Below are 57,671 nucleotides of genomic sequence, written 5' to 3' on the forward strand. Positions count from 1 at the left end.
GCATATATCAACACTCTGCTAAAACATAGCCAAATATAAACAATCCACAATTTTATCCACTTTTTAACATGAAGTTTAAGTGAAGTTGTGGATTGTTTGTTATTATTTGTAAAAGGTGAGGGGATAAAATGAAAGAAAGATGGTTTGTAAAAAATATTAAAGCCGATTATAAGAATATATCTAAAAAATATGGTATTAGTGAATTAATAACTCGATTAATGATAAATAGAAATATTGTAGAAGAGGATACGATAAAAAATTATATAAATCCTATTTATAGTAACTTTCACGATCCATATAAGATGAAGGATATAGAAAAGGCTACTAAAATATTAAAAGAAAAAATAGATTCTAAAGAGAAAATTAGAATAATTGGTGATTATGATGTTGATGGAGTAATAAGTGTTTATATATTATATACAGCGCTTAAAAAATGTGGTGCCAATGTTGATTATGAAATACCTGACAGAATAAAAGATGGTTATGGTATAAATAAAAAAATAATACTTGAAGCTAAGAATGATGAAGTAGATACTTTATTAACATGCGATAATGGGATTTCTGCAATAGAACAGATAAAATATGCTAAAAAGTTAGGTATGACAGTGATAGTAACAGATCATCATGACATTCCTTTTGTTGAAGATGAAAAAGGAGATAGAACTTTTATATCATCAGAAGCAGATTCAATAATTAATCCTAAACAAATTGAGTGTGGATATAAATTTGATAAAATATGTGGTGCTGGTGTGGCATTTAAACTAATTGAAGTTTTATATGAAAAAATTAATATTTCTAAGGAAGAACTTTATAAGCTAATAGAATTTGTTGCCATAGCAACTGTGTGTGATGTTGTAGATTTAATTGATGAAAATAGGATATTTGTTAAAAATGGATTAAAGATGATAAACAATACTACCAATTTAGGATTAAAATATTTAATGAAAGAAACTAAGATGGATGGTAAGGAAATTTCAACTTATCATTTGGGTTTTGTTATAGGACCATGTATAAATGCATCAGGAAGATTAGATTCAGCTAAAAAGGGATTACGATTATTATTATGTGAAAATGAAGAGGAAGCTTTGAGTTTAGCAAAAGAGTTAGTTGAATTAAATGATGAAAGAAAAAGCATGACTAGCGATGGTGTGGAAAGGGCTGTAGAAATTATAGAAGGCAGTACTATGAAAGATGATAAGGTATTTGTTATATATATTCCTGAAGTTCATGAAAGTTTAGCAGGAATAATAGCAGGAAGAATAAGAGAAAGATATAATGTTCCTACAATAATTCTTACAAAAGCGGAAGATGATGTAAAAGGTTCTGGAAGATCAATAGAAGAATATAATATGTTTGAAGAATTGTTAAAATGTAAGGACTTATTAAATAAGTTTGGGGGGCATCCAATGGCTGCTGGGCTGTCTTTAGAAGAAAGTAATATAGACTTACTTAGAAAAGGACTTAATAGAAATACTAAATTAACAGAAGAAGAACTTATTCCTAAAGTAACAATTGATGTACCTTTGAGATTAGAAAATATTAATTATGATATGATAAATGATTTGGAGATTTTAGAGCCTTTTGGAAAGGGAAATTCTAAACCATTGTTTGGAGCAAAAAATATCAATGCGGTAAAAGCTATGGTACTTGGACAAAATAAAAACGTATTAAAAATAAAATTGAAAACTTCCAATGGAAGAGCAATAGAATCAATTTACTTTGGGGATATTGAAGAGTTTGAAGAATATATAACTAAGAAATATAATTATGAAGAACTGCAAAAATTATATGATGGGGAATTTAATTCAATAAATTTAGATCTAATATTTTATCCAAGCATAAATGAATACAATGGAAATATAAACATTCAAATAGTTATACAAAATTATAGATAAATTTTTATTATAAAAATATAAGTGAGTAGTTTTAAGATTAGCAATATTTAAAACACAGCTATTTTACAATTGAAAATGGATAAGTAGAAAAATACATTCCTACTTATCCATCTTTATAATAAAACTAATCACCTATTACCTGACAAACATTTTCTATAAGTGACTCTGTATAAGTGTCATATAAAAAATCTATATAGCTACCATTATCAGAATATTCACTTGTTTGGAAAATTTGATATTGAATATTATTAACTTTGTCGTTAATAGAATCCAATTTGCTTAGGATTTCCTTTAATTTACTTTTATCATCCATAATTAGCACTTCCTTTACCAAATTTTATTCTACCAAATTCTATTCTTAACAGCTTCCTTCTTAAGTTCTTGTCTAAAGTCAGGGTGAGCTATAGCGATTAAGCTATCAACTCTTTCTCTAATGCTTTTTCCACGAAGGTTAGCAACTCCATATTCAGTAACAACATATTGAACATCATTTCTAGAATATGTAATAGCTGCACCCATATAATGACTAGGTACAATACTAGAAATAGTACCATTCTTAGCAGTAGAGTATAGAGCGATTATAGATTTTCCACCAGGACTCATTTGTGCACCAATTCCTGTGTCAGTTTGTCCACCAGTTCCACTGTATTGTTTAAAGCCTAAGCTTTCAGAAGCACATTGACCAGTTAAATCTACAGAAAGAGATGTGTTTATAGATGTCATCTTATTGTTTTTAGCTAAAGTATAAGGATTATTTACATAAGAGCATCTCTTCATTTCAATACAAGGATTATCATCTAAAAAGTCATATAATCTTTGAGAACCGAATGCGAAAGCACCTATGATTTTATTTTTATGAAGAGTTTTCTTACTATTATTAACAACTCCAGCTTCAAATAAATCAACTACACCTTCAGTAATCATTTCAGTGTGTATTCCTAAGTCTTTCTTTGTCATTAATGATTTAGCAACAGCATTTGGAATTCCGCCAATTCCAAGTTGAATAGTAGCACCGTCATCTACTAAGTCTGCGATATATTGACCTATTATAAAATCCTTTTCAGAAGGTTCCTTAGGAGATAATTCTGGTATTTTTTCATTACTTTCATATAAGTAATCTACTTGGCTTATATGAACTGAAGTATCTCCAAATATTCTAGGTAAATTTTTGTTTACTTCGAATATAACTACATCTGCTTTTTCTAAAGAATCTCTTTCATATACAGTAGAAAGTGATAATGAGAAGAAACCATGCTTGTCCATTGGTGTAACAGCACCAACGAATATATTAGGTGTTTTATAATCAAGTCTATTGATACCAGCATATCTAAGATGAGTTGGTATATATGAAACTAAACCTGTTGAATGAGCTTTTCTAGCTGGTCCAGCAAAAAATGTAGATTCATTTACAAAGTGTCCAGCCATACTTGGGTCTGTATGATATTTATAATCTAAAGCACTAAGCATACTAACTACACTTACATTTTCTACTCTGTCTCTTATTTCATGAAGCTTTGACATGAACAATGTTGCTTCACAAGGTCCTAATGAAGTAACTATTTCATCGTTTGATTTTACAAGTGATAAAGCTTTTTCTACAGTTATAGTTTTGTTTTTTAATTGTTCTGAATAATTCATAAAAGTATCCTCCTAGCTAATGAATGTTATTTTATTAACAAATAAATTTATAAAAAAACGTTTGCTTTTGTAGTGTAAAAGTTATCAATATCTTATATAATATTCTTATATTATATTGTTGAATACTATATAATATAAATTTAATAATAACTAATTTTCTAGTAAATATATGATATTGATTAATATATGTTATTTATATGCTTATATTGTCATAAATAATACAGTTTTTATATTGATAATATAAAAATATAAACCTATAAACAGCAATTAAAGTTTTTATTTAACTTTATAGGTATAATATACTACATTGTTAAATAAAAAACAATACTATTTTCAGAATATTTTCAGAATTTATTTAATATTTAGATATGTTTATGAAATTTTCTGGTTTCTAATAGGAATACTAATCTTTATAAAACTCCATAATGAAAGGCACAAAAGAAAATATATAATTTTTAAACTTTAAAAAATTGAGATAAATAAAAATGACATAGAAATTAGTTGATAATTGAAAGCTAGGAGTAGAGAGTAAAAGAAAAAATCTTTGATAAAATTCTAAAATATATATTTTTAGAAAATTTTTAGATTTCAAACGAAACTCTGAACTCTCAACTTTCAATTTTCAACTAACAAATGTGGTCTAGACACTTTTTTATAGGAGTGTTAAATAGTTATAGATTATTTTCATATTGTTTTACCATTCTTTTAACCATTTCTCCACCAACGCTTCCGCATTGTTTTGAACTTAGGTCTCCATTATATTCTTTAAATGGTACACCCATTTCATTAGCAACTTCATTTTTGAATTGTGCTAACTTCCCTTTAGCTTCTGGAACTATAGGATTATTATATCCGCTGTTATTATTCATATTTATCACCTCCTTTATGTCTATAGCTTGTGTAAAAAATCCGATTTTATAATATATAAATTACGGTAAATAAGGATTTGATTAGTACATATAAATAAAAAGATAGAAGATGAAATATTTTATTTAAAGGCTCTATTTTAAATGAATATATCAGCACTCTGCTAAAACATAGGCTATTTAAAAGAATTAATTTAAAATATTTCTGATGAATTATAAACAATAAGTGTATTTTTATGGTGACTAATAGGAATTAATAGTTATAATGTATAAGTAGAATTATTATAATTAAAAAGTATTATATAGAATAATGTGATTTTAAAAAGATCATGTAATATAGATTAGAAAGAACTTCAACAAACAAATTGTGGCTTAGCTACTTTTGTTCTTAGTAATAATGAAAGGATGAGTTTTGGTGTATAAATATAAAGTAATAATGACAGGTGGAGGTACTGCGGGGCATGTAACACCTAATTTAGCTTTAGTACCAGCACTTAAAGAAAATGGATTTGAAGTTAAATATATTGGAAGTAAAAATGGGATAGAAAAAGAAATAATTAAAAATAATAATATTCCATATTTTCAGATATCATCAGGAAAGTTAAGACGATATTTTGATTTAAAAAACTTTACTGATCCTTTTAAAGTGTTAAAAGGAATTAAAGATGCAAACAAAATATTAAAGAAGGAAAAGCCAGATGTAGTATTTTCAAAAGGTGGCTTTGTAGCTGTTCCAGTTGTTATAGCTGCACATTTAAGAAAAATACCAGTTGTAGCACATGAATCTGACATGACTCCAGGTCTTGCTAACAAATTAAGTGCACCTTTTTGCAGCAAACTATGTGTAACTTTTAGAGAAAGTCTTAAATTTATAAAAGATAATAAAGGAGTACTTACAGGAAGTCCTATAAGAAATGAAATCTTACATGGAAGTAGAGAAGAAGGTCTAAAGATTTGTGGATTTAAACAAGAAAAAGAAGTGCTTTTAATAATGGGTGGAAGTTTAGGATCTAAAATAATCAATGATCAAATAAGAGGCAATTTAGATTTATTGTTGAGGGATTTTAATATTATTCATATTTGTGGAAATGGGAATTTAGATAATAATTTTCTAAATAAATCTGGTTATAAACAATTTGAATACGTATCAGAAGAATTACCACATTTAATGAATACAGCTGATTATATAATATCTAGAGCTGGAGCAAATTCAATATTTGAATTTTTAACGTTAAGAAAACCAATGCTTTTAGTACCGCTTTCTAAAAAAGCTAGCAGAGGTGATCAAATCTTAAATGCAAATTCATTTAAAAAAGAGGGATATGCTTTAGTGTTAAATGAAGAAGAACTTATAAATGATACATTATGTAATAAGATTCTAGAATTAAAATCTAATAAAAAAACTATAATTAATGCAATGAATAATATGAATGGAAAAAATAGTATTGATTTAATTATAGAAGTGATATTAAAAAGTATTAAAGGATAAAAATATTAATAGACGTAAATATTTTAATGAATAAATTGGATAATTAATCAACTTTAGATAATCAAAACTTGCAAAAAAAATTATGTGATATATAATAAAGTGTGTAAGTTAATTTATAGTACAATTATAATGTACTATAATAATGACTATTTATTGTGTGTTGGAAGGAATGGTGCTATTTATGAAAAAAGTGTCAATCATTTACTGGAGTTGTGGTGGTAGTGTAGAAATACTTGCGAATATGATTGCGGATAGCGCTGAGGAATCTGGAGCAAAGGTAACTTTAAAACATGTTGCTGATGCGACTATTAATGATGTTTTAGAAGCAGATTCTGTAGCATTTGGAAGTCCTGCAATGGACCAAGATAATATAGAAGAACAGGAAATGCAACCATTTATTGATAGTTTAAAGGGTTTATCTATTGATAATAAAAAATGTATTTTGTTTGGGAGTCATGGATGGACAAATGATATGTTTATTAAATTATGGTCTAATACAATGAAATCATATGGATTTAATTGCATTGGAGAATTGGTTGTAAAAGAATTCCCAACAAAAGAAAATTTAGAAAATGCACAATTGCTAGGTAAAAAACTTGCTAAATAATAGTGTTTATTAAGTAAGTCATCAAGACTTACTTTTATAATATAATACATTGTTAAATTTTTAATTTAACATTTTTTTAATAATAGAAAGAAGGGGTCACGCGATGAGAAAAATGAAAACTATGGATGGTAATACTGCAGCAGCTCACGTATCTTATGCGTTCACAGAAGTAACTGCAATATATCCAATAACACCATCATCACCAATGGCAGAACATGTTGATGAATGGGTTGCACAAGGAAGAAAGAATATATTTGGACAAACTGTTAAAGTAATGGAAATGCAATCAGAAGCAGGTGCTGCTGGAGCAGTTCACGGTTCTTTACAAGCTGGAGCATTAACAACTACTTACACAGCTTCACAAGGTTTATTATTAATGATACCAAATATGTACAAGATATCAGGTGAAATGTTACCAGGAGTATTCCACGTTTCAGCTAGAGCTCTAGCTACATCTTCATTAAACATATTTGGAGATCACCAAGACGTTATGGCAGCAAGACAAACTGGATTTGCAATGCTTGCTGAAGGATCAGTTCAAGAAGTTATGGATTTATCAGCAGTAGCACATTTAACTGCTATAAAATCTAGAATTCCATTCTTAAACTTCTTTGATGGTTTTAGAACTTCTCACGAAATTCAAAAAATCGAAGTATTAGAATATGATGAGTTAGCTAAATTAGTTGACATGGATTCTGTTAAAGCTTTCAGAGCAAGAGCTTTAAATCCAGATCATCCTGTAACTAGAGGTACAGCTCAAAATGCTGATATTTACTTCCAAGAAAGAGAATCAGTAAATAAATTCTACAATGAGTTACCAGATATGGTTGAAAGCTATATGGCTGAAATCACTAAAATAACTGGTAGAGAATATCATTGTTTCGACTACTATGGTGCTAAAGATGCAGACAGAGTAGTTATAGCAATGGGTTCAGTAACAGATGTAGCTGAAGAAACTGTAGATTACTTAAATGCACATGGACAAAAAGTTGGTCTTGTTAAAGTAAGACTTTACAGACCATTCTCAGTTGAAAAATTAATAGCTGCTATTCCAAGCACTGTTAAGAAAATCGCTGTTTTAGATAAGACTAAAGAACCAGGTGCTGATGGAGAACCATTATACTTAGACATTAGAAATGCATTCTACGGAAAAGAAAATGCTCCTGTTATAATTGGCGGAAGATTTGGTTTAGGATCAAAAGATCCAAATCCAGCTCATATTGCTGCTGTTTATGATAACTTAGCAAAAGCTGAACCAAAGAATGGATTCACTATAGGAATCGTTGATGATATTACAAATACTTCATTAGAAGTAACTGAAGATATAGATGCTACTCCAGAAGGAACTACAGCTTGTAAGTTCTGGGGATTAGGATCAGATGGTACTGTTGGAGCAAACAAGAGTGCTATAAAGATCATTGGAGACCATACAGACATGTATGCTCAAGGATACTTCTTCTATGATTCAAAGAAATCAGGCGGAATTACAGTATCTCACTTAAGATTTGGTAAGAAGGCAATTAAGTCTCCATACTTAATCAACAAAGCAGATTTTGTATCTTGTTCTAATCAATCATACGTTCATAAATATAACGTATTAGAAGGATTAAAACCAGGAGCAACTTTCTTATTAAATACTATCTGGACTCCAGAAGAATTAGAAGAAAAGTTACCTGCTGCATATAAGAGATTTATGGCAAACAACAATATTAAGTTCTATACTTTAAATGCTGTTGCTATAGCTCAAGAAATAGGTCTTGGCGGAAGAATCAACATGATAATGCAATCAGCTTTCTTCAAGTTAGCTAACATTATCCCAGTTGAAGATGCTGTTAAATACTTAAAAGACTCAGTTGTAACTTCTTATGGTAAGAAGGGTGAAAAAGTTGTTAATATGAACAACGCAGCAATCGATAAGGGTGTTGAATCTATCGTTGAAATCAAGATTCCAGAAGCTTGGAAGACTGTTAAAGACGAAGAAGTAGCTCCACTTAAGAATGCTTCAGAATTCGTTAAGAATATAGTTGTTCCAATGAACAGACAAGAAGGAGATTCTCTTCCAGTTTCTGCTTTCGTTGGAATGGAAGATGGTACATTTGAAGCAGGTACTGCAGCATTCGAAAAGAGAGGAATTGCAGTTAATGTTCCTGTATGGGATGCTGAAAAATGTATTCAATGTAACCAATGTTCATTAGTATGTCCACATGCTTCTATAAGACCAATATTATTAAATGAAGCAGAAAAGAATGCTGCACCTGCTGATGCAACAATAGTTGATGCTAAAGCTCTTAAGAGTGAAGAAAAATTATTCTACACTATGGGTGTTGCACCACTAGATTGTTCTGGTTGTGGAAACTGTGCTCAAATTTGTCCTGCTCCAGGAAAAGCATTAGTTATGAAACCACAAGAAAGCCAACACAATCAAATCGAAGTTTGGGATTACTTAGTAGATGAAGTATCAGCTAAAAAGAACCCAATGAACAAAAATACAGTAAAGGGTAGCCAATTTGAGCAACCATTACTTGAATTCTCAGGAGCTTGTGCTGGTTGTGGAGAAACTCCATACGCTAAGCTTATAACTCAATTATTTGGAGATAGAATGATGATCGCTAATGCAACTGGATGTTCATCAATCTGGGGTGGATCTGCACCTTCAACTCCATATACTAAGAATAAAGAAGGACATGGTCCAGCTTGGGCTAACTCATTATTCGAAGATAATGCTGAATATGGATTAGGTATGTTCTTAGGAGTTAGAGCTATAAGAGAAAGAATCCAAGAAAGAGCAGAAGCTGCTATAGCTGCCAATGATCCAGCTAAAGCTGAATTACAAGATTGGTTAGATAACATGAACGAAGGTGCTGGAACTAGAGATAGAGCTACTAAATTAGTTGCTGCTTTAGAAAAATCTGGTACAGAAGCTGCTAAAGAAATTTTAGCTGAAAAAGACTACTTCGTTAAGAGATCTCAATGGATCTTCGGAGGAGACGGTTGGGCTTACGACATCGGATACGGTGGAGTTGACCACGTACTTGCTTCAGGAGAAGATGTAAATGTATTTGTATTTGATACAGAAGTTTACTCAAACACAGGTGGACAATCTTCTAAATCTACACCAACAGCTGCAATAGCTAAATTTGCTGCTGCAGGTAAGAGAACTAAGAAGAAAGACCTTGGAATGATGGCTATGACTTACGGTTACGTATATGTAGCTCAAATCAATATGGGAGCTGATAGAAATCAAGTTCTTAAAGCTATTGCAGAAGCAGAAGCTTACAAGGGACCATCATTAATCATAGCTTACGCTCCATGTATAAACCATGGAATTAAGCTTGGTATGAGTAACAGCCAATTAGAAGCTAAGAGAGCAACTGAATGTGGATACTGGGCAATGTACAGATTCAACCCAGAATTAAAGGGAACTAAGAACCCATTCACATTAGATTCTAAAGCTCCAACTGCTGACTTTAAAGAATTCTTAATGGGTGAAGTAAGATACGCTTCACTTGCTAAAGCATTCCCAGAAGCTGCAGAAGCATTATTTGAAAAGACTTACACTGATGCAATGGAAAGATTAGAAGGATACAAGAAATTAGCTGAACAATAGAATTATGTTTAGTAAGTTTTAATAAAAAAGGGTGACCATAAGAAGTGGTCATCCTTTTTTTGTGTTTACCCCTGGGGTGTAAAATTTTACAGGTACAAGTTTAAATTGTGCTTAATAATAAAAAATAGCTAAAAAATAAATAATTTTTATTTGGGGTTTTAATTTTAGTCATTTAAGGGTAGAATTAGTATGGAAGAAAGCAACAGTTGTTAGCAAGGAGGATAATTAAATTATGGATAAAGATTTAGAAAAATGTGGATGTGGAGAACACGACACTTGTGGATGCGGTGGACACGATCATGATCATGAAGGTTGTGGATGTGGAGACCATGATCATGAAGGCTGTGGATGCGGATGTGGAGAAGAAGAATCTTTCGTTGTAGATTTAGAAGACGATAACGGAAATGTAGTTTCATGTCCAATCGTTGATGCATTCGAAGTTGAAGGAAAAGAATACGTATTAGCTGAAAATGCTGAAGATGGTTCAATGTATCTTTTTAGAGTTGATGGAGAAGAACTTGTAGTTCCTGACGAAGAAGAATTCGACAGAGTATCAGCTTATTATCAAGAATCAGTAGGATCAGAAGAATAAGTCACATTTAAAAAAATAATACCTCAGTATACGTGTATATTTGATCTATTATTTTCTTATATGTTCCTATAATATTTTTATAGACTTTAGTAACATTACTAAAGTCTATTTTATTATTTAGAGAATTAATATTACATGCACTGCGTTTAGAAAGGGTGTATGGCTAAAAGAACCGACGAATCTAAAGTCGCTTTGACGATTTTTTTAATTTACAACTCAAAGTATTAATGTTATATTTTATTGTATATAATATTAATACTAATGCATAATATGTAATAAATGGGGGAAAGAAAAATGGAACTATCTAAAAAAGCAGAAAATATTAGTCCATCAATTACTTTGGAAATTACAGCAAAAGCAAAGGCATTAAAAAATGAGGGCGTAGATGTGGTTAGTTTTGGAGCAGGAGAACCTGATTTCAATACACCACAAAATATTATCAATGCTGCTATAAAAGCTATGGAGGAAGGTAAAACAAAGTATACTCCAGCAGGTGGAATATTAGAATTAAAAGAAGTTATTTGTGAAAAGTTTAAGAAAGATAATAATTTAGAATATAAACCAAGTCAAATAACTATATCTACAGGTGCAAAACAATGTTTAGCTAATGTATTTATGGCAATTTTAAATCCTGGAGACGAAGTGCTTATTCCTGTACCTTATTGGGTAAGCTATCCTGAACTTGTTAAATTAGCAGATGGAGTCCCCGTTTTTGTAGAGACTATAAAAGAAAACAATTATAAATATACAATAGAAGATTTAGAAAAATGTGTTACTAGTAAGACAAAAGCAATATTATTAAATAGTCCTAATAATCCAACAGGAACTATTTATCATGAAGAAGAACTTAAAGAAATTGCGGATTTTGCTAAAAGACATGATTTATTTATAATTTCAGATGAAATATATGAAAAATTAATATATGATAATGAAGAACATATAAGTATAGCAAGTTTAAATGAAGATTCATATAAAAGAACAATAGTTATAAATGGAGTATCAAAAACATATGCTATGACAGGTTGGAGACTAGGATATGTTGCTGCTGATGAAAAAATAACTAAACTTATGACTAGTATTCAAAGTCATATGACATCAAATGTTAACTCTATAACTCAATATGCTTCAATAGAAGCTCTTACTGGTTCTGAAGAAGAAGTAGATAAGATGGTGAAGGAGTTTGAGAGTAGAAGAAACTTTATGCTAGATAAATTAAGCAAAATAGATGAGCTTTCAATTTTAAGACCGAATGGTGCATTTTATATAATGGTTAATATAGAAAAATATTTAAATACCACTTTTAAAGGGCATAATATAATTAATTCAGTTGAATTTTCAAAGGTACTTTTAGAAGAAGAAAAAGTGGCTGTTATACCAGGTAGTGGATTTGGATTAGAAAATTATATAAGACTATCATATGCAACATCAATGGATATAATAGAAAAGGGGATAGATAGATTATCTATATTCTTAAGTAAAATAAAGTAGATAGATTTTAATATAGTAATATTTAAAAAAACCTCTTGTTGAAAACATGGGGTTTTTTTGAAGAAAATTATTATATAGAATCTTTCTAGGCTAAAGGGGTGATAAAATCTAAGATTATAGAGGGGTGGAATTAAGAGGTGAGAACTATCAACTCTTAGCTCTTAACTTTAAACTAACAAAGCGTGTTTTATAGCAATTATAATTAAGGAGAAAGAATTTGGATATGAAAAAAATTGCAATTTTTGATATAGATTATACAATTACAAAAAAAGAAACACTTATGGAGTTTTTTAAGTATTATATAAAGAAAGATATAAAGGCTATTAGATTTTTACCAAGAGCACTATACTGTGGAATAATGTATTTATTGAAATTTTATGATGAAAAAATGGTGAAAGAGAAGTTCTTAAAGTTTATAGATGGAATAAGTGAAGATGAATTAGATAAAGTTGTTGAAAGTTTTTATACAGAAAAACTAAGCAATCTTTTATATAGTGATGCTATGGATATGATGAAAAAACTTAAATCTGAAGGGTATGATATATATTTAATATCAGCATCACCTGAATTTTATATAAATAAATTTTATAGTGTTAAAGAAGTGGATAGAGTAATAGGAACTAAATTTAAATTTAGTGATGGAAAGTTCTTAAGGCAAATGGATGGATTTAACTGTAAAGGTGAAGAAAAGGTAAGAAGATTAAAAGAGGTACTTAAAGAAGAAAAAATAGATGTGGATTTTAAAGAGTCATATATGTTTTCAGATTCATTATCAGATAAACCACTTTTAGATTTGGTTGGAAAGCCATATCTGATTAATTATAAGAAAAATCATGATATAGAAATATTAAGGTGGAAATAATTTCCGGTATAGAAGGGGCATGTAGTATGGAAGCAATTAATAAATTTTTTGTTGAAAACTCTAAGATAAAAGGAATAAATAGTTTAAAAGATATTGAAACATCAGGAAAAGTGATATATGAAGTTCTAAGAATAATCCATGGAAAGCCATTATTTTTAGAAAATCATTTATTGAGAATGGAGAACTCATTTAAACTTATAAATGTTGATTGTTGTTTAGAAAATTTTAAAATAAGAAAAGATATAGAAAATTTAGTTAGAGAAAATGAGAAATTAGAGGGGAATGTAAAAATCACCTATAATGTAAATGAAAAAGTAATGAGAATATTCTTTATTAATCATTCATATCCAAATGAAAAAATGTATCAAAATGGAGTAAAAACTATTTTATATTTTGGTGAAAGAGATAATCCAAATGCAAAAATAGTTAATTTAAGCTTTAGAGAAAAAGTAAATATTAAAATAAAAGAAAGTAATGCGTATGAGGCTATATTAGTCGACAGAAATGGATATATAACTGAAGGCAGTAAATCAAATATATTTATGATAAAGGATGATGTTTTATTAACATCACCAGTTAAAGCAGTGTTACCTGGAGTAACTAGAGGAGAAATAATAGATATAGCTATTGAAAATGGCATAAAGGTAGAAGAGGTGAGTTATAAATACTCTGATATAAAAAAGTTAGATGGTATGTTTATATCAGGAACATCTCCAAAAATATTGCCAATAAATCAAGTTGATTCAATAAAGATAAAAAATAATGAAATTATTAACAAGCTGATTAAATATTATAATAATAAGATTATTAGTTACATTAAAAGTAATTAATTACAGTGTATTATATATAAAATTATTTTCCTATATGATATACTAAAAAAAAGATTATTTTTTATAGGGGTTGAATTTTATGAGTTTAATATTTTCAGCTACAACATTAGAAGGATGTCTTGAAAAAGCATCAAATGAATTAAAAGTACCAAAAGAGTGCTTAGAATATACTATTATTGCTCAAAAAAATATTTTTTTTAAGAAAAAAGTAAAAATAGAAGTTTCTAAAGTTAATGAAATTAATAAAATTAATAAAATTAATGACTTAACAGTAGATGAAAAATTGAGTAATAAAGAAAATGAAACTCATAAAGGGATAAAAGTAGAAAATGGGGAAATAATAATTGAAAACTTAGACTATGAATCTAATGAAACTGTAATGATACATCCATGTAATGGAATTAAACTTTTAATAAATGGAGAAGAATGTACATCAAAAACAGCAGTTACTGCTTTAGATAATATAGAAGTTAAATATGTGACAAAAGAAAGTAGTAGAAAAATAGATATAACTACTTCAGAAGAGAAAATGGAAGCATATATAACAATAAATTATTTTCCTGAATATTCCTTTGAGTTAGTCGATAAATCATGTTGTAGAGATCTTAAATTAGAAACAAAAAAGAAAAAAGGTGAATATCCACCTAAATATACCTATGATGAACTATTAACAATTTTAAAAGAGAATAATATTGTTTATGGATTACTAAATGATAGAATAAAGGAAATAAGTAAAGATGATTGCGTTAGCAATGAATTAATTGCTCAAGGTGATAAAGTTGTAGAAGATATTCCTGATACAGTTAAAGTATTTTTTGAAAGTGATAAAAAGAAAATTTTAAAAGATGAAAATGCAAAGATAGATTATAGAAATATGTATTCAATATCTAATATAAGCGCTGGACAGATACTAGCAGAAAAAGTAGAAGGGATACAAGGTAAAGATGGAAAGAATATCTTTGGAAAAGAAATCAAGAGAAAAACAACGAAAAAAATAAATATAAAAATTGGTTCTGGATGTAAGCTAGAGGAGAACAAAGTTATTTCAACAATAGAAGGAAGACCATCATGTAAATCTGGAGTTTACAGTGTCAATAAAATATATGAATTAAAAGATGTAGATATAAAAACTGGGAACATAGATTTTATTGGAGATGTTGAAATAAGTGGAAGCATAAAGAGTGGAACGCAAGTAAAAGCAGGAAATTCAGTAACAGTAAGAAAAAATGTAGAAGAAGCGACTATCATAGCAAGTGGACAAGTTAACATATATGCCAATATACTGAATTCAAAAGTAAGTGCAGGCGCAAATGATATTGATAAAAAAAAGCATTTAGAAATATTAAAACAGTACGATAGTATAATAGAGTCTTTAATTAGTTACACAAAACAAATAAAAGATAAGAATATTTTAGATAATAATCAATCAGATGGAGAAATTATTAAAATATTAATAGAAAGCAAATTTAAAAATATTCCTAGATTATCAATGCTTATAGTAAGTTTTGAGAAAAATAATAGCTCAACTGATAATGATATGATAGCTTTTATTAGAAAAAAAATTCTAGGATTAGGTCCTATAAAAATAAAAAAATATTCTGAGCTTTATGAGCTGAAAGATATGATAGTAAATGAAATAGAAGTATTAGAAGAAGAAATAGTTATTCCGGTAGATGTGTATATGGACTATGCTCAAGACTCTACAATAGAAGCATCTGGTAGTATATTTATAACTGGAAAAGGACAATATGTATCGAAAATAACATCTTTAAACAGTATTGAATTTACACAAGCTGGAGCAGTGTGTAGGGGTGGAATACTACATGCCAAAGATGAAATTAAGTTAAAGACTGTTGGAAGTATAGCTGGCGTACTTACTAGGTTAGAAGTATCTAAAAAAGGAGTTATAACAGCAGATATAGCATATCAAAATACAGTTTTTTGTTTTGGTGAAAAACAATTTACATTAGATGTAGCATCAAAAAATGTAAAAGCGTATTTAGGAAAAGATGGAATGATAGTAGTAGATAAATTTCTATTGTAGGAGGTCAAGGTATAATGTCAATGAATGAAATGAAGATATTAATATTTGGTTTGAATAATGAATATTATGCTTCTGATATAAAAGATATAGAAAGAATTTTAGGATATGAAGAACCAACAATTCTTCCAGATTCACCTAGATTTGTAAAAGGGGTTATTAATTATCAAGAAAGCATATTACCTATAATAAGCTTATCAACAAAGTTTAATCTAGGAAATGATGAACAATCAGAAGAAAAAAAAATAATAGTTGTAAAAAAAGACAATAACAAGTTTGGAATAATTGTAGAAAATGTTTATGAAGTAAAAGATATTGATAGTAAATTAATAGAGGTTTCTCCTGAAATAACAACTACATTATCAAGAAGTTATATTAATGGTTTGATAAGATTAGATAAGAATATAGTAATACTTTTAGATGTAGATAAAATTTTATCTATAGAGGAAGAACAAAGTATATTTTAGGGGGTAAAATGGAGAATACAGACGTTAAAGTTGGAATAGCAGATTTAAATCTAGTATCTTCACCAGGTAAAATAATGACAATAGGCTTAGGCTCATGCATAGGGATAGCATTATATGATAGAAGAAGCAAGCTAGCAGGATTATCTCATATAATGCTTCCTGATAGCACACAATTTAAAAATGTGACAAATCCAATGAAATTTGCTGATTTAGCAATTCCGTTGTTAATAAAAAAAATGGAAGCAAAAGGTTGTCAAAAGAGGAATTTAATAGCTAAAATAGCTGGTGGAGCTTCTATGTTTAGTTTTTCAGACAAAAGTATGGTTGGTGACATAGGAAAGAGAAATATACAAGCTGTAAAGAAATCATTAAGTGAAGAAAGAATTCAAATAATTGCCGAAGATGTAGGCGGAAACAAAGGAAGAACCATGATTTTAGATGCTTTAGATGGCAAAGTTACACTAAAAATAGTGGGGATAGGAATTGTGGAATTATAAAGAGGTGAATACATTGAGTAAAATAAAAGTTATAGTTGTTGATGACTCTGCTTTCATGAGAAAAATGATATCAGAAATAATAGAAGAAGACAATGAAATAGAAGTTGTAGCTAAATTAAGAAACGGAAAAGAACTTATTGAAAAAGTTGATAAGTTTAATCCAGATATTATAACATTGGATTTAGAAATGCCTGAAATGGATGGATTAGAAACATTAAAAGAATTACATAAAAAAAATAAGAACTATTCAATAATAATGTTAAGTAGTTTGACAACAAAAGGTTCAGAAAAAACAATGGAATGTTTAGAAAATGGAGCAATTGATTTTGTTACTAAACCATCAGGAAGTATATCTTTAGACATAAGAAAAGTTCAAGAAAATCTTATTGAAAAAATTAAGAGTATATCTAAAAGAGGTATAAGAATTAGAACAAGCAATAAATCAATAGATACTTCTAAGACTATAATAAAAAATACTAATTTGTATAACGACACAAAAGTAAAAGATTTTAAAAAATCTGAACATATAAATATGGTTACAATTAAAAATAAGAGAATTGATGCTATTGTTATTGGTGCATCTACTGGTGGTCCTAAGGCACTTCAACAATTATTAACTAAGTTTGAAGCAAATATTGGAGTACCAATATTTGTTGTTCAACATATGCCACAAGGATTCACAAAAGCTTTTTCTGAGAGATTAGATAAGATATGTAATCTTAAAGTCGTAGAGGGTGAAGAAGGCTTAAAAATAGAAAGTAATGTGATATATATTGCTAAGGGTGGTTATCATATGACCGTTGGTACAGATGGGAAAATTCATCTTAATGAGGAAGATCCAATATGGGGAGTTAGACCAGCTGTAGATAAACTTTTTGATTCAGCTATAAAAGCATACAGAGGTAATTTAATATCTGTAGTTTTAACAGGAATGGGTAGAGATGGAGCTAAAGGTACAAGCAATATAAAAGATTATGGTGGAATTACAATATCAGAAGATGAATCAACTTGTACTATTTACGGAATGCCTAAAGCTGCATTTGAAACAGGTAAAGTAGATTTAGTTTTACCACTTAATAATATATGTGATGAAGTAACTAAAATTGTAAAAAAACGTTAGGAGGAAAGTATGGATTTTAATGGTTTTCATAAATGGGTTCATAAAGAATTAGGTATAAATTTATCAGCATATAAACCAGATCAACTTAATAGAAGAATTGATAGTTTGATGAGTAGAGTTGGAATTAAATCTTTGGATGAATACACTAAAGTTATAAAAAGTGATCCAGTTCAAAGACAAAAGTTTTTAGATTTTATAACAATAAATGTTACAGAGTTTTTTAGAAATCCAGAATTATTTGATGATTTAGAAAATAGAATAACAAAAGATTTATTACCTAATAATCCTAATTTAAAAATTTGGAGTGCTGCATGTTCAATTGGTTGTGAACCTTATACTATCTCAATGATGTTAGATAAAATAGCGCCAAGAGGGAGACACAACATAATTGCTACAGATATAGATAATACAATTTTATCTAAAGCTAAAATAGGTGAATATACTAATAATGAAATAAAAAACATTAAAAATCAGGATTTAAGTAAATATTTTGAGAATAAGGGCGATAAATACTATATAAGTAATAAAATCAAATCAATGGTTACTTTTAAGAAGCATGATTTGATTTTAGATAGATATGATACTAACTTTGATTTAATAATCTGTAGAAATGTTGTTATTTATTTTAATAATGATACTAAAGAGAATATTTATAGAAGATTTAGTAATTCATTAAAAAAAGGTGGACTTTTATTTGTTGGTGCTACTGAAAGCATTTATAATTATAAAGAATATGGTTTTGAAAAAGCATCTACCTTTATTTATAAAAAGATATAAGGAGGGATAATATGGATACATCTCAATATATGACTATGTTTTTAGAAGAATCTTTAGATAATCTTCAAACTTTGAATGAATCACTTTTAGATTTAGAACAAAATCCAGAAGACAATGATAAGGTTAATGAAATATTTAGAGTAGCACATACAATTAAAGGTATGGCTGCCACTATGGGATTTAATGATGTTGCAGAGTTAACTCATAAAATGGAAGATGTATTAGCTAAATTTAGAGATGGAGAGTTAAATGTAACTCAACAAGTTGTAACTGTGCTATTTGATTGCTTAGATACATTAGAAAGAATGATAGATAATATTCAAAGTTCTTCAGAAGAAAGTGTAGATATAGAAGATATTATAAAAGCACTAGAAAATATATCAATTAAAAAAGAAACTGAAAATGTAGAAATTTCAACAGAAGTTGAAATTAAAGATATTGTTGATAAGGACTCTTCGTTTGAATTAAATGAATATGATTTATCAGTAATTAAACAAGCAAAAGAAAAAGAATTCAATGTAATGGAAGTAAAAATCAAGATAAATGAACATACACTACTTAAATCAGCAAGAGCTTTTTTAATTGTAAAAGATCTTGAAGATCATGGTGAAATCTTAAAATCTAAGCCTTCAACTGAGGAAATAGAAAATGAAGACTTTGATTTAGATTTAAGCTTTATCTTAGTAACACATAATACAATTGAAGAAATAACTAACATAGTAACTAATATATCAGAAGTTGAAAAAGTTGAAGTTTCTATGGTGGAAATCAATAATGAGATTTTAGCTAAAGAAATAGAAGAAAATGAACAAAAAAAATCTGAACCTATAACTCAAGAAGTTAAGGAAAATAAGCCAGCACCTAAAGCTGAAAGTAGAGCAAAGAAAACAAATTCAGTTAAAAAAGATTCTAAAAAAGCTCATCAATCAGTAAGAGTTGATCTAGTAAGAATTGATAACTTAATGAATATGGTTTCAGAGCTTGTTATTTATAGGACAAGGCTTGAACAAATAGTAATGGATCATAAATCACCAGAATTAAATGAGACATTAGAACAAGTGGGAAGAACAACTTCTGATCTTCAAGATTTAGTTATGAAAATTAGAATGCTTCCATTAGATACTGTATTTAATAGATTCCCAAGAATGATAAGAGATGTCTCAATAGAATTAGATAAGGAGATAAACTTTATCATAGAGGGTGCTGAAACTGAATTAGATAGAACTGTTATAGATGAAATTGGTGAACCATTAATACATTTATTAAGAAATGCTGCAGATCATGGTGTTGAATCTAAAGAAGATAGAATTGCAGCAGGAAAAAATCCAGTTGGTACAGTTAAATTAGTTGCGTATCAAGAAGGAACTAAAGCACTTATAAAAGTAGTAGATGACGGTGCTGGAATAAATGTTGAAAGAGTAAAAGCTAAAGCAGAAGAAAAGGGAATAAATACTGAAGGATTGTCAGACAATGATATTAAGAATTTAATCTTTGCTCAAGGGTTTAGTACTAATGAAGTTGTTACAGATATATCTGGAAGAGGAGTTGGAATGGATGTTGTTAAAACAAAGATTTCATCTCTAGGTGGTACAGTAGATGTATTTAGTAAAGAGGGTGAAGGCTCAACATTTGTAATAAAACTTCCGTTAACATTACAAATAATACAAGCTTTACTTGTAAAGATAGGGGAAGAAACTCTTGCCATATCTTTAGGATTTATTGATAGGGTAATAGATTATAAAGAAGAAAATATAAAGACAAGTAATGGAAGAGAAGTTATAATTTATAGAGAAAATGTAATTCCGTTAGTAAGACTTAATGAAACATTAGATATTGAGGCTGGTGAAACTGAAAAGAAATTTGTTATAATAGTAAACGTTGGTGATAAAACTATAGGTTTACTAGTAGACTCATTACTTGGTCAACAAGAAATCGTAATTAAGCCTCTTGGTGAAACATTAAAGGGATTAGATCAGTACATTGGAGCAACTATATTAGGTAATGGCCTAGTTACTTTAATATTAGATGTGGGAGCATTATTATAGTATAATTTTATAGGAGGTATGAAATGGAATATGCCAACTTCAATAGTATGCAATTAGATGCACTAAAAGAAGTATCTAATATTGGTGCTGGAAATGCTGCAACTGCTCTTTCGGTAATGATATCTGAAAAAATAGATATGACAGTACCATCAGTAAATATAGTAAAACTTGAAGATATTATTGAATTGAATAGTGAAGAAGAAGTTGCAGGGATTGTTATTAGAGTACTTGGAGATATTTCAGGGAATATTCTTTTAATTTTTAATGCCAATAGAGCTAAAACTATGATTGAAAGATTAGCAGGTTGTGAGGAAGAAATTACTAGTGAACTAGGAAAATCAGTTTTATGTGAAATAACTAACATAATTACAGGGTCATACATGAATGCAATAGCTGAGTTCACTAATCTTAAGATAATTCCATCAGTTCCTGCAGTTGCATATGATATGATTAGTGCAATTTTAACAACAACATTCATAGAATCTTGTCAATATGAAGAAAATATACTTGACATAGAGACAGTTTTCTTAGATGATACTCAAGAGGAGATTGGAGCACATTTTTATTATGTTCCAATGCCGGGCTCATTAGAGAAAATATTAAAATCAATTGGAGTAAATTAATTTTGGAGGGAGATTTAAATGGCTAAAGTTTTAATAGTAGACGATGCAGCGTTTATGAGAATGATGATAAAGGATATATTAGAAAAGAATGATTTCGAAATAGTTGGAGAAGCAAGTAACGGTGCAGTAGCAGTAGAAATGTATAAGAAAGAGAAACCAGATGTTGTAACAATGGATATAACAATGCCTGATGTTGATGGTATTGAAGCAGTTAAACAAATAAAAGAATTTGATCCAAGTGCAAAAATAATAATGTGTTCTGCAATGGGGCAACAATCTATGGTTATGGAGGCAATAAGAGCAGGAGCAAAAGATTTTATAGTAAAACCATTCCAAGCTGATAGAGTATTAGAAGCAATAAAAAAAGTACTTGGTTAAAATGCAAGTATGGGGGTGTATTAAATGCAGATAGTAGTATTTAAACTAGGAAATGAATATTTTGCTGTTGAAACAGAACGTGTTCAAAGTATAAATGATATGATGGGTATAACTAGAGTGCCAAAAGCACCTAGTTATATCAAAGGATTAATAAACTTAAGAGGAAGTATAAAATCACTTGTTGATATAAATCTGTTATTAAATGTTGACTCAAGTGCCAAACAAAATAACATAATAATATTGACTGTTAAGGAAGAAGAAATCGGAATATCAGTTGATGAAGTTGACGAAGTGTTAGATATAGAAGAAAAAGATATACAAAGATTAGATGAAAATAATGGACCAGATTATGTAAAAGGAATTGTAGATTATAACGACAAACTTCTAACAATAATAAACATTGATAAGTTATTAAATTAGTAATGAAATGAGGGATAAAAAAATGGCAGATGTTTTATCACAAAGTGAAATAGATGCCTTGTTATCTGCTTTATCTACAGGTGAGTTAGAACCAGAGACCGTACCTAAGGACGAGGAAAAACATAAAATAAAGTTATATGATTTTAAAAGTCCGCAAAAATTCTCTAAAGATCACATAAGAACTTTAGAACTAATTCATGATAACTTTGCAAGAATAACTTCAAATTATTTAACAGGACAAATAAGGAAGAATGTTAAAGTCAAAATAGAAACTGTAGAACAGATAACCTATGAGGAATTTATACATTCCGTACAAAATCCTACTATCATCACTATATTTAAAATGCCCCCTTTAACAGGATCAATTATATTTGAAACAAACCCTAAATTGTCATTTCAAATAATAGATATTTTACTTGGGGGAAGTGGAGATAGGAAAATAGGTAATAAAGAATTTTCAGACATAGATAAGAATATAATAAGACAAGTTACTACTGGAATGATCAGTAATCTAAAATTAGCATGGGAAGATATTTTAAATGTAAGTCCTGAGGTAGAAGGAATAGAAACAAATCCAGCAATAAATCAAACATTAGCGCCAAATGAACCAGTAGCCCTTATTACATTTTCTGTAGAATTTGGAGAACACAGTACATTTATGAATATGTGTATTCCATATTTAAGTATAGAGAAAGTATTAGACAAATTAGTAGTACAATATTGGTTCCAAAACGATGATGAAACATTAATTGCGGAATCAAGAGTTAAAATGGAAGAAGGAATCCAAAAGGTTGATATTGAAGTATTTGCAGAACTTGGCAATACAAGTATCATAGTAGATGATTTCTTGAAATTAACTAAGGGCGATATTATTAAGCTTGACAATAAGAGCTCTTCACCTATAAAGGTATATGTAGGAAATGAAGAATGTTACTACGCTAAACCTGGTGTATCAGGGAAAAATATGGGTGTTGCTATTTTAGATATAATAGATAAGGAAGTGAAAGAGTATGAGTAATAGTTTTCTATCGCAAGAAGAAATAAATGCGCTTCTAGCAGGAGAACTTGGTAATGAAGAAACGCAAGAAGTTCCTCAAGATAATGGGAATACAGAAAAATTGACTGATATTGAAAAAGACCTGTTAGGGGAAATAGGAAATATATCCATGGGATCAGCTTCTACAGCTCTTTATCAAATTATTAATCAAAACGTAAATATAACAACACCTATAGTTTCCTTAACAACATTAGAAGATATGAAGGCTTCTTTTGAAACTCCTAACATAGTTTTAGATGTTGAATACACAGAGGGAATAATAGGAAGAAATATATTGGTTATGAAGACAGATGATGCAGCTGTAATAGCAAATCTGATGATGGGTGGAGATGGTAAGGTTGCCGAAAATCCTGAATTATCAGAAATAGAAGTTAGTGCTGTTCAAGAAGCAATGAATCAAATGATAGGTTCAGCAGCAACTTCCATGGCAACAATGTTTTCACGTAGAGTAGATATATCTCCTCCAAAATCAAAGTTGTGGAAAGAAAAAGAGGAACCTATTACAGACACTTTATCAGAAGATGAGGAAATAGTAAGAGTTTCATTTAGATTAATAATAGGAGATCTTGTTGATAGTAATATAATGCAAATATTACCATTGAATACGGCTAAAAAGATAGTTTCTATAATGATGGGTCAAGAAGATAATAATAGTAAAGTTAGTGAGCCAGCAAAGGTTGTAGAAGAAAAACCAGTAGTTCAAGCAACTACGCAAAAGACAGCTACTCCTCAGCCAGCACCACAACCAATCCAAGCGAAACCTATAGTAGAACAACCAAGGGTGCAACAACAATCAGTAGAAGTGCATGAAGCAGCTTTTGAAACACTAGTTCCAGGAGATACTTCACAAACACCTAAGAATATAGACTTAATTTTAGATGTTCCATTAGATATATCTGTTGTTTTAGGTAGAACCAAAAAGAGCATAAAAGATATATTAAACTTAAGTACTGGATCTTTAGTTGAATTAGATAAATTAGCAGAAGAACCAGTCGAAATATTAGTTAATGGAAAGAAAATAGCTTATGGTGAAGTTGTTGTTGTTGATGAAAATTTTGGTGTAAGAATAACAAGTATAGTAAGTAATGCTGAAAGAATAAGATCTCTTAGATAATTAAGAGTAATTGAAAATATATGGAGATATAATTAATAGTATATAATTTTGGTATCAAAAGTTATATAAATTAATTATATCTCTATTTTCAGTGTAACTTTGGAATTGTTATTTATTTTCATATGCCTTAAATAAAATTAGTAGTATAATTTTAATATCAGAAAAATTAAGAAACGTAGTGTCTTAATAAAATTATTTTATTATTAAATATTTGTAAAAAAGATTTCACATTTGTAAATGAGAGAAATACTTATATTATTAAGGTATTAATTTGTTAAAAATAACTAAACTTAATATATAAGAGTACGATAATAAAAGAAGAAAGATGAGAAAGATAAGATTGTGGAGGTAAAAGAAATATGAGTATTAATAGAATTAATGCACATTCTGCAGTGAATATATATAATTCTAATAAAAACATTAATAAAGTTGAAAAAGCTAATAAAGTTGAAACAAGAGATAGAATAGAGATTTCAGCACTTGGAAAATCTATAAAAGATTACTCTTTGGAAAATAATATAGATAATGCTAAAAAAGTAGCAGAAATTAAAGAAAAGATACAAAATGGTACTTATAAAATAGATTCTAAATTAACTGCAAAGAGTATATTAGAAGCTATAAAGGAGAATAAAAAATAGATAATGATAAACAAACTAACAGAGATAATAGAAAATGAAGAAAATGCATTAAGAGAATTATTGGGTCTGTTTGAAGTACAATATAAAATGATAATGGAAAAAGATGTGTTTGGATTAGAAGGATTAGTTGACAAGTTGAATGAATGTAATAAAAAAATAGCTGGTGAAGAAGTAAAAAGAAGACAACTAATCGGAAAACAAAGTATCAAAGATATATTAAACACAGCTAATGATGAAAAATTGTATAAATCATATGATAAAATTCAAAAAACATTGAAAGATTTAACATTTCAAAAAGAAACTAATGAAATGCTATTAAAACAACAAATAATGTTTAATAATCAAATGTTAAACATTATGAACCCTAATAGGGAAATGAAGACTTATAACTCTTATGGTAATTTGAGAAGATAATACTCAAAAGAGTGTAAGTCTTTTTAATTATAGCTTATATTTTAGTAAGATGTTTATATATGCCACTTTACATATGGGATATATAAACATATATTCAAAATATAGATAATTAAAAACATGGATGGGGAATAAAAAAGACATGGATGTAGGAATTTTGAAAGGTAGGAATATGAATGGCAGGATTATTTGATACATTTAATGTGGGAAAAAGAGGGTTAAATGTACAACAAGGAGCAATAAATACAACGTCTCATAATATTGCAAATGCAAATACGGTTGGATTTTCAAGACAAAGGGCAGTAGCAACAACTACAAGACCTTTTGGAGGAATGTCTAGATTTGATACGTGTACAGTAGGACAAGTTGGTACAGGAGCAGAAATTTCATCAATAGAAAGAATAAGAGATTCTTTTATTGATTTTCAAGTAAGACATGAAAAGGGTAAGCTTGGAAATTATGATGTTCAAGATAAATTTTTATACAGCGTAGAAAACATATTTGGAGAACCTTCTGATTCAGGAATACAAGAATTATTAGGAGAATTTTTTGATTCATTCCAAGAATTATCTAAAAAGCCACATGATTCATCAACTAAAACCATAGCACTTCAAAAAGCATCATCATTATCAGATGCATTAAATAATACTTATACGCAACTTAATAAACAATTAGGTGATGCGCAAGAATTATTACAAGTTAATATTAAGGATGTAAATAATTATTTAGATCAAATAAATGAACTAAATAAGCAAATAGCAAGTGTATGTGCGGTTGGTCAAAAACCTAACGATTTAATGGATGCAAGAGACAATCTTTTAGATGAGTTAAGTTATAAATTTGGAATAACAGTTGATAGAAAAGAAAAAGAAGCTATAGATTTAAAATTAGAAGGATATCAAAATGATAAAAATCCTGTTAACAATTTAGTTAATTCAAGCCCAACAGATGAAAGATACACTAGATTTTCTTATGTTAAGAATGCCGAAGTAGAAAAGGATGCTGCTGGAAAGGTTACAGTTAAATTACAGTATCATCCACTAGGAAATTTAAATGCTAAAGAGCAAACTGTTACAATTGAGTGTGCAGACGAAACTGAAGCAAAGAAAATTGCAGAATCTTTAACTCAAAATAGAGTATTAACAGCGGATAAAGATGGAAATGTTACTGTAAGAGAAAAAGGTGCTGAAATTACCCCTCCAACTATACCACCGACATATAAATACAATACAAAAACTTTAAAAGATGGAGAAACTATAAAACAAAAAGACTTAGATATAAATACGGGGATATTACAAACTCATAAATTAGATGTTGATGTTAATACTGTAGATAATAAACATATAAAAGGTGATATAGCAGGTAATCAAGGTGTACAAGATACTATAAAGGGATATATGGCTGATTTAGATAGAATTGCTGTAGGACTTGCTTATTCTGTTAATGCAATTCAAACAGGAAGTAAAACACCAACTGACAAGTATGAACTTATCTTTACTAACAATGCAGATGTAACAGGGTTGACTGGCGTAGCTAAAAATGAGGCATTAGAAAAAAACATAAGTGCCAAAAATATAACGATTAATAAAGATGTATTAAAAAATGTATCACTATTAAATGCTTCAAGTAAAGATGAGGCTGGTGAAGGTAATGGTGATAGAGCACTTGCAATTGCGAGTCTTAGAACTGTAAAGATGAATTTATCTAATTCTAAGGATATAAAAAGTAGAGATGATTTCTTTAATAATACAAAGGTAAACTTTGATGATGGAATAAATATGATAAGTAGTGCACAAGGTTCTACAATTAATGCTTATTATAAAGAAATAATAAATACATTAGGTGTAAATGCAGAGACTGCAAGTAGAAATGTAAGTGGTCAAGGTAAAATATTAAAAGACTTAGAAATGCAAAGATTATCAACATCAGGAGTTTCATTAGATGAAGAAATGACTAATTTAATACAATTTCAACATGCATATAGTGCAAATGCTAAAATAATTTCAACAGTAGATGAGCTACTTGAGGTTGTTATAAATGGACTTAAGAGATAGTTGGGTGTATATGAATTTATAAAATTTTAAAAGTCTGATGAAAGCTAGAACTTTAGAAATTTAGTTGAGAATTGAGAGTGGAAAGTGGAGAGGTAAGGAAAAGATTCGTTATTGAAATTTTGAAATATATATTATTAGAAAGTCTTTAAGACTTTCAACCAAAACTCTCAACTCTCAATTATCCACTCTCAACTAAAACGTATGGAGTAGCTACTTTTTATATATGAACGTATTTTAAATGAAAAAAATGAAAAGAAGTATATTTATATTAAGAAATAGGAGGCGAAGATTATGAGAATAACTACAAGTATGTTAGCTTCAAATTACAAAAGTAATATGACAACAAACTTGAATCATATACAAAAAATTCAAAATCAATTATCATCAGGTAAAGAAATAAGTAGACCATCAGATAATCCATATAAAGTTTCAAGAACAATGCAAATGTATACGGAAATTGGAGCTAATAAACAATACAACGAAAATATTAAAGATATCTCAAATTGGTTAGATACAACAGATACTTCATTAAATCAAATGGGAAATGTATTTGCAAGGGTGAGAGAACTTTTAGTTACAGCTGGTAATGGTGGATATGGTCCTGATGAAAAAAAAGCCATACAAGATGAAATTAAAGAAAGAGTTAATGAAATGGGTCAAATATTAAATACTAACTTTGATGGAGTATATATATTTGGAGGAACTAAAAGTACATCTAAGCCTATAATGGTAAATTCTAATGGTGAATTATGTTATGCTGATAAGGATGGAAATGCTGTAAGTAAGACTACAGATGGAGTGAAAATAGAACTTACAAATCAAATTAAGAGTGATGACAACACAAAAGTTATTAAAAACATGGAAAAGAAAGGCGACAATATAGAAATAACAATTATAAATAATACAGATCCTGCAAATCCTAAAGAAGAACATTTAGCACCAGTTAAAATTACTGCAGCTGATGGTAAACCACTTGAAGGAAATGATTTGGAAAATGCATTTAAAGCAGTATTAGATTCAAACGGTTTTTCTTCTAATCAGAGTTTAAGTAGTGCAGTATCTATGGTGCCATCTTTTGATGCATTAGATCAAATAGGATCAGATTTAAATGTTGAAGTTTCTCAAGGTGTTTTAATTAATTATAATAAGAATGCAGTTGATATTTTAGAAGGCAATGGAACTAATGTTATGAATACATTAAATAAAATTATAACAAATCTTGGAGCTGGTGGAGATAAGTCTAAAATAACTGGTGAATGTCTTGGCGAAGTTGATGATATAATTAAAAATTTACTTCAAAATAGATCAGAAGTTGGAGCTATGCAAAATAGAATGGAATCTGCTCAAGACAAGAATGAATCAGAAAATTTAGATATGACAGATATTTTATCAAAAACTGAAGATATTGATTTTACGGAAAAAATGATACAGTATTCAATAATGCAAACAGTATATATGGCAGCACTTCAAACTAGTGCTAAAATACTTCCGGCAACGATATTAGACTATTTATAAAATAGGAGGAATAAACTATGGTATTTGTTTCTAAGGTACAAGGAAATATAGAATATGAAGAAAAAGATAAAATTACTTTAAGAAAAGGAATTTTAGGATTTGAAAATTTGAAAGAATATATTTTAGTTGATTTAAAAGAATGCGAACCTTTTAAATTACTTCAATCTTTAGAAGATGAAAATACAGGCTTTATTGTAGTGTCTCCTTTTGAATTTTTTAATGATTATGAAATTAAGTTAAGTGATGAAGAAATTAATAAATTAGATGTAAAAAATCAAAATGATATTATTTTATTAACTACTGTAACATTAAATTCTGATCCAAAAAAAATTACTACAAACTTAAAGGCACCTATAATTATAAATATTTCTAATAATTTAGGGGAACAAATAATACTAGATAACTTAGATTATAAAATAAAACATCTTTTAATAGAGGAGTGATAATATGTTGATTATTACAAGAAAAAAAGATGAGTCTTTAATGATTGGTGAGGATATTGAAATTACAGTATTAAAGCTAGAAGATGGAAGTGTTAAGCTTGGAATAAATGCACCAAAGGAAACAACTATATTAAGAAAAGAATTATATGAAGCTGTTAAAGAAGAAAATAAAAAAGCTGTGAGTATAGATGTAAATTTATTAAAAGGATTAAAGAAGTAATTTTTTTAGCTTTGTTTTAATAGCGTGTTGATATATCCATAGGTAAAGTAGAATGAATAATTGAACTTAGGAATACTAAAATGAGTATAGTCCCATTTAAGCTTGCTCCCAATATAAAANNTACTAAAAATGAGTATAGTCGAATTACAATGACACTTTATTTATTAAATATATTTAAAAGAAATTATTAAAAAATTAAATAGGTATTGAGGGTGAATAAAAATGAATATTAATCATATAGGACAAGTTAATATTATTAACAATGATATTGAAGGTGCTACATCAGAATTTAAAAATGCAAACAATGATGTACAGATAAAACAAGTAGAAAAATCTGATTCCTTAGATAATGATTACAGCAAAGAAGAATTAGATAAATCACTTAAAAAATTAAATAAATTTTTAGAAGATGATAAAGCACATGCAGAGTATTCTGTACATAAGGATTTAAAAGCGATAATGATAAAGATAGTAGATGATGCTACCAAAGAAGTGATTTTGGAAATTCCTCCAAAGAAAATACTAGATATGGTTGCAAGTATGTGCAAGCAATTTGGATTATTAGATAAGAAAGCTTAATTATCTTAGGGGGGATTGAGATGGAATTTAGGCTTAATAAGGTTGACACTGATATTAGAGATAAATTAAAAGAAGAAATTAAGACTGATAAGATACATGGAAATAATCATATAAGTATAAAGAAAGATTTAAAAGAAGACGAAAATAAAGATAAGGGTCATAAAGAAACAGAAGATAAAAATAAAAAATCCCCAAAGAAATACATTACAATTGAGGGAATAAGGTGTAATGTAAAAAACTTATATGTAAAGGTAGAAAAAGTAGAAAATTTAAATGAAACAAACTCTAAAGGTAGATTTTTAGATATAGAGAAGTAGGAGGAAAAATCAATGTATTCTAATGGATATACTGCTTATAAAACTAATAGTGTTAATTATGCATCAAAGGAGCAATTATTATTAATGTTAGTTGATGGTGCAGTTAAGTTTTCTAAAATAGCGAGACAAGCTATAATTGATAATGATGTAAAGAAATCACATGAAAATATAGTAAAAACAGAAGATATATTTACTGAACTTAGAGCATCAATTGATACAAATGCTGGGGAATGGGCAGTAAATATGTTTAATATTTATGGATTCATAAATGAAAAACTTTTTGAGGTAAACTTAAAAAAAGATGTTAAAACAATGGATGAAGTTATACCTCTTATTGAAGAAGTAAGAGACATATGGCATGAAGCTGAAAAGAAATCTAAAAGAGCATAATAAAAAAAGGAGTGAAGTGAAATGAGAATTACAGGACTTGCAACAGGCCTTGATATGGATGAAATAATCAAGAATTCCATGAAACCTTATAGAATAAAAGTAGATCAAATGACACAAAAGAAAGATGTTGTTGAGATAAAACAAAAATTATATAGGGATGTTATAAAAGACAATACAGACTTTTTTAATAAACATTTAGATATAGTTAAAAGTGATAGTTTATTAAAATCTAGTAATTATAAATCTGTAAGTTTTACATCAAGTGATGAGGGTGCTGTTACTGTAAAAGCTCAAGCTGGTGCAAAAGCTGAAAATTATAGTGTAAACATAAAGGAGTTAGCTACATCTGCTAAAGTTACATTAAAAGGCGATGATATTAAAAATGCAGATAAGATATCTTTAAAAATTACTGTTAAAGACCAAAATGGAAATCCAGTTAAGAATGAAGATGGAACAATAAAGCAAGAAGATGTTATTGTTGCTATTACAAATAAAGAACTTGATTCTAATGGAGAATTAAGTTCTAAAGCTAAAAATGAACTGGTTGAAAATTTGAATAAAGCTTTAAAAGGTAAAGGATCTGATGTTACAGCACAATATAGTGAATTTTCTAAAGGTATAGTGTTTGAAACAAAAGCTCTAGGAAGAGAAGAAAGTTTTAGTTTAGTAGCGCTTGACAGTAGTGATAATTCGCTTTTAATCACTAGTGAAAGTGGAAATAAAGTGAATGCTTTAGAGGGGAAAGGTAAGAGTGCTGAGATAGAGATAATGAACAGTAGGGGGGATATATATACTCATGAGGGAAATTCCAACACTGTGACTTTAGACAATGTAGCATTTACATTTAACAATAAGTCGCTAGATGGAAATGCAATAAGGATAACAGGAAAAACTGATGCGAAAGAATTAAAGGACAAGATTGTAGCATTTGTAAATGATTATAATAAGCTTATAGAAAAAATGAATACCACTGTCAGCACTAAACATGATAGAAGCTATAATCCTCTTACAGCAGATCAAAAGAAGGATATGTCAGAAAATGAGATTAAGCTTTGGAATGAAAAAGTTGAAAAAGGTCAATTATATAGAGATTCTGATATTACAAGAATAGCTAATTCTATGAAGGAATCTATGAGAACTTTAATGGAAGATAGTGGATTGAAACTTGAAAAAGTGGGAATAAAACCAGTTGAAGACTATTCAGGAAGTTTAAATGGAACATTTACAATAGATGAGGATGCACTTACAACAGCCTTGGAAAATAATACAGAAAATGTTATGAAGTTATTTACTACACCATCTCCAACTGAAGAAGAATTAGCAGGGTTATCATCTGAAGAGATAAGAAAAAGAAAAAATCAAACAGGTATATTATTTAAGTTAAAAGATACCATAGATGTGGAGTTTAGAAAAAGTACTAGTTCTCCTCTTTTAAAGAAGGCTGGTTTTGAAGGGACTTCTACATTTTCGACTAATGAACTTAGTAAGAACATAACAAATTATGAAAAGAAGATAAAAGATATGGAAAAGAGTTTTTCAAGAAGAGAACAAGCATTATATTCTAAATATGCTACTCTTGAAAAAATGATGAATAAACTTAATTCACAACAATCTAATTTAATGTCACAGTTGGGAATGAACTAAAAATATGAATATAGATATTTTTAATGAGTATAGAGAAATAACTTTAGAAATAATAAATTCAATAAAAAATGATAAAGAAGACATTTCTTTATTTGAAAAAAGAGATAATGCTATTAAAAAGATTTTAGCTTTAGATTTAGATAAAAGTGAAATAAAAAAAATATATTCAAAAGAGAAATTAGATGTATTAGACAAAGAGTTAGAAAATATTTTAAAAGAAAAAATGTCATCTGTTAAAGAAGAAATACAGGAAATAGCTGCTAAAAAACAAGCCAATTTAGGCTATGCTAATGTTAATAGAGGAAGCAACTTTTTTTCAAAAAGGGTTTAGTGCTAAATAAAAAATTCTGTTTAGTAACTTATTGGTGTATGCATAAGCAAAGGTGGTCAGAGTAATTAAATAAAAGAAAGGGTGAAATATTTATGGATATAGGAGCAATGTCAATTTCTATGAATCAAGGAACTTTAAAAACTGCAGTTCAATTATCTGTTTTAAAGCTTGGAATGAATTCAGAAAAACAAGTTGCTGATCAAATGACAGAAATGATGGATAATATGGCTGTTGAACCTGGAAAAGGAATAAATTTAGATAAAATAGTTTAAAAGATGTTAAGTATTATAATTTACGTGCGATATAATATGTAGTAAGATTTAGTTTGCTTTTGAAAGTGTTAAATAATTTATAAAAATATTTTATTAAAAACTATAAAGTGAATAATAGGTCAAACGATATAATAAATATAAACATTTAATAAAACAAATAAGTTTTAAATATTAAAGTCAAAAGCTTTAATTTTAAATAAATAAAAAATTAAGGACATGGATGTCCAGTTAAATTCAAGGAGGAATTTATTATGATTATTAATCACAATATGAACGCTATGAACGCTCATAGACAAATGACAGGAAACACAAGTACAGCAGGAAAATCAATGGAAAAATTAAGCTCAGGTTTAAGAATAAACAGAGCTGGAGATGATGCAGCAGGTCTTGCAATCTCTGAAAAAATGAGAGGACAAATTAGAGGATTAGATCAAGCTGGAAGAAACTCACAAGATTCTATATCAATGATTCAAACAGCTGAAGGTGCTTTAAATGAAACTCACTCAATTCTTCAAAGAATGAGAGAATTATCAGTTCAATCATCAAATGATACTAACAATGATACTGACAGAAAAGCTATTCAAGAAGAAGTTAACCAATTAGCAGATGAAATCGATAGAATCGGTAATACAACAGAATTCAATACTAAGAAACTTTTAAATGGTGATGTTGTTGGAGTTAATGGTAAAGTTGATGGAACAGTAACAGTTAATAATAATAGTTCTGTTGGTAATATACAAATTGGTACAGATGCTGCTACTGTGACTGCATTAAAAGATGCTACACAAATTAATGGCGCTGTAAGTATAACTAAAACAGGAGTTGGCGCTAGCGGAACTGCACAATATGAATTCCGTAATAATTCAGGAGCAAAATTAGATGCTACTAACATTACAATAGCAGCTGATGGAATCACAATAAGCGGTACTGCTGGAATAACTAGTGGAGATATTAAATTTGACGCAACAGGTATAGGAACTAATATGAAAGTTGGAGAAAGTATTACATTAGTATTCAATAAGACAGAAGCAGAAACTACTGATGGAAGTCACTCAATAACAGCTCAAATTGGTGCTAATTCAGGTCAAACTATGCAAATTGGTATTGGCGATATGAGAGCAAAAGCTTTAGGATTAAAAGCTAATGATGGAACTGCTCTTAAGGTTGATGATAAGTATTCAGCAAATGCTGCTATATCAACAGTTCAAAATGCACTTGAAAAAGTTTCATCTCAAAGATCAAAACTTGGTGCTGTTCAAAATAGACTTGAACATACAATTAATAATTTAGGAACAGCTAGTGAAAACTTACAAGCATCAGAATCAAGAATTAGAGACGTTGACATGGCTAAGGAAATGATGAATTTCTCTAAAAATAATATTCTTAGTCAAGCTGCACAAGCAATGCTTTCACAAGCTAATCAACAACCACAAGGTGTTTTACAATTATTAAGATAATTATAAAAGCCAGTAATAATATCAAAAAGCCAGCTTTTAGCTGGCTTTTTTTGAAATAACATATAATTGAAGGGATTACTGTTTATGAATAAGATTTATAAAAAAAATATGCAATATTTAAAAGAACTTAATTTAGATCTTTATAATAAAATATCCGAAGTAGACATAAATACGGTAGAAGTAATAAAAGCTAAAGATAATAGTGATACATTAATTAAAAAGAATGGAAATGGATATATATCAATACATAGTAGGTATAATACTAAAACACAAGCTAGAACTATATGTGAATATGCATTAAATGATAACAGCGATATTATATTTATAATAGGTATGGGGCTAGGTTATGAAACAAGAGAAATAGTGAAAAATAGTAATGGTAAAAGATGTTTTATCATTGAACCAGATAGTGAAATTTTTAAAGTGGCTCTAAACAGTATAGATATAAAAACTATTTTTAATAATAATAATAATATTCATTTTATGTTGGGTGATAACGGTGAAGATATAAGTAATTTTTTTTATAATCTAGTACAAAGTGAAAAGACAGTAAATGTTAAATTCGTTATTTTGCCAGCATATGAAATTTTATATAGTGAATTAATTATAAAGTTAATAAAGGATATGAGAAAAATTTTAAATCTTCATAGGGTAAATATTCACACAAAACTTAGTTCTCATAGACCATGGCTTCAAAGCTATATAATAAATTTAAAATATTTAAAGGAAACATGTCCTATAACAAAATTACATTCTAAATTTGAAAACATACCTGCTATAATAGTAGGCGCAGGTCCATCTTTAAATTACAATTTAGAACATTTAAAGAAAGTTTGTAATAAAGCAATAATTGCCCCGGTTGGAACAGGAGTAAAAGTTTTAGATAATAACAATATTAAAGGACATTTATTAGGTGCTATAGATACTTGGATTTCAGAGGAAAAATTATTTAAAAATTTAAAATTAAACAAAGACTCAGCACTTATGTATTCGACTATGGTATGTCATACTGTACCTGATTTATTTAATAGAAATAAATTTTTAATGAATACAACAGTAATGGATCAGTTTATAAGTGACAAATTGTTATGGGAAAAGTATAATTTGTTTTCAGGACCTTCCGTAGCAAATTCTATTGTTTATAATTTAGCAAGACTAGGATGTAATCCTATAATATTATTAGGACAAGATTATTGTTTTAGTAATGGCAAAAATTATGCTGATAGTGCAGATGATTTTAAAGATATGAGTAGCGAATTTGAAAAAGATGGATATATAAAAACTAAAAATGCAAAAGGCGAAGATGTATATACAGATCCTGCATTTTTAGCTACTAGACAATCAGTTGAATTTTGCATAAGACTAAATTCAAATATTAAATTTTTAAATGGAAATTCTTTAGGTTTAAATATCGAGGGAGCAGAAAATATAGATTTTAATGAGTATGTAGATAATATACTTAGTAAGAGCAAAGAATATAATATAGAAAGTATAATTGATGAGTGTTATAAAGAACATGTATTAAATACAGACAATGATTTAATAGATGAATTTATAAAAGTTGTTGGACGTGATATAGATAATGTTATAAAAATATGTAAAGATTTAATAAGAATATTAGAGAGTAGTTCAAGTGAAAAATATAAACTAGATTATTTAAAGGAAAAACAAAAAGAATTTAATGAAATTGAATTATACAAATATATAATAAGAGATGTAGTAGAGAGTGCAGAACATATATATTCTAAAAAAAATAAAATAGAAAAAGAATTAAGTATATATTGTTATACACTAGATAAACTTCTAATAATGGAAAATGCATATAGATATGAAATCCTTAAAGGAGAAAGTGATGAGTATTAATAGTGAATTAAAGACAAAAATTACTTCTGTAGTAAATAATATAGATGAATGTTGGGAAAAATTAATAACAAATCAACTTGATGAAGCAATGAAAATTTTGGATAAAATATTTATAGATTTTGATTATATTATAAATGTTTCAACTAAAGAAAATATAGCTATTGATATCCAAAAGATTTATAGTTGGTTTGTTGAAATGGAAAAATGTTTAAAAGCTAAGGATTATACATTACAAGCAGATATTTTGAGATATGAAATAAAGCCAATTATTAATAAAGTTGTAATTAGTGTTAAATAATTTAATAATGTATAATATTTATTCTAATAAAATTATTCGTAAAATGGAGATGATAGAAATGTATAAGGACAAAGGAAAAATAGTTGCTACAATAGAAGCAAGAATGACATCTTCAAGACTTCCAGGAAAAGTTCTCATGGAATATTGCGGCAAACCTAATTTACAGCATATTGTAGAAAGATTAAAAAGAAGCAAAGTGATAGATGATGTAATAGTGGCTACAACCGTTAATAAGGAAGACAATTCAATTGTAGAGCTTTGCAAAGAAATAGGATGTAAATATTATAGAGGTAGTGAAGATGATGTTCTTTTAAGAGTATTAGAAAGTGCAAAATCTGTTAATGCAGATATAATTGTTGAAATTACAGGTGACTGTCCTATGATAGATTGGAGACATGTAGATAAACTTCTTGAAATATTTTTTTCTGGAGAGTATGATTATGCATCCAATATTTTGAAAAGAACATTTCCAAGAGGTTTCGATACTCAAGTTTTTCCTGTTGGAATTTTAGAAAAGGTTAATAAACTTACTAAAAATCCAGTTGATCACGAGCACGTATCTCTTTATATTTATACGAATCCAGAAAAATTCAGGCTAATAAATTGGGAAGCAGAAGAAAAGATGAATTATCCAGAATTTGAAATTACCCTAGATACAAAAGAAGATTATGAATTTATAAAACAGATTTATGAAATATTATATACTAAAGATTCAGATTTTTCAGCACAAGATGTAGTTGAATTATTAATTAAAAATTCTGAAATGATAAAACAATTAGAAAATACGCATAGAAAAAACCCGTTTAGGGAGCAGAAAGAGTGGCAAGAAAAACATGGGGAAAAAGTATAATGTTTTAATTGTGGGAGCAGGAAATATAGGAGCATTTTTTGATAATCCATCTTCAGAAAATATACTTACACATGCACATGCTTTTTTAAAGATAGAAGGATTTAATCTTTTAGGGTTTGTGGAAACTTCAAAAAAGAAGGGCGAAGAAGCAGCGAAGTTATGGAAGGTTAATTATTTTTCAACAATTGAAGAGGCATTTAGTGAAAATGATATTGATGTAGTATCAATATGCGTACCAGATAATTATCATTATAGTATACTGAAAAAAATATCAAATTTCCCAATAAAATTAGTTTTTTGTGAAAAACCTTTAGTTAAAAATATAAATGAGGCAAACGAAATAATTAGAATATATAAAGAAAAAAATATAAGATGTTTAGTAAATTATTCAAGAAGATTTGTAGCTGAATTTAGTATATTAAAAGATAGCATTTTGGAAGGGAACTATGGAAAATTTCTATGTGGAAGTGGATATTATGGTAAAGGAGTTTTACATAATGGATCACATTTAATAGATTTACTAAGATATTTAATTGGAGAAATAAAGGATTTTAAAGTTATAAACCATAGTTATGATTTTTATGATGATGATCCAAGTGTATCTGCTGTTTTGAATTTTGAAAATGGTGGCGATTTTGTTATGCAAAATATACCATATTATAATTACACTATTTTTGAATTAGAATTATTATTTGAAAAGAAGAGAATAAAGATAATTGATTCTGGATTTAAAATTCAAGAGTATAGTGTGTCAGATAGTAAAGTTTTTAGTGGATATAAAAATTTATTTAAAGAAAAAGAATATGAAACTGAATTAAATAAGGCTATGTTAAATGCAGTTACAAATATATATAATAATTTGATATATAATGAAAAATTAAACTGTGTTTTAGAAGATGGATATAAGGATATGGAGATTTGTGAAAGATTAAAGGTGATGAATTAAGTATGAATAAGAAAGTATTGCTATTTTCAAGAGATCCAGGAGGAGCAAATACAGTAGTACCTTTATACCAAAAATTAAAAGAAGAAGGATATAATGTAAAGATATATGGTAAAGATGTAGCATTAAATCGATATGAGCAATATGGTTTGAAAGGTATAGATATTAGTGGTAGTTTAAGTTATATTTCAGAGGATGGAATATATAAATTCTTATTAGAAGAAGCTCCAGATTTTTTAATAACAGGAACAAGTGCAGATGACTTTACTGAAAAATATTTATGGAAATGTGCTGAAAGATTAAAAATACCATCTTTTGCGATATTAGATCAATGGATAAATTATGGACTAAGATTTTCAAAATTTGGTGTTAGTCAATTAAAAGAGTATGAAAAGAAAAAAGAGCATATTTATTTACCTTATAAAATTTTAGTTATGGATAATTACTCCAAAGAACAGATGATTAAAGAAGGAATACCCGAAGATAAGATACTTATTTCAGGTCAGCCGTATTTTGATTATCTTATAAGTAAAAAAGAAACAATTAGTGATAAAGTTATAAAAGATTTTAGAAAAATTATTGGATTCGATATGGAGGACTATATAATAACTTATGCATCAGAACCATTGTCAAAAACTTATGGTGAAAGTGACACTTCAGAACATTATTGGGGATATAGTGAAAGAAGTATTTTTAAAGAATTTATTAATGTATTAAATCAAGTTAGACAAAAGACTAACAGAAAAATAGGACTAATTATTAGATTACATCCTAAAGAAGATGAAAATAACTATAATGATCTTATAGATAATATAAATGATAATATTTCAATTTTAATAGATAAGAAGTTAGATGGGTTTAAGTTAATTTGCACTTCAAATTTAATTTGTGGTATGTCATCAATGTTTTTAATAGAAAGTGCAGCACTAGGAAAATCAATAATTAGTATGCAAATGGGTTTAAATCGAGATAATCCTTTTATTTTAGATAAAATTGGAGCGGTGAAGTCTATTTTATATACAAAAGAATTGGAAGAAAAAATTGAAAAATTTGTAATGAATGATAAAAATGAAGGATATGAATTTAAGATACAAAAAGGTGCTATAGATAATATAATAAATTTTATGGAGGAAATAATATGTCGATATTAGCTATAAATGGTGGTAAAAAAGTAAGGGAAAGGTTGTTTCCCGCATATAATCCAATTGGAAAAGAAGAAAAAGAGGCAGTTGAAAAAGTATTGAATAAAGGTAAACTTTCAAGATTTTTAGGAACATGGCATGAAGATTTTTATGGTGGAGAGGAAGTAAAAGCATTAGAAAAAGAATGGGCTGAAAAGTTTGGAGTAAAATATGCTATATCAGTGAATTCAGCTACATCAGCTTTATATTGTGCAGTAGGAGCAGCAGGAATAGGACCCGGTGATGAAGTTATAGTATCTCCTTATACGATGACAGCTTCAGCTTCAGCAGCGTTAGTTTATAATGCAATACCAGTATTTGCAGATATTGAAGAAAACTATTTTTGCTTAGATGTTAAATCTATAGAACAAAAAATAACAGAAAGAACTAAAGCTATAATAGTTGTAGACATTATGGGTCAGCCTTATGATGCAGATGCAATAAATGCTATTGCAAAAAAACATAATTTAATAGTAATAGAAGATGCAGCACAAGCACCAGGCGCTATATACAAAGAAAAGTATGCAGGTACCTTAGGTGATATGGGAATATATTCATTAAATTATCACAAGCATATACACTGTGGTGAAGGTGGAATAATAGTAACTGATAATGATGAATTAGCTGAGAGATTGATGCTTATAAGAAATCATGCAGAAGCCGTTGTAGAAGCTAAAGGTGTGAATAATCTTGTTAATATGATTGGATTTAATTATAGAATGACAGAGATAGAAGCTGCTATTGCAAGAGAACAGTTGAAGAAATTAGATAATTTATTAGAAGCAAGATTAAAGAATGTAGAATATATATCGGAGAAATTGTCTGAAATTCCTTGTATCGAAATTCCGGAAACTAGAGAAGGTTGTAAGCATGCTTTTTATGTTCATGCCATTAAGTTAAAAAAAGAAATTGCAGGAATAAGCAGAGAAAGATTTATTGAAGCTGTAAATGCCGAATTAACTCCTTTTGAAATGAGAGAAAATGAAGGTGTAAAACTTAGTAGTGGTTATGTTAGGCCACTATATTTACAACCAATTTATCAAAAACTTGTAGGTTATGGTGAAACAGGATGCCCATTTAAATGTCCAATGTATAAAGGACAACTAAACTATAGCAAAGGAATTTGTCCAACGTGTGAAAAAATGCATTTTGAAGATTTAATGACTCATGAATTTATAGTTCCATCCATGACTAAAGAAGACATGGATGATGTGATTAATGCATTTAGAAAAGTATGGGAAAATATAGGAGAGTTATAAAGTGGATAAATACAAATTAGTAAATAGAAATGTATATTTAAAAAATAAATATAAGAAAAGTTTTGAGAGTAATGGGTATTCTCCAGAGGCGGTTTTATGGACAAAAGAAAAACAATTTATAAGATTTGAAAATCTTATAAATTCCTTTTCTATAGAAGGAAAATCTATATTAGATATTGGATGCGGATTTGGTGACTTAAATAAATTATTAAAAGAACAAAATAATAATTACAATTACTGTGGTTTAGATATAGTAGAAGAATTTATTAATGTTGCTGAAAAAAAATATGGTAATTCACATGTTAAATTCGAATGTTGTGATTTCTTAAACAAAGATTTTGATGAAAAATATGATTACATAGTTGAATCCGGAATTTTTAATATAAAATCTAGCGAAATAGATAATTTAGAGTTAATTCATAATACTATTGAAAAGGCTATGGATATGTGTAAGGAAGCAATTGCTTTTAACTTTCTTACAGAGAGAGTAAATTTTAAAGATAAAGACTTCTATTATGTCAATCCAGAAAAAATATTAAATATTGCTTATAAATATTCAAAAAAAGTTTTATTAAAAAGCGATTATTTGCCATTTGATTATACCGTAGTAATATATAAAAATGATTCATATGATCAAACTGGCATATTTAATACATTAAGAAATAGGAGAGTTTAGTTGAAGATAAAATTTTTAAATATAGATGAATATGATAAATGGGATGATTTTTGCTACAAAAATTCTAATGGAACTTTCTTTTATACTTCAAATGTAATTGAATATAACATTAATTCAAATTTTAATATTACTGCTACGAATAAATCTTTTTTTGTATTAAATGATAATAAAGAAGTAATTGGTGTAATGGTTGTTTTTATTGAAGAATGTGAAGAAAAAAAATATTTGGCTTATGGAGGAGGTCCACTATTAGCACCATTAATAAGTGATAAATTAAATAAAAAAACTAGACAGAAAACATTAAGCTTAATAATAGAGACTATAGATAGATTAGCATTAGATGTTAATGTGGAAAAAATTGAAATGATCATTCCATATCAAAATGTTACTTATATTGAAAGCATTGATAAGCACAATTATCTTTTAAGATATAATGGTTTTCTAGATATTAGTAGACAAACTTCTATGATATCTATTTTAAAAGATAAAAAAGGTATTTTTTCTGAATTTAATAAAGGATTTAAATCATGTATTAACAAAGCAGATAGATATTTAACTTCAAAAATAATAGATTATACGAATATAAATGATGAAGATGTGCATAAGTTTATGAAATATTATTTTAACATTGCAGGGAAAGTTACAAGACCTAAAAACACATTCGAAAATATTTATAGATGGATAGTAAATAATCATGCAATACTTATAGAGACTTCTTACAATGGTGAAGTAGTTGGTTATATACTGTTTCATTACTATAAAGATGTTGCATATTATTCCATGGGTTGCAAGTCAAAGAATTATAAAGAGTTTGATTTTGAAATATCTCATATTATGATATGGGAAGCAATAAAATATTTAAAATCACTAAATATAAAATATATAGATTTAGGAATACAGGATTATAATGATACTATAGGATATTTTCCAACCCAAAAGGATAAAAGTATTAGCGATTTTAAAAGAGGATTTGGAGGATTTACCATACCTGTATTTATAGCTGAAAAATTTTATATAAAAGAAAGTTTTTTTGATAGTTATTATAAAAGGATTAAAGAATATGAAAAAAGAAATTTTATAAACGACTAGTAATTGGAGGGTTAAAATTGATAAATAATAAAAATATATTGATAACAGGTGGAACAGGATCATTTGGTAAAAAATTTGCAGAAAGAATATTAACTGAATATAATCCTCAAAAAATAATTATATATTCAAGAGATGAATTTAAGCAGGATTTGATGAAAAAGGATTTTACTACAAAATTTCCAGATAAGGTGAATAAACTAAGGTTTTTTATAGGAGATGTTAGAGACAAAGATAGATTATATAGAGCATTTAAGGATGTTGACTATGTTATTCATGCAGCAGCTATGAAGCAAGTTCCAGCTTGTGAATATAATCCATTTGAAGCTATCAAGACTAATATTCATGGAGCGCAAAATATAGTTGATGCTTGTATTGACAAAGGAGTTAAGAAATGTGTAGCTTTATCAACAGATAAGGCAGTTAACCCAATAAATCTTTATGGTGGAACAAAGCTTGTTTCAGATAAGTTGTTTATTTCAGGAAATGCATATTCGGGTGGAGATGGAACTATATTTTCTGTAGTTAGATATGGTAATGTTGCAGGAAGCAGAGGGTCAGTGATTCCATTTTTTAATCAATTGTTAGATAAAGGGGAGAGAGTTTTACCTATAACTGATTTTAGAATGACAAGATTTTGGATTACTTTAGATCAAGGTGTAGATTTAGTATTTAAGGCATTAAATGAATCGAAAGGTGGAGAAACATATATTTCTAAGATACCGTCATTTAAAATAACAGATTTAGCGCAAGCTATGTGTAAGGAAATTGATATTAAAGAAGTTGGAATAAGAGAAGGGGAAAAACTTCATGAAGTTATGATAACTAGTGACGATTCTAGAATGACTTATGAATATGACAAACATTACATAATTTACCCTAATTTTGATTGGTGGAATTCAAAACTATTTATGACTGCAGGTGGCAAAAAAATAGAAGATGGATTTGAATATAACTCATCAAATAATAATAAATGGCTTAGTATAGAGCAATTAAGAAAAGAAGTGGAATTGTTAGGTTTTATAGTTAAATAATTAAATAAGTTAAGGTAGGGAGTTTAAGTGAAAGTAGTATGTATAGTGCAAGCTAGAGTTGGTTCTACAAGATTACCAGGCAAGGTTCTTAAAGAAATATGCGGGAAAACAGTACTTGAGCATGATGTGAATAGGTTAAAATTAGTACCTAATATTGATGAGATAGTTATTGCGACAACTGTAGAATCTCAAGATGATAGAATTTTATATGAAGCTAATAGGCTTGGAGTTAAATATTTTAGAGGATCAGAAAACGATGTTCTTTCTAGATATTATTTTGCTGCTAAAGAAAACAATGCTGATATAGTTATAAGAGTAACAAGTGATTGTCCTTGTTTAGATTATAAAATATTAAAGGATATGATTGATATGTATTTAGATAAGAGTAATGATATTGATTATATAAGTAATACAATAGATAGAACTTATCCAAGGGGGTATGATGTAGAAATTTTTTCATTTGACGCATTAGAAAAAGTATATAATAATGCCAAAAAAGATTATGAAAGAGAACATGTAACACCATATTTATATGATTTAAATAATAAGTTTAGAATTTTATCATATAAGAATTCTAAGGATTATTCAAAATATAGAGTAACGCTAGATACAGAAGAGGATCTTCAAGTTATAAAAGCTATATATGAAGCTTTGTTTGAGGAAAATGGATATTTTTTATTAGAAGACGTAGTAAATTTTTTAAATAAAAATCCTCAAATAGTAAGTATTAATGAAAATATAGAACAAAAAAAATTATATTAAGGAGAATATTGTGAAAAAAATTTTATTTTGTGGATTTGGTAAATTAGGAGTAGAATGTATTGAAAAATTATTAGATAATGATTATGAGATAAGTTATCTGCTTACACATAAGGAACTTAGAGAGGAAAGTTTAGATACATTTGCAATTAAAAATAATATAGATTACTCATATAAAGATACTAGAAAGAATACTGATGAATTTTTAAAACAATTTCGCAATATGAATTTAGATTATTTAATAAGCATAAATTATAGATATATTATTCCTAAAAAAATCTTTACTATTCCTAAATATGCAATAAATATACATGGTTCATTATTACCAAGGTATAGAGGAAGAACTCCGCATGTTTGGAGTATAATAAATGGAGAAGAGTATTCGGGCATTACATCTCATTTTATAGAAGAAAGCGTAGATACAGGAAATATAATAGAACAAAAAAAAATAACGATTGAAAATTATGAAACTGGATATGATTTATTAAAAAAGTTTGAAAAAGAATATCCTGAATTGTTAATACAAACAATAAAAAAAATAGATAATAACTATAAGGGAACAGAGCAAGATGAGGATAATGCAAGTTATTATGGAAAAAGAATACCTGAAATGGGCTATATAGATTTTCTTAAAGACTCAAATCAAATAATTAATTTTGTTAGAGCTCAATCATATCCTTATCCAGGCGCATATTCTTATTTGAAAGATGGTAGAAAAATAATTATTAATAAAATTAAAATTGCGAGTGAAAAAATTTCATTAAGTTTAATAGGAGTTATTGAAGTTATCGATAATAAGTACTTTGTTAAGTGTATTGATAAAGTGTTGGAGTTAGTTGATTTTGATATTTTAAATTAATAATATAGTTTATATATTTAGCATAATTATTGGAAAAATAAGAATTATAAAAAGGTGAATAAGTATGAAAAGCATAAAGATAAAAAATAAGATAATATCAAATGACCATAGGTCATTTATCATAGCAGAAATTTCTGCAAATCATAACCATGATATAGAGATTGCAAAAAAAATGATAAGAGAAGCTAAAAAAGCTGGTGCAGACGCAGTTAAATTGCAAACATATACTGCTGATACAATAACTCTTGATTGTGACAATGAATATTTTCAAATTAAACAAGGAACTATATGGGATGGAACTACTCTACATAAGCTTTATAAAGAAGCATATACTCCATGGGAGTGGCATAAAGAATTAATGGAGGTTGCAGACGAAGAAGAAATTATATGTTTTTCTTCACCTTTTGATAAATCAGCTGTTGATTTTTTAGAAGAATTAAATGTTCCAGCATATAAAATTGCATCATTTGAAATTACGGATATACCATTAATTGAATATATAGCTAAAAAAGGAAAGCCGGTTATAATATCAACTGGAATAGCAACTATTCAAGAAATACAAGATGCAGTAGGTGTATGTAGAAAAGTTGGAAATGACCAAGTAATTTTACTTAAATGTACTAGTGCGTATCCATCTAAATTAGAAGAAATGAATTTAAAAACTATACCTAATATGGCAGAGACATTTGATGTTTTATGCGGATTGTCAGATCATACTTTAGGTATAACTGTTCCTATTGGAGCAGTCGCTCTAGGTGCAAAAGTGATTGAAAAGCATTTTATAATAGATAGAAAAATGGGAGGACCGGACTCTACATTCTCACTAAATATAGATGAATTTGCACAAATGGTATCATCGATAAGAGATATAGAAAAGGCATTAGGAAAAGTAAATTATACATTATCTGATAAAGCTTTGAAGAATAGAGAATTCAGTAGATCATTATTTATAGTAAAGGATATTAAAGCAGGAGAAAAGTTTACAGAAGAAAATGTTAAATCTATAAGACCAGGATTTGGATTACATCCTAAGTACATCAAGGATGTAATAGGAAAAAGATGTAATGGAGATTTTGAAAAAGGGACACCTTTAAAATGGGGATATGTGGAGTCAGGTGATTAAGTGAAAATAGCAATAAGAGCGGATGGTGGTTCTCAAATAGGGATGGGACATATAATGAGAACATTAGTTTTAGCTAAAGAATTAGCAAAAATCAATGATATTTTTTATGTATGTAGAATAGATTATCTAACATCTAATAAGTACAAACCTGGTATAGACAAGATTAAATCTGAAGGATTTAATGTAGTAACTATAAAAGAAGGTATTTTTGTTGAAGAATTATGCAAAGTTAATGCAGATTGCTTAATCACAGATAGTTATGATGTGAATGAGGAGTACTTTAATATTACTAAGAAATTTTTTAAAGTTACTGGATATATAGATGATATGAATTTGTATTACTTTAATGTAAATTTTATAATTAATCAAAATATTGGAGCAGAAAAATGTTTCTATAAGGTAAATAAAAATACAAAATTATTTTTAGGAACTGAATATACTATGTTAAGAGAAGAATTTAGAAACATTCAAAAAAAGGTTATTAATCCACAAATAGCGGATATTATGATAACTGTAGGGGGATCAGATTCTGAAGGACTTACGAATATTATATGTAATTATATACAAGAGTTAGAATTTAGATTTCATGTTGTAATAGGTCCATCTTTTGAAGAAGACAATATTAAAGAATTAATAATATTAAGTGAAAAAACGAAAAATGTAAATTTATATTTTAATGCTAATATGGTTAAGTTGATGAAAAAATGTGATATAGCTATTTCTGCATGTGGAAGTACATTATATGAATTTGCAGCGTGTGGAGTTCCAATAATAGGAATAGTACTTGCAGATAATCAAAAGGAAGTTGCTATAAATCTACAAAGTAAAGGTGCTATAGAATATTTAGGGTGGTATGATGAACTTAACAAAGAAGTTTTGTGTAATGCAATTTTAGAATTAAATAAGAATATTAATAAAAGAAGGAAAATGAGTAAAAAGAGTACATGTATTGTTGATGGTAGAGGTGCTGAACGAATTACAAATGTTTTGAACAAGGTCTTTGGGATAAAAAAAGTTTGAGGTTTAAATATAAATGGCAGATGAGATAAAAATAAAAATCTTATCTGTTTTTTATAAATCACCCCTGGGGTGTAAATATTTCCAGATAGATGCAAATGTAAATTTAAAACATAAAGTTTTTATGATAAAAACCGATAACTAAATATTGTTAAAATAAAAAATGGTGGTGATTAAATGAGATTAAGTCATAATATGTTTTCTGCAAATATATATAATAACTATAAAAAGCAACTTACAAATAATTCTTCTGCTGTTAACAATATAAGTTCTGGTCTTAAGCTTAATTCAGCTAAGGATAATCCTAATAAGATAACTCAAAGCCAAATGCTTAAGATACAAGTTTTAAGTAATGCAGCAGCAAAAAGGAATATTGAAGATACTAACTCTATGATTCAAACTTTTGATGGTGCTATGCAAGAAATGAATGACAGTTTATGCAGAGTTAAAGAGTTAACAGTTCAAGCAGGAGGCGGAACATTAACTTCTAAAGACAGAGAAGTAATTCAAAAGGAAATTGATCAGTTGACAAATCATTTAGATTATATGGCTAAAAATACAGAGTTTAATGGTGTTAAACTTATAAATGAAGATAAGGCTACTATTAAAGATGGAGCAGTAACTTCTATGATAGGAAGTTTACAAGATGAACTTACAGTTCTACCTAAGTTTAATCTTACAGCTGAAGGGTTAGGATTCAAAGATGATACTGGTAAAAAACTTTTAGATGTAACAAATAAAGATAATATAGGTAATTCTTTAGATATAATAGATACAGCTATACAATCTGTATCTAGTGCTAGGAGCAAGTACGGAGCAATACAATTAAGACTTGAGGGGACGGGAGATGCTATATCTGAAAATAGTATGTCATTAGAAAAATCTCAAAGTAATATTGCAGATGCGGATATTGCATTTGAGATGCTTAAGTTTTCAGAAAGTCAAATATTAATACAATCATCTATTTCTTTAATTGCTCAAAGTAATAATTTCCCACAAGATGCATTGAATGTTTTAAAAAATATTAGATAAATAAATATTATATTTATATGCTTTACTTAATAATAAATTTGATTTTATATTGATTTTTATATTAAGTAAGGCGTTTTTATTTATATAATTAAAAAGCAAAATATATTGTTGGAAATTTTATTAAAAAATTTTTAAAAAAATTTTGTTTTATTTTGAAAAATCATGGAAAATAGGTTATAATATAGTTGTAATATGTAATACAATTGAATAGGCAAAACTAATTAAAGTTAGTGACGCAAAGCTATAGGGGCTAAGGAGCAATCTATGCCAGCCAGTTGCCGAAGGGTATAATATACTTTTTGTTTTAATTAATTCTATGTAAAAGCAATTAATTTAATTAATATGTTTTTTTATATATAATTAATTTCATTATGTAACTACTCTTTAGGGGTGGTTTTTTATTTTGGATTAGATTAATTAATTAAAATTAAACACTAGATAAAAAATATGAAATACATGTCTTATATTAAATAAAAATGAATATGACAGAAAAGGTGAAAAAGTTATAGTTTTCTCAATAAAATATACTGAAATATGAAATTTTTATAAAATATTTAATTGTTTTCAAAAAAAGTAGTTAAAAACAATTTTATATATAGTATAATAGAATATGGATTTATGGAAATGCAAAATATTTAGAATAAAATATTGCAATATTTGTAATAATTTGGATTAAAAGTAAAAAAAGATGTAGCATAAATATAGTTATTATTTTATAATTATATTAAATAGATAAAAAATGTATTATTATTGGGTAAAATATAACTATTTAAATTATTAAAGAAATTATTATGGGGGGAAACACATGCCTATAAATTCAATTAAATCATATGATACATATAATTTGATCAAAGATGGACTTAAAGCATCTAATGCAAGGTCAAAAGCTATAGCTAATAATATGGCAAATATAAACACAAAAGGATATAAGAAATTCAATGTAATTTTTGAAGAAAACTTAAAAAATGGCTCAGATACAAAGGATTTATCATTGAAAATTACAAATTCTAGACATTTAAGAGGAAATAATGATTTAAATGGCGATATAGAAGTCGTAAGAGAAGAAAATACTAGTATGAGAACTGATGATAACAATGTAGATTTAGAACTTGAAAAAGTTAATCAAGCTGCTAATACATTAAAATACAATGCTTTGATTACTAAATTAAATGGGAAATTTAATAGTTTAAAAACTGTTATAAAGTAAAGGAGGGATAATTTATGAATGCATTTACATCTATGCAAATAAGTGCCACAGGTATTTCAGCAGAAAGATTAAGAATGGATACAATAACATCTAACATGACTAATTCAAGTACCACAAGAAGTGCAGATGGTAGTGGTCCTTATGTTAGAAAAATAGCAGTTTTTCAAGAAGCACTTGATGAAAATAGAAAAATGGCAGGAATTAAACCAGTGAAAATCGTAGAGGATAAATCACCACTTAGAAAGGTTTATAACCCTACTCATCCTGATGCGGATGCAACAGGATATGTAACTATGCCTAATGTTAATGTGCTAAATGAAATGGCGGATATGATGGTATCTACAAGATCATATGAAGCCAATGTAGAAACATTAAATGCACTTAAAGGAATGTTTTCAAAAGCTTTAGAAATTGGTAAATAAGGAGTAAATAAGAATGAAGATTATTAATGGGTTTGACCAAAAACAAGTGTTATTTAACAATAAATTTGATGTTTTAAATAATAAAAATGGACAAGAAGTTACATCTAATAAAGAAAACAATGTGAGCTTTGGTGAAACATTGAAAAATTGTATAAGTGATGTAAATACAAAACAAGTACAAGCTGATAATTACACCAATGCTTTTGTTAAAGGTGATGATGTAAATATAGATGAAGTTATGATAAAAGGAGAAGAGGCAAGCTTAGCATTACAATTCTTAGTTAAAACTAGAGATAATTTAGTGGAATCATATAAAGAATTAATAAAAATGCAATTGTAACTGAAGTGAGGAGTGCTACGATAAATGAATAAACTTTTAGAAAAAGTCAAAGGGCTGTGGGAAAAGTTTAAAACTCAAAGCAAGAAAATAAAAATTGCTATTTTTGTATCCTGTGTTGCTGTAATTATTGCTATTGCAAGTACAGTAATTTACACATCATCAAATAAGTACCAAATTTTGTTTTCAAATCTTGATCCCAAAGATGCACAGACTATACTCGCTAAGCTAAATGAACAAAAAGTTACAACCAAAATACAAGGGGATACTATTTTAGTACCTAATGATAAGGTAGATCAATTAAGGCTAGAACTAGCTCCTGAATTGAAATCAGGAAGTAGTGGATATGAATTAATGGATAGTGGAAGTTCTTTTGGAATGACGGACGAGGAGTTTAAAGTTAAAAAGTTAAGAATGCAAGAGGGAGAACTTGAAAAAACAATAAAAAGTTTTTCTCAAGTACAAAGTGCAAGAGTTCATATAACACCATCTACAGACTCAGTTTTTGTTAAGGAAAGTACGCCAGGAAAGGCTGCTGTATACTTAGAGTTAAAGACAGGAAGCGAAATTACTAAAGATCAAGTGAAATCAATAGTTGCACTTGTTTCAGGTAGTACAGAAAATATTCCTAAAGAAAATATTGAAGTCATAGATGATAAGATGAATTTACTTACAGCTAATTTAAATGATGATGAAAATGAGATGATGAGCTCAGAATCGTTAGATAAGCAATATTCTTTAGAAAAAAATTATGAAAGTAAATTACAAAAGGAAATAGTAAGCTTATTAGAACCTGTTATAGGTAAAGACAAGGTTAAGGCTACTATTAATGTAGACTTAGATTTTGATTCTAAGCAACAAACACAAACAGTTCTTGATCCTAATAAAGTAGTTGTAAGTCAACAAACAATTAAAGAAGTTAATAATAATGGTACTGATGGGAACATTAGCGAGAGTCCCGTTGATAATAATATAAGTAACACTACAGATAATAAAAATAATACAAATTCTAATTCAACAAGAGAAGAACAAAAAAATAACTATGAAATTGGAAAAACTGAAACTAAGGTTATTAGCGCGCCAGGTGAAGTTAAGAGAATGACAGCTTCAGTTGTGGTTGATGGAAATTTAGACGCAGCAACGCAACAGGCTATTGAAAATGCAGTATCTAATGCAATTGGATTTAATTCTGTTAGAGGAGATCAAATTTCTGTATTAGGTATGAATTTTGATCCAAGTCTAAAAGAAGACGCTCAAAACCAAACAGATGCATTTAATGCAGAAGCTAAACAAAAGGAAATGCAAAAATATATAATTATGGGTGCTATAGCATTATTAGCTTTAATTATAATAATAGTTATTTTAGTTAAAAAGAGAAGAAAAAATGCTAAAGATGAGTATGATGATGAAACTCAATTGTTAGATGTAGTAGTTGGGGATGAAAAAGAATCAGAATTATTTGAACCAATAGAATTTGAGACTAAAAATGAAAAAACTCATATGGAAAATGAAATTAAAAAATATGCCACAGATAAGCCAGAGCAAGTGGTTGAAATTATCAAAGCTTGGCTTGCAGAGGATGAGAGGTGATAGTCTGTGAGTAAAGAACCTAAAAAATTAACAGGAGTTCAAAAAGCAGCAATACTTTTTATAACGCTTGGACCGGAAGCTTCATCAGGAATATTGAAAAAATTACCTGAGCAAGAGATTCAAAAGATATCATATGAAATTGCTAATATAACTTCTGTTACATCAGAACAAAGAGAAGAAATTTTAGATGAATTTTTAGAAATAAATAAAGCAAGAGATTATATAATTGAGGGCGGAATGGATTATGCTAAAGTTTTATTATCAAAAGCTTTAGGTGCACAAAGAGCAAATGAAATCTTAGAAAAAGTTTCAGAAGCTACATCACAATACAGACCATTTGCTATTGCTAGAAAAGCTGATGCTCATCAGCTTTTAAATGCAATAACTTATGAACATCCTCAAACTATAGCTTTAATTTTATGCTATTTACAAGCTGATAAAGCAGCTCAAGTTATGGCAGAACTTTCAGAAGAAACTCAATCAGAGGTTGCATTTAGAATTGCAACTATGAGTAATACATCTCCAATGGTTATAAAAGAGATAGAGGCAGTACTTGAAAGTAAGTTGTCTTCTGTAGTAAAGACAGAGATGACAAGCTTAGGTGGAGTTCAAACATTAGTTGACATTTTAAATCAAGTTGATAGAACAACTGAAAAGAATATTACAGAGGGTCTTGAAAGAGAAGATGCAGAACTTGCAGATAAGATTAAGAGTTCTATGTTCGTATTTGAAGATATTATTACTCTTGATGATGTATCTATTCAAAGAATTCTTAGAGAAGTTGAAGTTGGTGATTTATCACTTGCACTTAAAGGCTGTTCAGAAGATGTTGCAAATGCAATTTATAGAAATCAATCTAAGAGAGCTGCTGCTTCTTTAAAGGAAGATATGGAATTCTTAGGACCTGTAAGACTTATGGATGTTGAAAAGGCACAACAAAAGATTGTTTCTATAATTAGAAGATTAGACGAATCAAATGAAATAATAATTTCAAGAGGTGGAGAAGATGCAATCATCGTATAGTATTATAAAAAAGAACTGTGCTTTGGATGCAGAAAAAAAGAAAATTTCTACTGAATATATATCTAAGAAAAAGAAAACAGAGTTTGAAGAAAATATTGAAGAAGAAGTTCAAGAAAAATTTTATTCAAAAGAAGAAGTAGATGCTTTAATTGAAAAGTATGAAGAAATAGGAAAAAGAATAATACAAGATGCCAACAATGAAAAACAGGGAATCATTTTAAGAGGAACCATGCAAGCTCAAAATTTGGAAAAAGAAGCTTATGAAAAGGGATATGAAGAAGGGCTAAAAAATGGTTATGATGACGGATATAAAAAAGCTTATGATGAAAATATAGATTTAGCCAAAGCTAAATCTAAAGAAATTATTAATAAAGCAGAAGAAGTTCTAAAATCTGCTAATGAGAATTATGCTGAATATTTAGAAGAGAAGAAGTCTGATATTATAAAATTATCTTTAGAGATTGCTAAAAACATCTTAAGAAAAGAATTAAGTTATGAAGATTCAATGAACTTATTAGTTGAAGAGGCTATTGAGTTATCCAAAGGTGAAGAGAATTTAATAATAAAATGTAATTCTATTCATGTTGAAGAACTTAAGTCACAAGTTAATAGGTGGAAAATATCTTATTCAATAAAAGATGAAATCTTTATATTAACAGATGATTTTATGGAACCAGGTAATGCTACTATAGAAAAACCTAATGGCAAAGTAATTGTTGGATTTGATATAGGCATGGAAGCAATAAAAAAAGAAATATTGGGACAAGATTAGGAGTATTAAACATGATGGATATTGACTTTAATAACTTAATCAAGAAGGTTGACAATACTAATTCAATATATACTGAAGGTGTAGTTAATAAAGTAATTGGTCTTACAGTTGAAGTAAAAGGCATAAAAGGATTTGTTGGAGAGTTATGTATTATATATAATGAAAAAAATACTCCTGTTAATTGCGAAGTGGTTGGTTTTAAAGATGGATTTGTTGTTTTAATGCCATTAGATGAATTAATAGGAATTTCTCCAGGATGTAGAGTAGTTCCAATGCGTAAGCCTTTAAGTGTAAGATGTTCTGATAAACTATTAGGTGAAATTATTGATGGATTAGGAAAGCCACTAAGGGGGGAAGAGCTTCTAGAAGGAGAAGATTACCCACTAGAAAATAATCCACCAGATCCTTTGAAAAGAAAAAGAATTAAAGAAATAATGCCAACAGGTATTAGAGCTATAGATGGATTCTTAACTTGTGGAGATGGTCAAAGAATAGGTATTTTTGCAGGAAGTGGAGTTGGTAAGAGTACTACTCTTGGGATGATAGCAAGAGAAGCAAAGGCAGATGTCAATGTTATTGCTTTAATTGGAGAAAGAGGTAGAGAGGTTCTGGAATTTATAGAGAAAGATTTAGGACCAGAAGGTATGAAAAAATCAGTTGTAGTTTGTGCTACTTCTGATAAACCAGCATTAATAAGATTAAAGGGTGCTCTTACAGCTACTGCAATAGCAGAATATTTTAGAGACAAAGGTAAAAAAGTAATTTTAATGATGGATTCTGTTACAAGATTTGCAATGGCTCAGAGAGAAGTAGGTCTTGCAATAGGAGAGCCTCCTGCAACAAAGGGATATACACCATCAGTATTTGCTAAGTTACCAAAATTAATGGAGAGGTCTGGGACGTCAGAAGATGGTTCAATAACTGCTTTTTACACAGTTTTGGTTGATGGAGATGATTTTAATGAACCAATAGCAGATGCTGTAAGAGGTATCTTGGATGGGCATATTGTACTATCAAGATCTCTTGCTCATAAAAATCATTATCCTGCAATTGATATATTAAATAGTGTAAGTAGACTTATGAATTCAATAGCTCCACCACAGCATATAAAAGCAGCTTCTATTGCTAGAGACCTTTTAGCAACATATAAAGAATCAGAGGATTTAATTAATATAGGAGCATATGTAAAAGGTAGTAATAAAAAAATAGATTTAGCAATTTCTTATCATGATAAAATAGAAGAATTTCTGCGTCAAACTGTTAATGAAAAATCAAATTTTGATGAGAGTATAAGTTATTTAGTGTCAATGTTTGAATAGTAAATATCACACATCAGTAGTGGAGGTATGGTAAGTGGCAGAAAAATTTAAATTTAGTTTAGATAAGCTTCTTGAAATAAGACAAGATAAAGAAGAAGAGAGCAAAAGAATTTTTACTGAAACACAAAGACAAAAACAAAACACTGAAAAAAAATTAAATCAATTAAAGTTTAATTATGATAAATATAATGGAATTGTTCCAGGGGAAGATGTAGTATACCAAAAATTAAAAAGGTATTATCTTCAAGGACTTGAAACTGGAATTAAAGAAACTGAAAAAGATTTAGTTTTTAAGGACAAAAAAGTGAATGAAGCTAGAAGTGATTTGGTATCTAAACAGGTTGATAGGAAAACTGTTGAAATATTAAAAGAAAAAAAATTTTTAGAGCACATTAAAGAGGAAGAAAGGGTTGAACAAGTTAACCTTGATGAAATAGCCCTTTATTCATATATGAGAAGAATCAATGAAGGGAGGTGAGAATAAATGAAAATGAATATAAGTTCTAATTTAAATTTAACATCATTAAATACAGAATCTAATGTAACACCATCTAAAGTTAATAGTGTATCACATAGTAATGATAAAAATTACACTGCAAAAAGTAAAGATGATACAAGCTTTAAAGATGTACTAAATGAAAAATCAAATACAAAAGTAGAAAATACAAAGAATGATAGTGAAAATATAAAAGGTAAGATTGAAGCTGTAGATAAAAATGTTAATGACAAAGATGTTAATGTAGAAGAAAAAATTAATGAAATAGAAGAAAAACTTGATACTGCATCAAAAGATGAAATTATTGAAATGTTAAATTCAATTTTTAATATGTTATCTTCTGTTAAAGATGAAAATATTGAAGTAAAAGATTTAAATTCTGATATATTGAATTCAATAATTAACAACTTAGGTAAAGAAAATAGTGATTTACCTAAGCTTCTTGAAAATCTATTAAATGCTTCAGAAAGTCCTTTAACTAATTTATTAAATTCTGATAATAAAGATTTATTAAATAAGTTATTGAGTAAGTTAGGAAATAAACTTGATGAAGATACAGATGTATCAAATAAAGTTAAAGATTTAATGAGCCAAATATCAAGTTCATTAGAAAATAAGGAAAATAAAACTTCTAACTTTAATACTGCATTTAAGAATTTTGAGCAAAATGCCAATTCTCAAATGAATAATCAAAATATTGAAGAAGAAAAAGTACCTACAAGCACTTCAGATGAAGATGATTTTTTAAATAAGCTTTTAAACAATAATAAAGATGATAGCGTATTAAATAAAATCAATTTACTTTCTTCAAGAAATGAAATTAATTCAAATAATGTAGCTGCTCCAACTGAGCCAGTAACAATAAATAAAGCAACTATGGGAGACGATTTAATTAAAAATGTTAAGCTTATGATTACAAACTCTATGAAAGAATTAACAGTAAAAATAAACCCAAAAGATTTAGGTCAAGTTACTATTAGTTTGATTCAAGAAAATGGAATCATGAAAGCTAACATAAAAGCAAATTCTAAAGAAACATTTGAACTTCTTTCACAAAATTTAGTTGAAATGAAAAAAGCCATAGGTGAACAAAATATAAAAGTTGCTGATGTAAATGTAGAATTGTATCAAGAAGATACTACATTCTTTAAAGAACAAGGCTTTGGAAGAGGATTAGCTAAAGAAAATCAAAAACAAAACAGTAATAATGGACAAACATCTGAAATTGATTCAGTGGAATCAGAAGATGATATTATAGAAGATTTAAATAGTAATTTAGACTTTTTTGCTTAGGAGGTGAAGTTATGACTTTTTCTATGAGTGATGTAAATGCAGCTCTCGGTAAGACCAATGCATCTAATGCAGCAAATAGTAAGACTAATTCTACTCAAGGAAAAATGACAACTGATAGAGGAACTAAAATATCTAAATCAGGTCAAGAATTTGATAAAAACTCATTTTTAAAGCTTTTATCAGCTCAGTTATCTAATTTAGATCCAACATCCGATCAAGACTCAACGGCATATGTTACTCAAATGGCACAATTTGCAGCTATGGAACAAATGTACAACTTAAATGATACGATGAGTAATTTTTCATATCAACAATTAATTGGTAAGGGTGTAACACTAGATGCAGCAAATAAAAAAGGTGAATTATATACAGGCGTAGTTAGAGGAGTGTCTAAAGATAAATATGGTACTTATATTTCTGTAGAAGTTAATGAAAATGGTAAAAATGAGTACAAAGTATTTGATGTTAGTAAGATACAAACAGTCTTAGAAGTTCCTAATTATACAGCGTCAGATGTTAATAGCATATTAGTGAATTCAGACTTTTTA

59 protein-coding genes and 1 riboswitch (1 of these 60 cut by a window edge) are annotated in these 57,671 nt (G+C 28.2%); of the genes, 56 read left to right on the forward strand and 3 right to left on the reverse strand.

The genetic code is table 11. The features are described from left to right. The first annotated feature begins 128 nt into the window (after positions 1 to 128). Positions 129 to 1,895, forward strand: coding sequence for a single-stranded-DNA-specific exonuclease RecJ (gene recJ / locus NG918_RS04150; RefSeq protein ID WP_252212698.1), 1,767 nt, complete (start codon positions 129 to 131; stop codon positions 1,893 to 1,895). 124 nt (positions 1,896 to 2,019) lie between these two features. Here the strand turns inward: recJ and NG918_RS04155 are convergent, their stop codons facing one another. The 3 genes from NG918_RS04155 to NG918_RS04165 form a co-directional block, all read right to left on the reverse strand. After that, positions 2,020 to 2,208 carry a hypothetical protein gene (locus tag NG918_RS04155; RefSeq protein ID WP_252212697.1) on the reverse strand — a complete coding sequence of 63 codons (189 nt, stop codon included), beginning with the start codon at positions 2,206 to 2,208 and terminating at the stop codon, positions 2,020 to 2,022. Between the two features lie 29 nt (positions 2,209 to 2,237). Next, positions 2,238 to 3,533 carry an acetyl-CoA hydrolase/transferase family protein gene (locus tag NG918_RS04160; protein ID WP_252212696.1) on the reverse strand — a complete coding sequence of 432 codons (1,296 nt, stop codon included), beginning with the start codon at positions 3,531 to 3,533 and terminating at the stop codon, positions 2,238 to 2,240. A 671-nt stretch (positions 3,534 to 4,204) separates the two neighbouring features. Beyond that, entirely contained in the window at positions 4,205 to 4,402 is a 198-nt protein-coding gene (locus tag NG918_RS04165; RefSeq protein ID WP_252212695.1) for an alpha/beta-type small acid-soluble spore protein, read from the reverse strand. A 412-nt stretch (positions 4,403 to 4,814) separates the two neighbouring features. Here NG918_RS04165 and murG point away from each other — a divergent pair, with 412 nt between their 5' ends. The 55 genes from murG to NG918_RS04440 form a co-directional block, all read left to right on the forward strand. Next, complete coding sequence (gene murG, locus NG918_RS04170; RefSeq protein ID WP_252224742.1) at positions 4,815 to 5,888, forward strand: undecaprenyldiphospho-muramoylpentapeptide beta-N-acetylglucosaminyltransferase; 1,074 nt, start codon at positions 4,815 to 4,817, stop codon at positions 5,886 to 5,888. Positions 5,889 to 6,069: 181 nt separating this feature from the next. Beyond that, the gene (locus tag NG918_RS04175) at positions 6,070 to 6,495 is read left to right on the forward strand and encodes a flavodoxin domain-containing protein (RefSeq protein WP_252212693.1); all 426 of its coding nucleotides are present in this window, start codon (positions 6,070 to 6,072) and stop codon (positions 6,493 to 6,495) included. Between the two features lie 103 nt (positions 6,496 to 6,598). Beyond that, positions 6,599 to 10,102, forward strand: coding sequence for a pyruvate:ferredoxin (flavodoxin) oxidoreductase (gene nifJ, locus NG918_RS04180; RefSeq protein ID WP_252212692.1), 3,504 nt, complete (start codon positions 6,599 to 6,601; stop codon positions 10,100 to 10,102). Between the two features lie 232 nt (positions 10,103 to 10,334). Further along, entirely contained in the window at positions 10,335 to 10,694 is a 360-nt protein-coding gene (locus NG918_RS04185) for a DUF1292 domain-containing protein (protein WP_252212691.1), read from the forward strand. 294 nt (positions 10,695 to 10,988) lie between these two features. Further along, positions 10,989 to 12,182 carry a pyridoxal phosphate-dependent aminotransferase gene (locus NG918_RS04190; protein ID WP_252212690.1) on the forward strand — a complete coding sequence of 398 codons (1,194 nt, stop codon included), beginning with the start codon at positions 10,989 to 10,991 and terminating at the stop codon, positions 12,180 to 12,182. Between the two features lie 223 nt (positions 12,183 to 12,405). Further along, positions 12,406 to 13,044, forward strand: coding sequence for an HAD-IB family hydrolase (locus NG918_RS04195; protein ID WP_252212738.1), 639 nt, complete (start codon positions 12,406 to 12,408; stop codon positions 13,042 to 13,044). 26 nt (positions 13,045 to 13,070) lie between these two features. Continuing rightward, on the forward strand, positions 13,071 to 13,874 hold the full coding sequence (locus NG918_RS04200; protein WP_252212689.1) for an aminotransferase class IV: 804 nt from the start codon (positions 13,071 to 13,073) through the stop codon (positions 13,872 to 13,874). A 79-nt stretch (positions 13,875 to 13,953) separates the two neighbouring features. Further along, positions 13,954 to 15,918 (forward strand): flagellar assembly protein A, encoded by a 1,965-nt coding sequence (locus tag NG918_RS04205; RefSeq protein ID WP_252212688.1) that lies wholly within the window; start codon positions 13,954 to 13,956, stop codon positions 15,916 to 15,918. Between the two features lie 14 nt (positions 15,919 to 15,932). Next, positions 15,933 to 16,382, forward strand: coding sequence for a chemotaxis protein CheW (locus tag NG918_RS04210; protein WP_205449207.1), 450 nt, complete (start codon positions 15,933 to 15,935; stop codon positions 16,380 to 16,382). Between the two features lie 8 nt (positions 16,383 to 16,390). Beyond that, on the forward strand, positions 16,391 to 16,879 hold the full coding sequence (locus tag NG918_RS04215) for a chemotaxis protein CheD (RefSeq protein ID WP_205449208.1): 489 nt from the start codon (positions 16,391 to 16,393) through the stop codon (positions 16,877 to 16,879). 13 nt (positions 16,880 to 16,892) lie between these two features. Further along, positions 16,893 to 17,999 carry a protein-glutamate methylesterase/protein-glutamine glutaminase gene (locus NG918_RS04220; RefSeq protein WP_205449209.1) on the forward strand — a complete coding sequence of 369 codons (1,107 nt, stop codon included), beginning with the start codon at positions 16,893 to 16,895 and terminating at the stop codon, positions 17,997 to 17,999. A gap of 9 nt (positions 18,000 to 18,008) precedes the next feature. Then, positions 18,009 to 18,776, forward strand: coding sequence for a CheR family methyltransferase (locus NG918_RS04225; RefSeq protein WP_205449210.1), 768 nt, complete (start codon positions 18,009 to 18,011; stop codon positions 18,774 to 18,776). A gap of 11 nt (positions 18,777 to 18,787) precedes the next feature. Continuing rightward, a complete protein-coding gene (locus tag NG918_RS04230; RefSeq protein ID WP_205449211.1) occupies positions 18,788 to 20,821 on the forward strand; it encodes a chemotaxis protein CheA in 2,034 nt (677 codons plus the stop codon). 23 nt (positions 20,822 to 20,844) lie between these two features. Further along, on the forward strand, positions 20,845 to 21,444 hold the full coding sequence (locus tag NG918_RS04235) for a chemotaxis protein CheC (protein ID WP_205449212.1): 600 nt from the start codon (positions 20,845 to 20,847) through the stop codon (positions 21,442 to 21,444). An 18-nt stretch (positions 21,445 to 21,462) separates the two neighbouring features. Beyond that, the gene (locus tag NG918_RS04240; protein ID WP_252212686.1) at positions 21,463 to 21,822 is read left to right on the forward strand and encodes a response regulator; all 360 of its coding nucleotides are present in this window, start codon (positions 21,463 to 21,465) and stop codon (positions 21,820 to 21,822) included. 24 nt (positions 21,823 to 21,846) lie between these two features. Continuing rightward, positions 21,847 to 22,242, forward strand: coding sequence for a chemotaxis protein CheW (locus NG918_RS04245; protein WP_252212685.1), 396 nt, complete (start codon positions 21,847 to 21,849; stop codon positions 22,240 to 22,242). 22 nt (positions 22,243 to 22,264) lie between these two features. After that, the gene (gene fliM, locus NG918_RS04250; RefSeq protein WP_252212684.1) at positions 22,265 to 23,260 is read left to right on the forward strand and encodes a flagellar motor switch protein FliM; all 996 of its coding nucleotides are present in this window, start codon (positions 22,265 to 22,267) and stop codon (positions 23,258 to 23,260) included. Beyond that, the gene (fliY, locus tag NG918_RS04255; protein WP_252212683.1) at positions 23,253 to 24,413 is read left to right on the forward strand and encodes a flagellar motor switch phosphatase FliY; all 1,161 of its coding nucleotides are present in this window, start codon (positions 23,253 to 23,255) and stop codon (positions 24,411 to 24,413) included. The genes fliM and fliY overlap by 8 nt, the downstream gene beginning before the upstream one ends. A gap of 359 nt (positions 24,414 to 24,772) precedes the next feature. After that, complete coding sequence (gene flgM, locus NG918_RS04260; RefSeq protein ID WP_252212682.1) at positions 24,773 to 25,051, forward strand: flagellar biosynthesis anti-sigma factor FlgM; 279 nt, start codon at positions 24,773 to 24,775, stop codon at positions 25,049 to 25,051. Between the two features lie 3 nt (positions 25,052 to 25,054). Continuing rightward, positions 25,055 to 25,465: a flagellar protein FlgN gene (locus NG918_RS04265; RefSeq protein WP_252212681.1), complete on the forward strand. Its 411-nt coding sequence runs from the start codon at positions 25,055 to 25,057 to the stop codon at positions 25,463 to 25,465. Positions 25,466 to 25,638: 173 nt separating this feature from the next. Next, a complete protein-coding gene (gene flgK, locus NG918_RS04270; protein WP_252212680.1) occupies positions 25,639 to 27,516 on the forward strand; it encodes a flagellar hook-associated protein FlgK in 1,878 nt (625 codons plus the stop codon). Positions 27,517 to 27,807: 291 nt separating this feature from the next. After that, a complete protein-coding gene (gene flgL / locus NG918_RS04275) occupies positions 27,808 to 29,031 on the forward strand; it encodes a flagellar hook-associated protein FlgL (RefSeq protein WP_252212679.1) in 1,224 nt (407 codons plus the stop codon). Positions 29,032 to 29,048: 17 nt separating this feature from the next. Then, positions 29,049 to 29,474, forward strand: coding sequence for a flagellar assembly protein FliW (gene fliW / locus NG918_RS04280; RefSeq protein WP_252224749.1), 426 nt, complete (start codon positions 29,049 to 29,051; stop codon positions 29,472 to 29,474). A gap of 4 nt (positions 29,475 to 29,478) precedes the next feature. Further along, a complete protein-coding gene (gene csrA, locus NG918_RS04285; RefSeq protein WP_252212677.1) occupies positions 29,479 to 29,694 on the forward strand; it encodes a carbon storage regulator CsrA in 216 nt (71 codons plus the stop codon). Positions 29,695 to 29,916: 222 nt separating this feature from the next. Next, a complete protein-coding gene (locus NG918_RS04290) occupies positions 29,917 to 30,273 on the forward strand; it encodes a flagellar protein FlaG (RefSeq protein ID WP_252212676.1) in 357 nt (118 codons plus the stop codon). Between the two features lie 20 nt (positions 30,274 to 30,293). Then, the gene (locus NG918_RS04295; RefSeq protein ID WP_252212675.1) at positions 30,294 to 30,590 is read left to right on the forward strand and encodes a hypothetical protein; all 297 of its coding nucleotides are present in this window, start codon (positions 30,294 to 30,296) and stop codon (positions 30,588 to 30,590) included. 12 nt (positions 30,591 to 30,602) lie between these two features. After that, a complete protein-coding gene (gene fliS / locus NG918_RS04300) occupies positions 30,603 to 30,980 on the forward strand; it encodes a flagellar export chaperone FliS (RefSeq protein ID WP_252212674.1) in 378 nt (125 codons plus the stop codon). Between the two features lie 21 nt (positions 30,981 to 31,001). After that, positions 31,002 to 32,624, forward strand: coding sequence for a flagellar filament capping protein FliD (gene fliD / locus NG918_RS04305; protein WP_252224753.1), 1,623 nt, complete (start codon positions 31,002 to 31,004; stop codon positions 32,622 to 32,624). 4 nt (positions 32,625 to 32,628) lie between these two features. Further along, positions 32,629 to 32,955, forward strand: a complete 327-nt coding sequence (locus tag NG918_RS04310) for a flagellar protein FliT (protein ID WP_252224756.1) — start codon at positions 32,629 to 32,631, stop codon at positions 32,953 to 32,955. Between the two features lie 92 nt (positions 32,956 to 33,047). Continuing rightward, positions 33,048 to 33,227 (forward strand): YjfB family protein, encoded by a 180-nt coding sequence (locus tag NG918_RS04315; RefSeq protein ID WP_252224759.1) that lies wholly within the window; start codon positions 33,048 to 33,050, stop codon positions 33,225 to 33,227. Between the two features lie 251 nt (positions 33,228 to 33,478). After that, positions 33,479 to 34,684 carry a flagellin N-terminal helical domain-containing protein gene (locus NG918_RS04320; protein ID WP_252224762.1) on the forward strand — a complete coding sequence of 402 codons (1,206 nt, stop codon included), beginning with the start codon at positions 33,479 to 33,481 and terminating at the stop codon, positions 34,682 to 34,684. Positions 34,685 to 34,768: 84 nt separating this feature from the next. Further along, positions 34,769 to 36,547 (forward strand): motility associated factor glycosyltransferase family protein, encoded by a 1,779-nt coding sequence (locus tag NG918_RS04325; protein ID WP_252224766.1) that lies wholly within the window; start codon positions 34,769 to 34,771, stop codon positions 36,545 to 36,547. Further along, a complete protein-coding gene (locus NG918_RS04330) occupies positions 36,537 to 36,845 on the forward strand; it encodes a DUF8042 domain-containing protein (RefSeq protein WP_252224769.1) in 309 nt (102 codons plus the stop codon). The genes NG918_RS04325 and NG918_RS04330 overlap by 11 nt, the downstream gene beginning before the upstream one ends. A gap of 58 nt (positions 36,846 to 36,903) precedes the next feature. Next, positions 36,904 to 37,695: a cytidylyltransferase domain-containing protein gene (locus NG918_RS04335; RefSeq protein ID WP_252224777.1), complete on the forward strand. Its 792-nt coding sequence runs from the start codon at positions 36,904 to 36,906 to the stop codon at positions 37,693 to 37,695. Then, a complete protein-coding gene (locus tag NG918_RS04340; RefSeq protein ID WP_252224786.1) occupies positions 37,679 to 38,641 on the forward strand; it encodes a Gfo/Idh/MocA family protein in 963 nt (320 codons plus the stop codon). Before NG918_RS04335 ends, NG918_RS04340 begins: the two co-directional genes overlap by 17 nt. Positions 38,642 to 38,643: 2 nt before the next feature. Further along, the gene (locus NG918_RS04345; RefSeq protein WP_252224794.1) at positions 38,644 to 39,789 is read left to right on the forward strand and encodes a glycosyltransferase family protein; all 1,146 of its coding nucleotides are present in this window, start codon (positions 38,644 to 38,646) and stop codon (positions 39,787 to 39,789) included. After that, the gene (locus tag NG918_RS04350) at positions 39,777 to 41,078 is read left to right on the forward strand and encodes a DegT/DnrJ/EryC1/StrS family aminotransferase (protein ID WP_252224799.1); all 1,302 of its coding nucleotides are present in this window, start codon (positions 39,777 to 39,779) and stop codon (positions 41,076 to 41,078) included. Before NG918_RS04345 ends, NG918_RS04350 begins: the two co-directional genes overlap by 13 nt. Position 41,079: 1 nt before the next feature. Then, entirely contained in the window at positions 41,080 to 41,754 is a 675-nt protein-coding gene (locus NG918_RS04355; RefSeq protein ID WP_252224803.1) for a methyltransferase domain-containing protein, read from the forward strand. Further along, entirely contained in the window at positions 41,755 to 42,843 is a 1,089-nt protein-coding gene (locus NG918_RS04360; RefSeq protein ID WP_252224807.1) for a GNAT family N-acetyltransferase, read from the forward strand. 17 nt (positions 42,844 to 42,860) lie between these two features. Further along, positions 42,861 to 43,874 carry a UDP-N-acetylglucosamine 4,6-dehydratase (inverting) gene (pseB, locus tag NG918_RS04365; RefSeq protein ID WP_252212661.1) on the forward strand — a complete coding sequence of 338 codons (1,014 nt, stop codon included), beginning with the start codon at positions 42,861 to 42,863 and terminating at the stop codon, positions 43,872 to 43,874. A 27-nt stretch (positions 43,875 to 43,901) separates the two neighbouring features. After that, entirely contained in the window at positions 43,902 to 44,636 is a 735-nt protein-coding gene (locus tag NG918_RS04370; protein WP_252224811.1) for a cytidylyltransferase domain-containing protein, read from the forward strand. Positions 44,637 to 44,646: 10 nt separating this feature from the next. Further along, positions 44,647 to 45,492: a formyltransferase family protein gene (locus tag NG918_RS04375; RefSeq protein WP_252224814.1), complete on the forward strand. Its 846-nt coding sequence runs from the start codon at positions 44,647 to 44,649 to the stop codon at positions 45,490 to 45,492. A 64-nt stretch (positions 45,493 to 45,556) separates the two neighbouring features. Continuing rightward, entirely contained in the window at positions 45,557 to 46,615 is a 1,059-nt protein-coding gene (gene pseI / locus NG918_RS04380) for a pseudaminic acid synthase (protein WP_252224817.1), read from the forward strand. Continuing rightward, positions 46,616 to 47,635, forward strand: coding sequence for a UDP-2,4-diacetamido-2,4,6-trideoxy-beta-L-altropyranose hydrolase (gene pseG / locus NG918_RS04385; RefSeq protein WP_252224820.1), 1,020 nt, complete (start codon positions 46,616 to 46,618; stop codon positions 47,633 to 47,635). 174 nt (positions 47,636 to 47,809) lie between these two features. Further along, a complete protein-coding gene (locus NG918_RS04390; RefSeq protein ID WP_252212655.1) occupies positions 47,810 to 48,664 on the forward strand; it encodes a flagellin in 855 nt (284 codons plus the stop codon). 200 nt (positions 48,665 to 48,864) lie between these two features. Then, positions 48,865 to 48,947: riboswitch (cyclic di-GMP riboswitch) on the forward strand. 522 nt (positions 48,948 to 49,469) lie between these two features. After that, positions 49,470 to 49,871, forward strand: coding sequence for a flagellar basal body rod protein FlgB (flgB, locus tag NG918_RS04395; protein WP_252224824.1), 402 nt, complete (start codon positions 49,470 to 49,472; stop codon positions 49,869 to 49,871). A 14-nt stretch (positions 49,872 to 49,885) separates the two neighbouring features. Further along, positions 49,886 to 50,293 carry a flagellar basal body rod protein FlgC gene (gene flgC, locus NG918_RS04400; protein ID WP_252212653.1) on the forward strand — a complete coding sequence of 136 codons (408 nt, stop codon included), beginning with the start codon at positions 49,886 to 49,888 and terminating at the stop codon, positions 50,291 to 50,293. Between the two features lie 13 nt (positions 50,294 to 50,306). Further along, complete coding sequence (fliE, locus tag NG918_RS04405; RefSeq protein WP_252212652.1) at positions 50,307 to 50,633, forward strand: flagellar hook-basal body complex protein FliE; 327 nt, start codon at positions 50,307 to 50,309, stop codon at positions 50,631 to 50,633. A 24-nt stretch (positions 50,634 to 50,657) separates the two neighbouring features. After that, positions 50,658 to 52,220, forward strand: a complete 1,563-nt coding sequence (fliF, locus tag NG918_RS04410; RefSeq protein WP_252224828.1) for a flagellar basal-body MS-ring/collar protein FliF — start codon at positions 50,658 to 50,660, stop codon at positions 52,218 to 52,220. Between the two features lie 6 nt (positions 52,221 to 52,226). Next, entirely contained in the window at positions 52,227 to 53,243 is a 1,017-nt protein-coding gene (gene fliG, locus NG918_RS04415; RefSeq protein ID WP_252224831.1) for a flagellar motor switch protein FliG, read from the forward strand. Further along, positions 53,227 to 54,015 carry a FliH/SctL family protein gene (locus NG918_RS04420; RefSeq protein WP_252224834.1) on the forward strand — a complete coding sequence of 263 codons (789 nt, stop codon included), beginning with the start codon at positions 53,227 to 53,229 and terminating at the stop codon, positions 54,013 to 54,015. The genes fliG and NG918_RS04420 overlap by 17 nt, the downstream gene beginning before the upstream one ends. Positions 54,016 to 54,026: 11 nt before the next feature. Then, complete coding sequence (gene fliI / locus NG918_RS04425) at positions 54,027 to 55,334, forward strand: flagellar protein export ATPase FliI (protein ID WP_252212648.1); 1,308 nt, start codon at positions 54,027 to 54,029, stop codon at positions 55,332 to 55,334. Positions 55,335 to 55,368: 34 nt separating this feature from the next. Beyond that, positions 55,369 to 55,812 carry a flagellar export protein FliJ gene (gene fliJ, locus NG918_RS04430; RefSeq protein ID WP_252224839.1) on the forward strand — a complete coding sequence of 148 codons (444 nt, stop codon included), beginning with the start codon at positions 55,369 to 55,371 and terminating at the stop codon, positions 55,810 to 55,812. Positions 55,813 to 55,818: 6 nt separating this feature from the next. Further along, complete coding sequence (locus NG918_RS04435) at positions 55,819 to 57,123, forward strand: flagellar hook-length control protein FliK (RefSeq protein ID WP_252224843.1); 1,305 nt, start codon at positions 55,819 to 55,821, stop codon at positions 57,121 to 57,123. A gap of 11 nt (positions 57,124 to 57,134) precedes the next feature. Then, positions 57,135 to 57,671, forward strand: partial view of a flagellar hook assembly protein FlgD gene (locus NG918_RS04440; RefSeq protein ID WP_252224846.1) — the 5' portion only. The gene runs 432 nt beyond the window's last position; 537 of the gene's 969 nt are visible here — the first part of the coding sequence; the start codon lies at positions 57,135 to 57,137; its stop codon lies beyond the right edge, outside the window.

The organism is Clostridium sp. ZBS2, from assembly GCF_023845855.1.
Lineage (GTDB): Bacteria > Bacillota > Clostridia > Clostridiales > Clostridiaceae > Clostridium > Clostridium aquiflavi.

Coding starts and splice junctions, on each gene's coding strand:
- flgC (WP_252212653.1), top strand. CDS start 49,886: ATGAATGCATTTACATCTATGCAAATAAGTGCCACAGGTATTTCAGCA.
- NG918_RS04310 (WP_252224756.1), top strand. CDS start 32,629: ATGAATATAGATATTTTTAATGAGTATAGAGAAATAACTTTAGAAATA.
- NG918_RS04175 (WP_252212693.1), top strand. CDS start 6,070: ATGAAAAAAGTGTCAATCATTTACTGGAGTTGTGGTGGTAGTGTAGAA.
- NG918_RS04290 (WP_252212676.1), top strand. CDS start 29,917: ATGAATATTAATCATATAGGACAAGTTAATATTATTAACAATGATATT.
- NG918_RS04185 (WP_252212691.1), top strand. CDS start 10,335: ATGGATAAAGATTTAGAAAAATGTGGATGTGGAGAACACGACACTTGT.
- pseI (WP_252224817.1), top strand. CDS start 45,557: ATGAAAAGCATAAAGATAAAAAATAAGATAATATCAAATGACCATAGG.
- NG918_RS04420 (WP_252224834.1), top strand. CDS start 53,227: ATGCAATCATCGTATAGTATTATAAAAAAGAACTGTGCTTTGGATGCA.
- NG918_RS04195 (WP_252212738.1), top strand. CDS start 12,406: ATGAAAAAAATTGCAATTTTTGATATAGATTATACAATTACAAAAAAA.
- recJ (WP_252212698.1), top strand. CDS start 129: ATGAAAGAAAGATGGTTTGTAAAAAATATTAAAGCCGATTATAAGAAT.
- NG918_RS04235 (WP_205449212.1), top strand. CDS start 20,845: ATGGAATATGCCAACTTCAATAGTATGCAATTAGATGCACTAAAAGAA.
- NG918_RS04245 (WP_252212685.1), top strand. CDS start 21,847: ATGCAGATAGTAGTATTTAAACTAGGAAATGAATATTTTGCTGTTGAA.
- NG918_RS04350 (WP_252224799.1), top strand. CDS start 39,777: ATGTCGATATTAGCTATAAATGGTGGTAAAAAAGTAAGGGAAAGGTTG.
- NG918_RS04435 (WP_252224843.1), top strand. CDS start 55,819: ATGAAAATGAATATAAGTTCTAATTTAAATTTAACATCATTAAATACA.
- fliS (WP_252212674.1), top strand. CDS start 30,603: ATGTATTCTAATGGATATACTGCTTATAAAACTAATAGTGTTAATTAT.
- flgM (WP_252212682.1), top strand. CDS start 24,773: ATGAGTATTAATAGAATTAATGCACATTCTGCAGTGAATATATATAAT.
- NG918_RS04200 (WP_252212689.1), top strand. CDS start 13,071: ATGGAAGCAATTAATAAATTTTTTGTTGAAAACTCTAAGATAAAAGGA.
- fliF (WP_252224828.1), top strand. CDS start 50,658: ATGAATAAACTTTTAGAAAAAGTCAAAGGGCTGTGGGAAAAGTTTAAA.
- NG918_RS04165 (WP_252212695.1), bottom strand. CDS start 4,402: ATGAATAATAACAGCGGATATAATAATCCTATAGTTCCAGAAGCTAAA.
- NG918_RS04225 (WP_205449210.1), top strand. CDS start 18,009: ATGGATTTTAATGGTTTTCATAAATGGGTTCATAAAGAATTAGGTATA.
- NG918_RS04345 (WP_252224794.1), top strand. CDS start 38,644: ATGAATAAGAAAGTATTGCTATTTTCAAGAGATCCAGGAGGAGCAAAT.
- NG918_RS04210 (WP_205449207.1), top strand. CDS start 15,933: ATGTCAATGAATGAAATGAAGATATTAATATTTGGTTTGAATAATGAA.
- fliD (WP_252224753.1), top strand. CDS start 31,002: ATGAGAATTACAGGACTTGCAACAGGCCTTGATATGGATGAAATAATC.
- fliM (WP_252212684.1), top strand. CDS start 22,265: ATGGCAGATGTTTTATCACAAAGTGAAATAGATGCCTTGTTATCTGCT.
- NG918_RS04190 (WP_252212690.1), top strand. CDS start 10,989: ATGGAACTATCTAAAAAAGCAGAAAATATTAGTCCATCAATTACTTTG.
- NG918_RS04265 (WP_252212681.1), top strand. CDS start 25,055: ATGATAAACAAACTAACAGAGATAATAGAAAATGAAGAAAATGCATTA.
- nifJ (WP_252212692.1), top strand. CDS start 6,599: ATGAGAAAAATGAAAACTATGGATGGTAATACTGCAGCAGCTCACGTA.
- NG918_RS04320 (WP_252224762.1), top strand. CDS start 33,479: ATGATTATTAATCACAATATGAACGCTATGAACGCTCATAGACAAATG.
- flgK (WP_252212680.1), top strand. CDS start 25,639: ATGGCAGGATTATTTGATACATTTAATGTGGGAAAAAGAGGGTTAAAT.
- fliY (WP_252212683.1), top strand. CDS start 23,253: ATGAGTAATAGTTTTCTATCGCAAGAAGAAATAAATGCGCTTCTAGCA.
- fliE (WP_252212652.1), top strand. CDS start 50,307: ATGAAGATTATTAATGGGTTTGACCAAAAACAAGTGTTATTTAACAAT.
- flgB (WP_252224824.1), top strand. CDS start 49,470: ATGCCTATAAATTCAATTAAATCATATGATACATATAATTTGATCAAA.
- NG918_RS04230 (WP_205449211.1), top strand. CDS start 18,788: ATGGATACATCTCAATATATGACTATGTTTTTAGAAGAATCTTTAGAT.
- NG918_RS04340 (WP_252224786.1), top strand. CDS start 37,679: ATGGGGAAAAAGTATAATGTTTTAATTGTGGGAGCAGGAAATATAGGA.
- NG918_RS04390 (WP_252212655.1), top strand. CDS start 47,810: ATGAGATTAAGTCATAATATGTTTTCTGCAAATATATATAATAACTAT.
- NG918_RS04155 (WP_252212697.1), bottom strand. CDS start 2,208: ATGGATGATAAAAGTAAATTAAAGGAAATCCTAAGCAAATTGGATTCT.
- NG918_RS04240 (WP_252212686.1), top strand. CDS start 21,463: ATGGCTAAAGTTTTAATAGTAGACGATGCAGCGTTTATGAGAATGATG.
- NG918_RS04160 (WP_252212696.1), bottom strand. CDS start 3,533: ATGAATTATTCAGAACAATTAAAAAACAAAACTATAACTGTAGAAAAA.
- NG918_RS04315 (WP_252224759.1), top strand. CDS start 33,048: ATGGATATAGGAGCAATGTCAATTTCTATGAATCAAGGAACTTTAAAA.
- flgL (WP_252212679.1), top strand. CDS start 27,808: ATGAGAATAACTACAAGTATGTTAGCTTCAAATTACAAAAGTAATATG.
- fliI (WP_252212648.1), top strand. CDS start 54,027: ATGATGGATATTGACTTTAATAACTTAATCAAGAAGGTTGACAATACT.
- NG918_RS04205 (WP_252212688.1), top strand. CDS start 13,954: ATGAGTTTAATATTTTCAGCTACAACATTAGAAGGATGTCTTGAAAAA.
- NG918_RS04325 (WP_252224766.1), top strand. CDS start 34,769: ATGAATAAGATTTATAAAAAAAATATGCAATATTTAAAAGAACTTAAT.
- NG918_RS04335 (WP_252224777.1), top strand. CDS start 36,904: ATGTATAAGGACAAAGGAAAAATAGTTGCTACAATAGAAGCAAGAATG.
- fliW (WP_252224749.1), top strand. CDS start 29,049: ATGGTATTTGTTTCTAAGGTACAAGGAAATATAGAATATGAAGAAAAA.
- csrA (WP_252212677.1), top strand. CDS start 29,479: ATGTTGATTATTACAAGAAAAAAAGATGAGTCTTTAATGATTGGTGAG.
- NG918_RS04330 (WP_252224769.1), top strand. CDS start 36,537: ATGAGTATTAATAGTGAATTAAAGACAAAAATTACTTCTGTAGTAAAT.
- NG918_RS04295 (WP_252212675.1), top strand. CDS start 30,294: ATGGAATTTAGGCTTAATAAGGTTGACACTGATATTAGAGATAAATTA.
- NG918_RS04215 (WP_205449208.1), top strand. CDS start 16,391: ATGGAGAATACAGACGTTAAAGTTGGAATAGCAGATTTAAATCTAGTA.